At 73.4% G+C, this 43,407-nt stretch carries 40 protein-coding genes and 1 pseudogene (1 of these 41 cut by a window edge); 16 read left to right on the forward strand and 25 right to left on the reverse strand.

The window, feature by feature from the left end:
* A protein-coding gene (locus B124_RS21380) for a tetratricopeptide repeat protein (protein ID WP_496504508.1) crosses the window boundary here: on the forward strand, window positions 1-216 show its 3' portion. It extends 1,125 nt beyond the left edge of the window; the window shows 216 of its 1,341 coding nt (coding positions 1,126-1,341); its start codon lies beyond the left edge, outside the window; its stop codon occupies window positions 214-216.
* Between the two features lie 149 nt (window positions 217-365).
* Here B124_RS21380 and B124_RS21385 read toward each other — a convergent pair whose 3' ends face one another.
* Entirely contained in the window at window positions 366-485 is a 120-nt protein-coding gene (locus B124_RS21385; protein ID WP_496504509.1) for a twin-arginine translocation signal domain-containing protein, read from the reverse strand.
* A 117-nt stretch (window positions 486-602) separates the two neighbouring features.
* Between B124_RS21385 and B124_RS21390 the strand changes: the two genes are divergently transcribed.
* On the forward strand, window positions 603-926 hold the full coding sequence (locus B124_RS21390) for a heavy-metal-associated domain-containing protein (RefSeq protein ID WP_496504510.1): 324 nt from the start codon (window positions 603-605) through the stop codon (window positions 924-926).
* Between the two features lie 103 nt (window positions 927-1,029).
* Here B124_RS21390 and B124_RS21395 read toward each other — a convergent pair whose 3' ends face one another.
* The 13 genes and pseudogenes from B124_RS21395 to B124_RS21455 form a co-directional block, all read right to left on the reverse strand.
* The gene (locus B124_RS21395; protein WP_496504511.1) at window positions 1,030-2,484 is read right to left on the reverse strand and encodes an NADH-quinone oxidoreductase subunit N; all 1,455 of its coding nucleotides are present in this window, start codon (window positions 2,482-2,484) and stop codon (window positions 1,030-1,032) included.
* 38 nt (window positions 2,485-2,522) lie between these two features.
* Window positions 2,523-4,028: a complex I subunit 4 family protein gene (locus B124_RS21400; RefSeq protein ID WP_496504512.1), complete on the reverse strand. Its 1,506-nt coding sequence runs from the start codon at window positions 4,026-4,028 to the stop codon at window positions 2,523-2,525.
* 9 nt (window positions 4,029-4,037) lie between these two features.
* Window positions 4,038-6,077 carry a proton-conducting transporter transmembrane domain-containing protein gene (locus B124_RS21405; protein ID WP_496504513.1) on the reverse strand — a complete coding sequence of 680 codons (2,040 nt, stop codon included), beginning with the start codon at window positions 6,075-6,077 and terminating at the stop codon, window positions 4,038-4,040.
* Window positions 6,074-6,376: an NADH-quinone oxidoreductase subunit NuoK gene (gene nuoK, locus B124_RS21410; RefSeq protein ID WP_496504514.1), complete on the reverse strand. Its 303-nt coding sequence runs from the start codon at window positions 6,374-6,376 to the stop codon at window positions 6,074-6,076. The genes B124_RS21405 and nuoK overlap by 4 nt, the downstream gene beginning before the upstream one ends.
* A complete protein-coding gene (locus B124_RS21415; RefSeq protein WP_496504515.1) occupies window positions 6,373-6,936 on the reverse strand; it encodes an NADH-quinone oxidoreductase subunit J in 564 nt (187 codons plus the stop codon). Before B124_RS21415 ends, nuoK begins: the two co-directional genes overlap by 4 nt.
* A 27-nt stretch (window positions 6,937-6,963) precedes the next feature.
* Entirely contained in the window at window positions 6,964-7,917 is a 954-nt protein-coding gene (locus tag B124_RS21420) for a complex I subunit 1 family protein (RefSeq protein ID WP_496504516.1), read from the reverse strand.
* A complete protein-coding gene (locus B124_RS21425; RefSeq protein WP_496504517.1) occupies window positions 7,910-9,019 on the reverse strand; it encodes a hypothetical protein in 1,110 nt (369 codons plus the stop codon). The genes B124_RS21420 and B124_RS21425 overlap by 8 nt, the downstream gene beginning before the upstream one ends.
* On the reverse strand, window positions 9,010-9,372 hold the full coding sequence (locus B124_RS21430) for an NADH-quinone oxidoreductase subunit A (protein ID WP_496504518.1): 363 nt from the start codon (window positions 9,370-9,372) through the stop codon (window positions 9,010-9,012). Before B124_RS21430 ends, B124_RS21425 begins: the two co-directional genes overlap by 10 nt.
* A gap of 213 nt (window positions 9,373-9,585) precedes the next feature.
* Window positions 9,586-10,821 (reverse strand): annotated as a pseudogene (locus B124_RS21435) (SMI1/KNR4 family protein); the annotation flags it as partial.
* A 61-nt stretch (window positions 10,822-10,882) separates the two neighbouring features.
* Entirely contained in the window at window positions 10,883-11,782 is a 900-nt protein-coding gene (locus tag B124_RS21440; protein ID WP_496504519.1) for a hypothetical protein, read from the reverse strand.
* A gap of 4 nt (window positions 11,783-11,786) precedes the next feature.
* A complete protein-coding gene (locus tag B124_RS21445) occupies window positions 11,787-12,452 on the reverse strand; it encodes a hypothetical protein (RefSeq protein ID WP_496504520.1) in 666 nt (221 codons plus the stop codon).
* A 5-nt stretch (window positions 12,453-12,457) separates the two neighbouring features.
* On the reverse strand, window positions 12,458-13,729 hold the full coding sequence (locus tag B124_RS21450; RefSeq protein ID WP_496504521.1) for a putative T7SS-secreted protein: 1,272 nt from the start codon (window positions 13,727-13,729) through the stop codon (window positions 12,458-12,460).
* A 1-nt stretch (window position 13,730) separates the two neighbouring features.
* Window positions 13,731-14,027 carry a hypothetical protein gene (locus tag B124_RS21455; RefSeq protein WP_496504522.1) on the reverse strand — a complete coding sequence of 99 codons (297 nt, stop codon included), beginning with the start codon at window positions 14,025-14,027 and terminating at the stop codon, window positions 13,731-13,733.
* A 158-nt stretch (window positions 14,028-14,185) separates the two neighbouring features.
* Here B124_RS21455 and B124_RS21460 point away from each other — a divergent pair, with 158 nt between their 5' ends.
* A complete protein-coding gene (locus B124_RS21460; RefSeq protein WP_496504523.1) occupies window positions 14,186-15,304 on the forward strand; it encodes a hypothetical protein in 1,119 nt (372 codons plus the stop codon).
* A 34-nt stretch (window positions 15,305-15,338) separates the two neighbouring features.
* On the opposite strand, the gene B124_RS21465 is transcribed toward B124_RS21460, so the two are convergent.
* Window positions 15,339-16,211 (reverse strand): universal stress protein, encoded by an 873-nt coding sequence (locus B124_RS21465; protein WP_496504524.1) that lies wholly within the window; start codon window positions 16,209-16,211, stop codon window positions 15,339-15,341.
* A gap of 298 nt (window positions 16,212-16,509) precedes the next feature.
* Here B124_RS21465 and B124_RS21470 point away from each other — a divergent pair, with 298 nt between their 5' ends.
* Together B124_RS21470 and B124_RS21475 are read left to right on the forward strand one after the other, a co-directional pair.
* Window positions 16,510-17,229 (forward strand): CBS domain-containing protein, encoded by a 720-nt coding sequence (locus B124_RS21470; RefSeq protein ID WP_496504525.1) that lies wholly within the window; start codon window positions 16,510-16,512, stop codon window positions 17,227-17,229.
* On the forward strand, window positions 17,226-17,930 hold the full coding sequence (locus B124_RS21475; protein ID WP_496504526.1) for a response regulator: 705 nt from the start codon (window positions 17,226-17,228) through the stop codon (window positions 17,928-17,930). Before B124_RS21470 ends, B124_RS21475 begins: the two co-directional genes overlap by 4 nt.
* Before the next feature lie 43 nt (window positions 17,931-17,973).
* On the opposite strand, the gene B124_RS21480 is transcribed toward B124_RS21475, so the two are convergent.
* Window positions 17,974-19,170 carry a GAF domain-containing sensor histidine kinase gene (locus B124_RS21480; protein WP_496504527.1) on the reverse strand — a complete coding sequence of 399 codons (1,197 nt, stop codon included), beginning with the start codon at window positions 19,168-19,170 and terminating at the stop codon, window positions 17,974-17,976.
* 274 nt (window positions 19,171-19,444) lie between these two features.
* Here B124_RS21480 and B124_RS21485 point away from each other — a divergent pair, with 274 nt between their 5' ends.
* Window positions 19,445-20,314, forward strand: a complete 870-nt coding sequence (locus B124_RS21485; RefSeq protein ID WP_496504528.1) for a universal stress protein — start codon at window positions 19,445-19,447, stop codon at window positions 20,312-20,314.
* A 22-nt stretch (window positions 20,315-20,336) separates the two neighbouring features.
* The gene (locus B124_RS21490; protein WP_496504529.1) at window positions 20,337-21,011 is read left to right on the forward strand and encodes a CBS domain-containing protein; all 675 of its coding nucleotides are present in this window, start codon (window positions 20,337-20,339) and stop codon (window positions 21,009-21,011) included.
* A 21-nt stretch (window positions 21,012-21,032) separates the two neighbouring features.
* Here B124_RS21490 and B124_RS21495 read toward each other — a convergent pair whose 3' ends face one another.
* The 5 genes from B124_RS21495 to B124_RS21515 all read right to left on the reverse strand — a co-directional run bounded on the left by B124_RS21495 (window position 21,033) and on the right by B124_RS21515 (window position 26,568).
* Window positions 21,033-23,438 (reverse strand): glycoside hydrolase family 65 protein, encoded by a 2,406-nt coding sequence (locus B124_RS21495; protein WP_496504530.1) that lies wholly within the window; start codon window positions 23,436-23,438, stop codon window positions 21,033-21,035.
* Window positions 23,435-24,232 carry an HAD family hydrolase gene (locus B124_RS21500; RefSeq protein WP_496504531.1) on the reverse strand — a complete coding sequence of 266 codons (798 nt, stop codon included), beginning with the start codon at window positions 24,230-24,232 and terminating at the stop codon, window positions 23,435-23,437. The genes B124_RS21495 and B124_RS21500 overlap by 4 nt, the downstream gene beginning before the upstream one ends.
* A gap of 155 nt (window positions 24,233-24,387) precedes the next feature.
* Window positions 24,388-25,266, reverse strand: coding sequence for a universal stress protein (locus B124_RS21505; protein WP_496504532.1), 879 nt, complete (start codon window positions 25,264-25,266; stop codon window positions 24,388-24,390).
* Window positions 25,267-25,310: 44 nt separating this feature from the next.
* Window positions 25,311-26,240 carry a pyridoxamine 5'-phosphate oxidase family protein gene (locus B124_RS21510; RefSeq protein ID WP_496504533.1) on the reverse strand — a complete coding sequence of 310 codons (930 nt, stop codon included), beginning with the start codon at window positions 26,238-26,240 and terminating at the stop codon, window positions 25,311-25,313.
* Between the two features lie 31 nt (window positions 26,241-26,271).
* Window positions 26,272-26,568 (reverse strand): DUF1876 domain-containing protein, encoded by a 297-nt coding sequence (locus B124_RS21515; protein WP_496504534.1) that lies wholly within the window; start codon window positions 26,566-26,568, stop codon window positions 26,272-26,274.
* A 392-nt stretch (window positions 26,569-26,960) separates the two neighbouring features.
* On the opposite strand from B124_RS21515, the gene B124_RS21520 reads away from it, so the two are divergent.
* Entirely contained in the window at window positions 26,961-28,007 is a 1,047-nt protein-coding gene (locus B124_RS21520) for a hypothetical protein (RefSeq protein ID WP_496504535.1), read from the forward strand.
* 153 nt (window positions 28,008-28,160) lie between these two features.
* Here B124_RS21520 and selB read toward each other — a convergent pair whose 3' ends face one another.
* Together selB and selA are read right to left on the reverse strand one after the other, a co-directional pair.
* Window positions 28,161-29,957, reverse strand: a complete 1,797-nt coding sequence (gene selB / locus B124_RS21525; RefSeq protein ID WP_496504536.1) for a selenocysteine-specific translation elongation factor — start codon at window positions 29,955-29,957, stop codon at window positions 28,161-28,163.
* The gene (selA, locus tag B124_RS21530) at window positions 29,954-31,213 is read right to left on the reverse strand and encodes an L-seryl-tRNA(Sec) selenium transferase (protein WP_496504537.1); all 1,260 of its coding nucleotides are present in this window, start codon (window positions 31,211-31,213) and stop codon (window positions 29,954-29,956) included. The genes selB and selA overlap by 4 nt, the downstream gene beginning before the upstream one ends.
* A 136-nt stretch (window positions 31,214-31,349) precedes the next feature.
* Here selA and B124_RS21535 point away from each other — a divergent pair, with 136 nt between their 5' ends.
* From B124_RS21535 to B124_RS21550, 4 genes are all read left to right on the forward strand, one after another.
* On the forward strand, window positions 31,350-31,712 hold the full coding sequence (locus B124_RS21535) for a peptidoglycan-binding domain-containing protein (protein WP_496504550.1): 363 nt from the start codon (window positions 31,350-31,352) through the stop codon (window positions 31,710-31,712).
* 1 nt (window position 31,713) lies between these two features.
* Window positions 31,714-31,890, forward strand: a complete 177-nt coding sequence (locus B124_RS21540) for a hypothetical protein (RefSeq protein WP_496504538.1) — start codon at window positions 31,714-31,716, stop codon at window positions 31,888-31,890.
* A 63-nt stretch (window positions 31,891-31,953) separates the two neighbouring features.
* Window positions 31,954-32,469 (forward strand): hypothetical protein, encoded by a 516-nt coding sequence (locus B124_RS21545; protein ID WP_496504539.1) that lies wholly within the window; start codon window positions 31,954-31,956, stop codon window positions 32,467-32,469.
* A 127-nt stretch (window positions 32,470-32,596) separates the two neighbouring features.
* On the forward strand, window positions 32,597-34,939 hold the full coding sequence (locus tag B124_RS21550; protein WP_496504540.1) for an alpha-glucuronidase family glycosyl hydrolase: 2,343 nt from the start codon (window positions 32,597-32,599) through the stop codon (window positions 34,937-34,939).
* Window positions 34,940-35,036: 97 nt separating this feature from the next.
* Here the strand turns inward: B124_RS21550 and B124_RS21555 are convergent, their stop codons facing one another.
* Window positions 35,037-36,200 carry an aldose epimerase family protein gene (locus B124_RS21555; RefSeq protein WP_496504541.1) on the reverse strand — a complete coding sequence of 388 codons (1,164 nt, stop codon included), beginning with the start codon at window positions 36,198-36,200 and terminating at the stop codon, window positions 35,037-35,039.
* A 93-nt stretch (window positions 36,201-36,293) separates the two neighbouring features.
* Window positions 36,294-37,445 carry a mandelate racemase/muconate lactonizing enzyme family protein gene (locus tag B124_RS21560; RefSeq protein ID WP_496504542.1) on the reverse strand — a complete coding sequence of 384 codons (1,152 nt, stop codon included), beginning with the start codon at window positions 37,443-37,445 and terminating at the stop codon, window positions 36,294-36,296.
* A 346-nt stretch (window positions 37,446-37,791) separates the two neighbouring features.
* On the opposite strand from B124_RS21560, the gene B124_RS21565 reads away from it, so the two are divergent.
* The 4 genes from B124_RS21565 to B124_RS21580 form a co-directional block, all read left to right on the forward strand.
* Entirely contained in the window at window positions 37,792-38,760 is a 969-nt protein-coding gene (locus B124_RS21565; RefSeq protein ID WP_496504543.1) for a glycoside hydrolase family 6 protein, read from the forward strand.
* A gap of 140 nt (window positions 38,761-38,900) precedes the next feature.
* Window positions 38,901-40,547, forward strand: a complete 1,647-nt coding sequence (locus B124_RS21570; protein ID WP_496504544.1) for a glycoside hydrolase family 27 protein — start codon at window positions 38,901-38,903, stop codon at window positions 40,545-40,547.
* Window positions 40,548-40,577: 30 nt separating this feature from the next.
* A complete protein-coding gene (locus B124_RS21575; RefSeq protein ID WP_496504545.1) occupies window positions 40,578-42,209 on the forward strand; it encodes a glycoside hydrolase family 43 protein in 1,632 nt (543 codons plus the stop codon).
* A 321-nt stretch (window positions 42,210-42,530) separates the two neighbouring features.
* Window positions 42,531-43,407 (forward strand): non-reducing end alpha-L-arabinofuranosidase family hydrolase (locus B124_RS21580; RefSeq protein WP_496504546.1); only part of this gene is annotated, 877 nt, incomplete at its 3' end.

Below are 43,407 nucleotides of genomic sequence, written 5' to 3' on the forward strand. Positions count from 1 at the left end.
CTGCTCGCAGAACGACAGCTAGAGCTGGGGCACCTGGAACAGGCATGCGCGACCTGGAACAGGGTCCTGGACGAATATCCCCCGGTTCAGTCCGGGAGAGCCGACAAGCGCATGCGCAACATGCAGTCCCTCATCCGCCCCCACATGCGCAACCATACGGCCCGGACCCTCTACGAGCGGGCGCGCAGCGTCGTCCCGCCCGCACTCATTACCTGATCACGCACGGGCTGACGCCGCTGACAGCAGGAGCATCACCCCGCCCGCCCTGGCGCCTCCGCGACTCCGTGCAACGCCGCGCGAATGGGCCAGGCACACCCTTTCCACCCTTCTGACGTGCGGAAGTGCGAGTCGTACGCTGACTGCGGCTATGCAAACTTGACTGAGCCGCTAGCGGCGGCCGTTGCCTTCAGGAAGCGGCGGCGGGAGCGGTCGTAGAACCCGGCGTCCAAGGGTCCTCCCCGGGGGGTGTACGCCGCCGGACGCACCTGCCGGCGGCCCCGGGGAGACGGGACTTGCTAGTACCCCCTAGGGGTATTACTGTCGTGCGGGCGAGGGCGACACCGCGCCACTCGCGTGCCACCTGTCACACCGGAGGAAGAACCATGAGCGAGGGCAACTCCTGCTGCACGACCGACGGCAGCTGCGGCGGTGGCGGCGCAGCCACCGTCCAGATCGACACCCCGCAGACCGCCACCCCGCAGACCGCCACCCCGCAGACCGGCACCGTGTTCACCGTCAGCGGCATGACCTGCGCGCACTGCGAGGCGTCCGTCACCAAGGAGGTCTCCGCCCTCCCCGGCGTGACCTCCGTGAAGGCCGACGCCGCCAGCGGGACGGTCTCGGTCCAGGCGACCGCGGCGCTCGACGACGCGCAGGTGCGCGGCGCGGTCGAGGAGGCCGGCTACGAACTGGTCGGCCGGGCCTGATCCGCACCCCGGGCCGGGCGGTGATCCCCCCACCGCCCGGCCCGGCCGCACGTCCGGGCTGCACCCCCGCGACCCCTTCACCGGCGGACTGAGCCCCGGCCGGTCAGCGGGCGAGCGGGCCGCCGAGGAGGTCCAGGACCGGGCCGGCGGCGACGCCGAGGGCGACGGAGGCGGCGGCCGTCGCGTACGCGGTCCAGGCCGCGGACCGGACGAGCGGATGGGCGGCGGGCTCGCCGGCGGTGGCGAGCGCCGGACGGATCCAGCGCAGGTAGTAGAAGAGAGAAGCGACGGTGTTGACCGCCGCGAGGACGGCGAGCCAGGCGTAGCCGCCGTCGACGGCCGCGGTGAAGACCGCCAGCTTGCCGAGGAAGACGGCGGTGGGCGGGGTGCCCAGGAGCCCGAGCAGGCAGACCACGAGGCTGAGCGCCAAGGCGGGCCGGGCGCGGGCCAGTCCGCGGTAGCCGGCCAGGGTGCGGGCGTGCGGGAGGGCGCAGACGACGGCGAAGGCGCCGAGGTTCGTCAGCGCGTATCCGGCGAGGTAGAACAGCAGCGCCCGCTGGGCCCCGTCGGCGCGGGTGGCCACCGCGACGGGCAGGAGCAGGTATCCGACCTGGCTGACGGTGGAGTAGGCGAGCAGCCGCCTGACGTCGGTCTGGAAGAACGCGGCGAGGTTGCCCAGTGTCATGGAGGCGGCGGCCAGCACCGCGAGCAGCGCATCCCAGGGCACCTGCGTGCCGGCGAGCGGCACCGCGGCCAGCCGGTAGAGCGCGGCGAGCGCGCCCACCTTGGGCAGGGTGGTCAGGAGCGCGGCAGCAGGCGGGCTGCTGCCCTCGACGGCGTCGGGCACCCAGAAGTGGCCGGGCACGGCGCCGGTCTTGAAGAGCGGCCCGGCCAGCACTCCCACGGTGCCGGCGGTCACGAGGGCGGCCGGGGCGCCGGGCAGTGCACCGCCGAGTACGGGGTAGGCGCTGGCGCGGCCGGCCGCGTACAGCACCGTGATGCCCGCCAGCATGACGACGCCGAGCAGGGCGCCGGTGACGAAGTACTTCAGCGCCGCCTCGGTGCCGTGGGCGTCCTTGCGGAAGCCGGCAAGGGTGTACGCGGGCACGCTCGCCAGCAGGTACGCGGCGGCGAGCAGCAGCAGGTCCTGGGCGCCGGCGAGCATCAGGGCGCCGAGCGCGGCGAGTTGGACCAGGACGTGGAACTCGCTCTCGCGTGCGTCTCCGCGGAACGGGGCGAAGCCGAGGAGCAGCACGACCAGGGTGCCGGCGAGGATGACGACGCGGCCGGCCGACGTCACGGCGTCGACGGCGAAGGCCCCGTCGAAGGCGGTCACGGGAAGGCCCGGCGCCGCTGCCGCCTGCCGGACAGCCGCCGCGATCCCCGCCGCGCAGGCCGCCAGGCCCAGCGCGCCGACCAGCCACTGCCGCCGCCGCGGCAGCCAGGCGCCGAGCAGCAGGCCGAGCACGGCGGAGGCGGCGAGGAGCACCTCGGGCAGCAGGTCGAGCGGGTTCTCCTGCATGCCGGTGGTCATGCCTGTGGTCATTCCTGTGGTCATGCCATTCGTCATGCCGGCGGTCATGGCGTGCGTCCCGCTCATCTGGCGGCGAGTTCCAGCACGGTGCGCGAGAACGGCTCGATGACGTCGAGGACGAAGCGCGGGAAGACGCCGAGCACGACGGCGAGGGCCAGCAGCGCCCCGATCGACGCCGCCTCGTGCGCGCGGAGGTCGGGGAACGGCCGCGGCGTACCCGGCGGGCCGGGCAGCCGCAGCGGGCCGAGGAAGATCCGCTGCAACGCCCCCACCAGCAGCGCGGCGGTCAGCAGGATGCCGGGCACGGCCAGCGCGGTCGCCACCGGGCGCGGGCCGAGGCTGCCGGTCAGGATCTGGAACTCGGCGATGAAGCCGGAGAAGCCCGGCAGCCCGAGCGAGGCGAAGACGGCGACGCCGGTGAGCGCGGCGAGGACCGGGGCGCGGGCGGCGACGCCGGAGTAGGCGCCCATGGCGTAGGTACGGCCGCGCTCGTAGAGCGCGCCGGCCAGCAGGAACAGCGCGCCGGTCAGCAGCCCGTGGCTGACCATCTGGTACGTGGCCCCGGTCACGGCCAGCCGGCGGGCGCCGGCGGTGTCCTCGCTCAGCGCGGCGGCGGCGCCGATGCCCAGCAGGACGTAACCCATGTGGTTCACCGAGGTGTACGCGATCATGCGCTTGAAGTCCGTCTGGGCCAGGGCCACCAGCGCCCCGTAGAGGACGGAGACGACGCCGATGACGACGAAGACCAGCGCGTAGGTGCGCCACGACTCCGGCAGCAGCGGCATGGCGATGCGCAGGAACCCGTACGTGCCCATCTTCAGCAGCACCCCGGCCAGGATCGCAGAACCGGCCGCCGGGGCTTCGGTGTGGGCCGGCGGCAGCCAGGTGTGGAACGGCACTGTCGGCGTCTTGACGGCCAGGCCGACGCCGATCGCCAGGAGCACCAGAGCGCCGTAGCCGGACCGGCCCGCGAGCGGATTCTGTCCGGCCAGCGCGACGATGTCGAATGTGTGCGGGTCGGCGGCGAGGAAGAGGCCGATGAAGCCGAGCAGCAGCGCGAGGGAGCCGGAGAAGGTGTAGAGGAAGAACTTCTGCGCGGCGCGTACGGCGCCCGGGTGGCCCCAGCCGGCGATGACGAAGTACATCGCGACGATCGACAGGTCGAAGAAGACGAAGAAGAGGATGAGGTCGAGCGCGGCGAACAGGCCGAGGCAGGTGGTCTCCAGGAAGAGGAACAGGGCGGCGAACTCCCGTACCCGGCGGGTCTCGCGCAGCGCGTACAGCGCACAGGCCGGGAAGAGCACGGCGGTCAGGGTCAGCAGCGGCAGCGACAGGCCGTCCGCGCCGACGTGGTAGCCGATGCCGGCACCGGGGATCCAGCGGACGTGCGTCTCGTACTGGATGCCGCCGCCGTGGTCGTAGCCGGTCCACAGCGCGGCGGTCAGGACGAGGACGGCGGTGGAGACGGCGGCCCAGGCGAGGAGGAAGACCCGGCGGCCGGCGGCGCGCGGCAGGCACAGCAGCGCACCGGCCGCGGCGGCGGGGAGGAAGACGATGGCCGTGAGCACGGGGGTCGGTCACCTCACGAGGACGAAGACGGCGGCGAGGACGGTGAAGGCGGCGACGGCCTGGGCGAGGTAGGTGTGCACCTGGCCGGTCTGCGGGCGGCGGGCGAGCCGGCCCAGCGCGCGGCCCGCGGCCCCGACGCCCTCGACGGCGCCGTCGACGGCCGCCTCCGCACGGCGGTTGACGCCGCCGGCGACCCGGACGGCACCGTGGGCGAGACCGTTGACGCCGCGGTCGAGGGCCGCCTCCGCACGGCGGTTGACTCCCCCGGCGAACCGGACGGCACCGTGGGCGAGGCCCTTGACGCCGCGGTCGAGCACCCGGTCGTCGAAGGCGGCCAGCGCGGCGGCGAGGCGCCGCACGGGGCGTACGAGCAGGGCGCGGGCCGCGGTCTCCAGGCCGAACCAGGCGGAGGCGGAGGCCGTGAGCCCGGCGGGAAGGGGGCTGCGGCCCGCGCCCCAGGCCCAGGCGGCGGCGGACGCGGCGAGGGCGAGGGCGGCGGAGAGCACGGACTCCCAGGCGTACGGGGCGGCTTCGCCGGAGGCGCCGATCCGGCCGGCGACGGCGGCGCGGGGCCCGGGCAGCGCCAGGACGGCGAGGGCGGCGACGGTGAGGGCGAGCGCGGTGAACGCCAGCGCCTCGGGTACGGGGAGGGGGCGCGGGCCGCGGTCCGTGGGCCCGGCGGTGTGCTCGCCTTCCCCGGGCGCCGTGCGAGCCGGCAGCGCGGCGGCCCGGCCGGGTGCGGGTGCGGGTGGATGCGCGGGCGCGGGGGCGGGCGGGTGCCAAACGTACCACAGGGCCTTGACGGCGTAGACCGCCGAGACCACGGCCGCCGCCTGGCCCGCCGCGTACAGCGCCGGGCTGTGCTCCAGCGCCCCGGCCAGCAGCAGGTCCTTCGCGGCCCACAGCGACAGCGGCGGCACCCCGGCGAGGCTCAGGGCGGCCACGGTGAACGCCGCACCCGCGGTCCGGTTGTGCCGGGCGGCGCCGCGCAGCGCGGGCAGGGTCCCGGCGCCGAGCGCCGTCAGCCAGCAGCCCGCGACGAGGAACGCCAGGCTCTTCGCCGCCGCGTGGGCGAGGAGTTGCAGGGTGCCGCCGGTGGTCGCGGTCGCGCCGGCGGCGAGCACCATGAAGCCGATCTGGGCGCAACTGGAGGCGGCGAGCAGTTGCTTGAGGTCGCGCTGCGCCACCGCGGCCAGGCCGAGGGCGAGCGCGGTGGCGGCGCCGGTCCAGGCCACGGCGTCGTCGCCCCAGCCGGAGGCGGCGAGCAGCGGCTGCAGCCGCAGCAGCAGGTACGCGCCGGCGACGACCATCGTCGCGGAGTGGAGCAGCGCCGAGACCTGGCTGGGGCCCTGCATGGCGCGTGCCAGCCAGAAGCTGAACGGCAGTTGGGCGGACTTGCCCAGGGCCGCGATGACGACGCCCGCGGTCAGCAGGTGCAGCCAGGGGGCGGGCACCTCGTGCAGCCGGTCGAGCGCCAGACCGGACGCCTGCCCCGTCGCCTCGCCGCCGGCCAGGGCCGCGCCGGCGGCGAGGTACAGCCCCAGGTCGGCGCCCCGGGTCGTCACGTACGCGACGCCCGCAGCCTCGGCCCGTACCGGATCACGCCACCGGAAGCCGATCAGCGCCCAGGACGTGGCGCCCATGAACTCCCAGCCCAGCAGCAGCGCCGGCAGGGTGGTCGCGGTGACGGTGACCAGCATGGCGCCGCCGAACAGCAGCATGAGGCCGAAGAAGCGGGCACGGGGCTCCCGCGCGCCCATATCCCCGGCGCCGGCGCTGGAGACGAGCACGGCCAGGGTGACGGCGGCGACGGCCACCGCCATCAGCCCGGACAGGCCGTACGCGCCGAGCCCGAACGGCAGTCCCGCCAGCAGCGGCGCCTGGACCACCGTCCGGCCGGCGGCGGTGCAGCCGGCCAGGACGAGCGCGGCGGCCGAGGCCGCGACGGCGACGGCGGGCGCGTACCGGTCGGCCCTGCGCCCGGCCGCGGCGAGCAGCGCGCCCGCGGCGAGCGGCACGGCGACCAGCGCCCACAGCGCCGCGCTCACCCCTTCAACTCCGCGGCGTCGTCGGTCATGTCGACCTCGCGGGTGCGGAAGAGCGCCGTGACCACGGCGAAGCCGACGGCCATCTCCACCGCCATCACGGTGACGGCCAGCACGACGAGCACCTGCCCGTCCGCGGCGGGCGCGACGAAGTGCCAGACGGCGGCGGCGGCGAGGATGACGCCGCCGAGCATCAGCTCCAGGCCCATCATCAGCATCACGACGGACTGCTGGGAGAGCGCGCCGAACAGCCCGACGCAGAACAGGGCGGCGGCCACCAGCAGGACCGGCTCCAGCGTCACCGGCGCGCCCCCGGGCGTACGGGATCGGCGGGGCGGCGGGCGCGCAGGCCGTCGCCGAAGCGGTCGTACCGGCCGCGGCCGGTGGCCAGCACGACCGTGGCGACGATGGCGGCGAACAAGGCCAGGCCCAGCGTCATCATCGTCAGCATGTGCGGGCCCATGAGCGAAGCACCCAGGGCCGCCGTCGGGTCCTCGCCGGGCCTCCCGCGCCGCCGCGGCCAGGGGGTCAGCAGGATGCCCGCGGCGAGCAGGACGAAGACGCCGGCGCAGATCCCCGCCGCGCCCCGCTTGTTGTGCAGCATCGACATGGGCGTCAGCCCGCCCGGGTTCATCATGAACATCACCATGAACACGGCCATGAAGGCCATCTCCATGGTCATCATGAGGATGACGACCACGCCCAGGTAGTCGAGGCCGAGGCGGATGACCAGGCCGCCGACGCACAGCAGGGACAGCAGCAGCGCGTACGTCGCCCGGGCCATCGAGTCGTAGCGGAAGACCATCGCCCCGCTCGCCACGGCGAGCCCGGCCAGCGCCCAGAACACCACGTCGTCAGGCATCTCTTGGGTCTCCTTCCGGCACCGGTGTCACCGGCCGACCACGACGATGGCGACGGCCAGCGCCTGCAGCAGGGTCAGCGGCACGAGCACCGTCCACGCGATCTCCAGGTAGCGCTCCATGCGCAGGGTCGGCAGCAGCCGCCGCCCGGCCACCAGCAGGCCGAGGACCCCGGCCGTCTTCAGCAGCGTCCACGCCCACGCCGGCAGCCACGGGCCGTACCCGCCGCCCAGGAACAGCGGCACGCTGAACCCGGCGGTGACCACCAGCAGCACCCACCGGCCGGCCAGCAGCACCAGCCGGTCCGCGCCCGCGTACTCGGCGACCGCGCCGCCGGCCGCGTCCCGCCCGAGGGGATGGTCGAACGGGCCCCAGAAGGCCATCGCCAGCGCGCTCAGCAGGAACACCGCGAACGCCGCCGGCATCCACACGGCGAACCACAGCCCCCGCTGCGCCGCCACCACCTCGCCGACCCGCAGCGACTCGGCCCCCAGCGCCGCGGTGGTGAGCGCGAGCATGTGCGGGAGTTCGTACGCCAGGCCCTGGGCGAGGAAGCGGTAGCCGCCGATCAGCGACAGCGCCGAGTTCGGCCCCCAGCCGGCCAGCCACACCCCCGCCCACGCCAGCACTTCCATCGCGTTGAACCACACCACGCCCACGACCGGATCGGTGACGGCCCGGAAACCCCACGGGAGGACGGCGCCGGCCAGCACGGCGGCGACGGGGATGAGCGCGATCCCGATGCGGCCGAGCCAGGGGTCGGCGGCGGCGGTATGCCGCGGCTGCTGACCCAGCAGCCGCAGCCCGGTGCGCAGCGGCGCCGCCGCCGTGTGCAGCGGGCGGCCGGGCCGGCTGGACCAAGCGGCCCGGCCGCGGTCCGCCGCCGCGGCCAGCACGGCGTCGAAGCCGGCGACGACGGCTGCCGCGACGGCGAGGGCGAACGGCAGCAGCACGACGGCCCACACGGGCGCGGTGTCAGCCATGGACGGCCGCCCCCAGCTCGTCGCAGTCGGGGTCGAGGCTGGCCACGATCGCGCGGGCGGACGTGAACCCGGCACCGCACAGCAGCTCGGGCAGGACGTCCAGCAGCGCCTGCGACGGTGGCCGCGGACCGTCGAGCCGACCGCGCGGGCCCTCGTGGCCGTACGGGGCCAGGGGCCGGTCGTCGTCGGCGCCGGCCGCGCGGCGCGCGGCCTCGTCGAGCCAGCAGAGCAGCCGGTCGTACGCGTCACCGTCCGCGGCCAGCGCGGGACCGGTCACCCCGGACCGCCGCGCCCGGGCGGCGGGCAGCACGCCCAGCCCGGCGGTCGACTGCCGCAGCACCCGCGAGTGCCGCACCCGCCGCACGAGCCTCCCCAGCTCCGGCCCCCACTGCCGCTCCGGCACCCCGCCGAGCACCGCGTCGCGCAACCGCCGCGCCCGCGCGGCCGGGTCGGCCCATCCGCAGACGGCCAGGAACCGCGCGGCGCTGTCCAGATGCGCGGCACAGCACCGCCGTTGAGCGGCGCCGCGCCCGACGTCCTCACCCCGCGCGGCCCGAAGCCACGGCTCGTCCCAGTACGGCAACCCCCCTGCGGGCGACGCGGGCACGCGCACCGCGGCGTGCTGCACGACGTCCCCTTGCAGGGCGACGTCGAGCACGAGCCCGGCGGGCCAGTCGGTGAGCCCGGGCCCGAGCGGCAGGTGGAGCCGGTCGAGGCGGAGCCCGTCGCGATCGTCGGCGCGCCCGGCCATGGGCAGCCCGGCGACGACGCCGCACCCGGCGGCAGGCGCCTGCGCCACGTCGGCCAGCTCGTCCAGCGCCGCCTCGGCGCCGTCCGCGCCGTCCGCCCCGGCCGCGGTGGACCGGGCCTTGGGGTACGGAATCTGCCGCCAGAGCGCCTCCACCCACTCCGTCTCCCCCGCCCCGCACGCCCCGGCGACCACCAGCCCGCTCGCCGCCGCCGGGCTCGCGGCCAGCGGCCAGCCCCGCCGCCGCAGCGCCGCCTCCACCGCCAGCCGCGGCTCCGTACCCCCGGGGCAGACCGCCAGGAGGACGGCCGGGTGGCTCGCACCGATGCGGCGCAGCGCGTTCCTCAGGCCCACCGCAGCGCGCCCTCGCGCCAGGCGTAGACGACGGCCGCGAAGAGGATGCCCAGGAAGAGGAACATCTCGACCACGGCGGGCGTGCCCCTCTCGCCGACCACGCGCACCCACGGGTACATGAACAGCATCTCCATGTCGAACGCCAGGAAGATCATCGTCACGGGATACCAGCGGACGTGGAACCGGGAGAACGCGTGCTCCTCGGGCGGCAACCCGCCGCTGAACGGCACCGACTCCAGCGGTTCCAGCCCGCCCCGCAGCCACGCGCTGACCCCGTGAAGCGCCGCGAGCCCGCCGATCACCACGCCGAGCAGCACCGGCACCGGCTCCCATACCGCCACGCCGAGCATCATGCCCGACACACACCGTCACGGCCGGACGGCACGGCCGACGCCGGAGGGTGATGCGGTGCGCTGCCGAAGCCCGTTCAGCAGGTGGTCATTTCAACGGAGCGGGTCCGGGCGTGCCGTACGCCGCGTCACGGTCCCCCCGGCGGGGATACGCGCGTTCAGCGCTTGCGCGGGCCCATGGTGACGTAGGCGCACCCGCCGTTCGCAGTCCGCCCCGGACTCCGCCAGCCATACCAGGCCCGGCGGGTCGAGGTCGGGCATCGGCGCGGGGGCGGGTCCCGTCTCTCCGGCGCGCGGGGTCGCGAGGATCTCCCGCCCCCGCTCCGGGGTGACCAGTGGGCCCAGGACGGGGTCGGCGAGCAGGCCGAGCGGCGCGACGAGATCGGGTCCGGGCGGCTCCCACCGCGGCAGCGCGTCCCGCAGCACCCGCCAGGCGGCATCGGTCGGGCCCCAGCGTGCCGACTCCCGGGCCTCGGCGACGGCCCGGCCCCACGCGCCGCCGGGCTCGTAGCGATGGCTGCCGTCCCGCAGCGCGCTCAGCAGGGCCTCTGCGGTCTGACGGGCGACCCCGCGGGCGGCCATCATCCCGAGCCAGTGGTCGTCCCCGCCGAGCCGCCATTCGCCGCGCCCCGGCGTGAGGGCCTGCACGGGCAGGATGTCGGGCAGGTAGCGCGGATCGGCCGCCAGGTGGCCGTAGTCCCGGGGGCTCTGCGGCGCCTGCAACTGCAGGAGCTGGTTCAGCAGGACGGCGCTCCGGGACCGTCCGTAGGACAGCGCTTCCTCCAGCAGGGGTGCCGCCTCCTCGTACCGTCCGCGCAGGGCGAGCAGGCGGGCGTCTTCCACGCGGGCGTCCTGGGCGCGCGTGGTCGCGTTCACGAAGCCGGGCTGCTCGGCCCGGACGCGGTGGAAGCCGCGGTACATCGCCTCCATGAATGCGCGGAACGACGGGTGACGGTCGGGCGGTTCACCGCTCCAGCCGTGGTAGACGTAGAGCGCCCACTCGCCGTCCGGGCCGGCGTCGCCCGGATCGAGCAGCGCGTACGACATGTCGGAGTCCGTCTCCAGCCGGAGCGCCCGCCGCCACAACCCGGCCAGCAGGACGTCCTCCTCGCGCGCCCGGTCGTCCAGGTTCTCCTCGTACGTCCGCGCCATGCCGAACGGGTCCCCGAACCAGTCGATGTCCGCGGCGCCCCCGAGCTGGTGGACCCCGGCCGTCTGGTCCACGCGCCAGCCGTCGCTCACGGCGAGGAACTCCCGGTACGAGCGCGGCAACCGCCGCCCGAGCCGCTCCTCGGCGGCTGCGATGTCCGCCTCGTCCGCCCCGGCCCGCCCCAGCGGCGCGACGGCCCCTTCGCCGCCCTCGCCGTCGTCCTCATCCTCGTCCGCGCGCGGAACCCACTCCTCCTGCCAGCGTCCGAGGAACCCGTGCCAGTGGAAAACCTCGCCACTCATAGCCGGATGATCGCACCCGGCACTGACAGGCCCCCGCGCCCGGTCACCCCCGGGCCCGCGGTCAGAGGTCGCCGGGCCGGGGCGAGGCCGGAGCGCCGGTCGAATCCATCAAGATGGAGTGCGTTTCGTAGTATCCGGGCGAGCGCTTGGCCGGGACCCGGGAGCGCACATGGACGATGCCGCTGGGCAGCACCATGAACGTCGGAGGTTCCGCGTTCTTCGGCAGGTCGCCCACGAAACGGCTGACGCGGATCCGCTGGCCCTCAGTCAGGTCCGACTCCCGCAGGCTGCCGACCGTCCCCTGGAAATACCGGACCAACTGGGCGGCGTCGTCCGGGCTCTTCGTCGTCAGCCGCAGCCAGGAGGAGTCGGTGAAGGTGAGGCGTACGTCCGACTCCAGCTCGCTGTAGGGCATCCGCCGCAGGTCCCCGACGGCGTCGCGCGGCACCTCCCACAGCACGTCCGCCGGGTCGATCGAGCCGTCGGTGGTGCCGAGGAACACCAGCCGGCGGTCGGTGAGCGCCATGTGCGTGCGGTACGTCTTCGGCCGCCGCGCCGGGTCGAGCTGCCAGGGGGCGGCGCGCGCCGCGGTGTCCGGGTCGGCCCACATGACGGGGAAGTCGTCGACCTCGTTCTCCGGCTCGTCCGGCCGGCCCCGTACGCCGGGGTCGCCGAACGTCGAGCCGACGGCGCCGAGGGCGCCCGCGGCGATGTTCAGGACGACCTGGATGCCGACGCCGAGCCCCCGCCCGGTGCGCCGCACCGCCCGCTCCCCCGCCGGGCGGATGGAGAACTCCGGCCCCTCGGGCCAGCCCTCCTGGTCCTGCAGCGCCTGCTGGATGTCGCGGCGTTCGGTGTCCCGGAACCAGCGCGCACCCGCGACCCTCGGCGCCACCCCGGCGGCGAAGTCCGCCCGCGCCCGGCACTGCAGCGTCTCGTCCCGGTCCGGATACCAGTCCATGCCGTCAGTCTCCCTCCATGCCTTCCGGCTTGGGGAAGGCCACGGACTTGACGATCTCCGCCATCAGCTGGCTGAGGGTGTCCCACTGGTGCATCGCGCTGGTGTCGAGCGTGAAGACCGCCGTGTACGGAGCGGTGGGGAACGGGATGTGGACCTGGATCTGGCCGGTGTACAGCGGCGTGTCCTCGCCGGTCGCGGTGAACTCCCCGTTGATCGTCAGCTCCTTGAGGGTGAACACGGCGACGGCCGGGCCGCAGGGCAGGTCGATCCAGCGCACGTCGTGCTTGGGCCGGCGGCCGAAGATCTCGCGCAGGCCGAGGGCCGCCGCCTCGGGGTCGGCGTGGTGCGACTCCATGGCGGCGATGGTCAGCGAGCAGTGCGCGACGCCGCCCTCCTCATCGTCGTAGAGGCCGATGCCGGTGAAGCACATGCCGGAGGCCGCCATCGTCTCCAGCACCGGTCCGTAGATGGTGCCCATCCCGTCCCAGAGCTCCTGGCTGCCCTTGGGATAGATGTCCCGTACGAGTTCGGCGGCGGCCTCGGCCCGCTGCGCGGGGTCGAGGGTGAGAGGGACCGCGTGGATGCCCTCCGGGATGTGGAAACTCATGGGCGGCAGCCTGTCTTCGGCCTCCGCCGTGTCGTCGCCGGCGGTCTCGCTCAGGTTGCTCATGCCGCTCACCGGGCCGTCGCCGCGTCGGAGAAGCTGTCCCCGAGGCCCGTGATCTTGTAGCCGGTGAGCCCGCCCTTGATGCCGGCGTCGATGCCGCGCCCCAGGTTCGAGAGGGGGTCGATCAGATTCTCGCCCTTGCTCAGCTTGCTGCCGAGGATGTTGAGAGACTTGGTGCCCACCCACTGGCCCTCGCGGAAGGCCTGGTACGTGCCCTCCGCCGCCTGCCCCAGCTTGCTGCCCTTGATGAACTGGGTGGGCGACTTCTCGCCGAACAGCACGAACTTCTTCGTCATCTTTGTGACGTCTGAGAATCCGTCGCCCAACTTGGCCGCGCGCGCTGCCGCGTTGCCGCCCTTCGCGACTTTGGCACCCAGAAGCGCGCTCTTCGCACCGGGCAGGATGCCCAGGGCGTCGAGGCCGATGTCCATCCAGGTGACGTCGGCGCCCAGGGCCATGGCGGTGAGGTGGGTGACCAGCGCCAGGGCGCTGGTGGCCATGGCGGCGGCGGCGAAGATGGCACCGACGGGCTCGAACGGCGCGGTGAGGATGGCCAGGAAGGCGAGGGCGCCGCTGAGGGTGGACAGCAGGTCCCCGACGAGCTTGATGAAGTCGGCGTGGTCCTTGACCCAGTCGGCGGCGTCGCCGATGGCGTCGGCGATCCCGCCCGCGATCCTGTCGAACAGGCCCGGCTCATTGGGGGCCATGTCGCTGGCACCGTCGAGGTCGTCCGTGATCCGTTCGGCGGCGGCGTTGAAGCGGTCCCGGAGCTCCTCGGCGCGGTCGATGACGCGCTGCAGCGCGTCGTCCGCGGCGGAGGCCGCGTCCTCCTTGCGCTCCTTGTCCTTCTCGGCGCGCTTCTCCTCGCGCTTGGTGTTGTCCTCGTCCTCCGCGGCACCGGTGGCGGTCTTCAGCGCCAGCTTGGCGTCCTCGGCCTCCTGCTGCGCACGCTTGGCCTCACGCTCAAGGTCGGCGGCCTCCTCCTGGAAGTTCTCTAACTGGTGCGACCATCGGTTGAGCGCGTGCGCTGCCTTCTCGAAGGAGTCCCGGGCCTGGGACAGCTTGGGCGTGACGTCGTCCGACACGTAGTCGGAGAAGGCGGTGGCGGCTTTGCCCTTCCAGGCGCCGCACGATATGCGCTCCAGTTCGAAGACGGTGTCGCGCAGCTCGCCGCCGACGCCCCCGATCTGCCTGGCGAGGCTCCGGGTGCGGTGCACGTCGCCGGGAGTCGGGTCGAAGCCCAGGGTGGGGAAGCTGCGCGCGGGGTCGGGTGGCGCCATGTCAGCCGGCCTTCGCTTTGGTCAGGGTCTCCATGAGGTCCTTGTCCAGGTCGTCGAACTTCGTCGCGATCTCGTCGATCATGTCCACGGTGGCGGACGTGGTCTCGCCGATCTGAGTGATGCCGTACTTCCACTCGTCGGCGAAGTCGTGCACCTCGTCGACCAGCTTCTCGGCGCCCACGGCGTCGCCGTCCGCACCGCCGATCACCTTCCGGACGTTCTCCATGCGGCGGGTGATCGTGCTGAACGTCTTTCTGAGGTCCTCCATGACGTCGCCCCGGATGACGAGATCCCCCACTGCGAACACCCCTTGTTTCACCTGAAGTTGATCTAAAGGGATCAGCCTAGAACGCGAAACGGCCCGGCGTGGCCAGAGAGGGGATTCAGCCGCAACTCCCGTGCACTCGCCCGAAAAGCCGTTCGGCCGACGTCCGACGGCCGTGGGACGCTGGGCCCATGGAGGAGCTGCCCGCCGTGGCGTCCGGTACCGCGGTCTTCGCACACCTGCGCCGGCACGCCGGCGAGGCCGGGCGGACAGTGGAGGAACTCCCCCTGCCGGACGCCGGCAAGGACCGGCCCGGGCACGTGTGGGCGCTGGCCAGGTCGCTGGCGGGCGAGGGCCGGATCGTCTGCGTGGAGCGGCTGCGCGCCACCGCGGACCCGAGGATCCGCGCATGGCTCCTGCGCGGCGGGTTCCGCAACCTCAACGGGAACCACCAACTGGCCCTCGTCGCCGCCACCACCGGCCGCCTGCTCCCTGCGCTGCGCGGCTATCCCGACCGCGAGCTGCTGACGGCGGCCGGGGAGATCATCCAGGAGCTGATCACCTGGGAGGAGATGGACGACTACGAGGACGGCGCCCCCGCCGTCGAGGCGTTCCTCGGCCACATGCGCACGCGAGCGGACACGGTGCAGGACGTGGCGGCCGTCGCCGGGATCAGCTCCTACCTGGCCGACGACGACCCTGAGCACAGCCCCTGGGACGACCGCGCCCGGCGCCTGTGGACCGCCGCCAGGCGGGCGTCGTTCGCAGACACCTGCCGCTGGATCCTCGGCTGGGACCAGTGGCCGGAGCGCGTCGCCGCCGGGCTGTCCGGCCCCGACGACGGGGTGGCGATCCAGGCGGCGCGGGCCCTGGGCATCGACGTCTTCCCCACGCTCGTCGAGAAGATACGGGCCGACCCGTACACCACCGTCTGGTACGACGCCTGGCTGCAGGCCGACACCGAACGGGCCGGGCAGCTCACGGACATGGCCAGGACGCTCCTGCCGATCGACCGGATCGCCACCGGCCCGGCCGACGAGGAAGGAGCCGGCCCGGGATGGCGGGCGCACTGGGCGCTCGGCTGGACGGTGGCCGCGCTGCGGGACCACCCGGGCACGGGAGGCGACCTGCTGCTCGCCGGGCTGCGCACCCCGTTGAAACTCGGCAGGTCCACGGCCCTGAACACGCTGGCGAACTGGCCGCACCGCACGTGGCCGCCCGGCGCCGCGGCGGTGGTCGAGGAGGCCGCCCGCGCCGACCCCGACGAGGACGTGCGGCGCGCCGCGGCCCGGTTGACCGGCGGGCCGTGAACCGCGAACCGCCTGACCGCAGCCGCCGCGCCCGTCAGTGCCGCTCGGGGATCACGGCGACGGGGCACGTGGCGTGGTGCAGGAGCGCGTGCGTCACCCGCCCCAGTTGGAGCCCGGCGTGCCCGCGGCGGCGGGGCGCGCCGAGCACGACCAGGCCGGCGTCCGCGGAGGCGCCCATGAGCACGTGGTGGGTCGGGCCCTCGGCGAGGCGGCGCTGTACGTCGACGTCCGGGTGGGCCCGCTGCGCCTCGTACAGCACGTCGCTGACGACCGTCTCGGCCCGCTCCTCGTGGAGGGCCGCCGAGCCGTGCCCGAGGTGGCCCTCCGCCTCGTAGACCGGGCATCGCCACGCCCGTACCGCCAGCAGCGGGCTGCGCCGTGCGGCTGCCTCGCGGAAGGCGAACCCGGTGGCGGCCTGGCCTTCGGCCAGTTCGCTCACGCCCAGGACGACGGGACGGGACGGGTCGTCCCAGGCTTTTTCGTCACCGCGCACCACGATGACGGGGCAGGTGGCCCGGGCGGCAACCGCAAGGCTCACCGAGCCGAGCAGCAGGGAGGCGACGCCGCCCCGGCCGCGCGAGCCCGTCACGACGGCGAACGCCTGGTGGCTCTCCTCCTGGAGTGCGGCGGACGGCTCGTCGGGCAGGACCCGGCTGGTCACCTTCAGGTCCGGCTGCCGCGTCCGCGCCCGCTCCGCGCCGGACGCGGCGATGTTCTCGGCGAGCACCTCGGCCGTCGGGCGCTCCTCCTCGGTGATGTCGGGGATCACCGATTCGTACCTCCCCCACAGGGACGCGTTCACGACCCGCAGCGCGACGCCGTGCCGGACCGCCTCGTCGGCCGCCCAGTCGATGGCCTGCAGGCTGTGGTCGGAGCCGTCGGTACCGACCACCACGGGATGTTCCATCACCCTCACGTCCTTGTCTCGGGGCCGTCTCCCTGGCGGCGGCCGGACAGGCGCCACCGCGTTCCCCTCCAGCGTCCGCCGCGGGGGACCGGCCGGTGCAGGGGCCACTCGTCCCGGCCGCGAGCCGAAGGGTCCCGGGGCGGGAGCGACCGGGGGGAACCGGCCGAATGGTCACGGCCTGTTCGCCGTTCGAGTGGTAGTCGGGCGCCCGCGAGGAGGTCCGCCCGGCGCCGTGGTAATCCGACCTTGCCCGTCCGGCGCGTGGTCCGTGCCCTGTCCCGGTCCCGGAAGGATCGTCATGAATCATTCGCCGTATCTGGTCAGCGACGTGATGACGGAGACGGTCGTCGCGGTCGGGCCGGAGGCTTCCTTCAAGGAGATCGTCGCGACGATGCGCAAGTGGCGGGTCAGCGCGCTGCCCGTCCTGGAGGGCGACGGCCGGGTCATCGGGGTGGTCTCGGAGGCCGATCTGCTGCCCAAGGAGGAGTATCACGACAGCGCGCTGTCCGCGGCGGACCAGGTCCAGCGGCGGCCTGACCACATCGTGAAGGCCGGTGCGGTGGTCGCACGCGACCTCATGACCACGCCCGCCGTCTCCGTACGGGCCGACGCCACCCTCGCGGAGGCCGCCCGGGCCATGGCGCTGCGGCGCCTGAAGCGGCTTCCGGTCGTGGACGGTGAGGGACACCTGACCGGCATCGTCAGCCGCGGCGACCTGCTGAAGGTCTTCCTCCGGTCCGATCAGGACATCGCGGAGGACGTACAGCAGCAAGCCATCGAACCTCTGTTCCCCCTCGGTGGGACCACGGTGCACGCGGAGGTCGACAAGGGTGTCGTGACGCTCACGGGCTGGTTCCACGACACCTCGCTGGTGCCGCTGGCGGCACGGATGGCGCGGGCGGTGGAAGGCGTCGTGGACGTCGGGTTCCGGCTGGAGCTGCCGGACAGCGCGGACGGCGGCCGGGGGGACGGCGGCCGGGGGGACGTGTCCGCGCCGCCGCCCGGGGAGCCGGCGTGAACGGATCCGGCGGGTCCGGCACCCCCGACGCGGCGCCGACCCGCGTCTTCCTGCTGGACGACCACGAGGTGGTGCGGCGCGGGCTGCGGGACCTGCTGGAGGACGAACCCGACATCCGGGTGGTGGGAGAGGCGTCGACCGCCGGCCAGGCCATGGCCCGCGGCCCCGCGCTCCGGCCCGACGTGGCGGTCCTCGACGTCAGGCTCCCGGACGGCAACGGCATCACGGTCTGCCGCGAGCTGCGATCGAGGATGCCGGGACTCCCCTGCCTGATGCTCACCTCCTTCGACGACGACGAGGCGCTGCTGGACGCCATCCTCGCCGGGGCGGCCGGCTACGTACTCAAGCAGATCAAGAACTCCGACCTGGTCGCGGCCGTACGCACGGTCGCCTCCGGCCAGTCGATGCTGGATCCGGCCACGACCGGCCGGCTGATGAGCAGCCTGCGGGGCGAGCCGGAGGACTCCACGGAGGGGCCGCTTTCGGGCCTTGCCCCCCGGGAGCGGGAGATTCTCGCCCTGATCGGCGACGGCCTCACCAACCGGGAGATCGGCAAGCGGCTGTACCTCTCGGAGAAGACGGTCAAGAACAACATCTCCCGGCTGCTGAGCAAACTCGGGGTGGAACGCCGCATCCAGGCCGCCGTGATCGCCACGCAGGCGGGCGTCAGGCCGGAGGGCGACGGTGCCCGGGACCGGTGACCCGCGCCGGTGGCCCGCGCCCCGGCTGCGGCGGCCGGCCCTGTCACCGGCGGGTGAGGGGCACCGACCAGGTCACGCACGTGCCGCCGTCCCGCGGAGCCGCGAGCGAGAGCCGCCCGCCGAGGTTTTCCGCGCGATCGGCGAGGTTCGCGAGGCCGCTGCGCCGGCCGCCCTGCGGCATGCCCACGCCGTCGTCCCGTACGGACAGCACCGCCGTGCCGTCGGTCACGGTCAGGACCACCTCGGCGGCGCTCGCCCGGGCATGCCGGGCGACGTTGCTTAGCGCCTCCGCCAGCACCGCCCGGACGGCATCGGCGACGTCCTTGGGCACGTCGGTGTCGATGAGGCCCTCCAGCCGGAGGGACGGGGTGAACCCGAGGGCCGGCACAGCATCCTCCACAGCCCGCACGACGTGGGCCCGCAGGCCGCTGCCCTCCCTGCCCTCCCTCCCCTGCCCGGCGCGGAGACCGAAGATCGTCGAGCGGATGATCCGGGTGGTCTCGTCCAGGTCGTCCACCGCCCGCAGCAGCCGGGCGCGCGCTTCCTCGTGCTCGACGAAGCGCAGGGCGCTCTGCACCGAGATCCCGGTGGCGAACAGCCGCTGGATCGCGAGGTCGTGCAGGTCCCGCGCGATGCGGTCGCGGTCCTTCAGCAGGGCGATCTGCTCGGCTTCCCGCCGGCGGTCGGCGAGTTCCATGGCGATCGCGGCCTGCCCGGCGAAGGCGAGCAGCGGGCCGGTCTCCCCCTCGGTGAACACGTCGAGCGGGTCGCCGCGGGCGAGCACCAGCACGCCCCGTACCCCCTCCTCGGCGACCATGGGGACGGCGACCGCGGGACCGGGCGTCCGCACCCAGGGCGACCCCGCGGTGATCCGCGGATCACGGGAGAGGTCGGTGGTCATGATCGGTCTCCCGGCCTCGGCGGCGGCTCCCGCGAAAGACCCGCGGCGGGGCAGGAGCACGCCCTGGTACGCATCCGCCTCCGTGCCGGAGGCCAGCGCCACCCGCAGCCGTCCGTCCTCGCCCTCGGTGAGGGCGAGGACTCCGAGGTCCGTCCGCAGGATGCGGCGGGCGCGGTCGACGATCATCTCCAGGACGGCGGGTTCCTCCAGCCCGGAGAGCAGGCCCGCGGCGATGTCCGCGCTGGCCTCGAGCCACCGCTCGGTGCACCGCGGCGCTTCCGGTCCGTGGATCAGCTCGCCCGGCCGGCGCCCGTACGGACGCACACTCTGCTCGCTCACCGGCCCTCCGTGACGCCTCACTCCACGCCCCTTTGCCCACATTAGCGCCGGTTTTACCGGTTGGCTTCCGGAGCGCGGTCACGTGACGTGACCGGTCACTACAGGGCCGGTGCCCGAAGGTCCCTGCGATGAACCCGTACGGCCCTCGTGGGCCGCACCGGCGCGCGGCAGCCTGAAAGAGCGGCGTGGCTCATGCCGCGGCGCTCTTCCGTGACCGGGCCGCACTCGTCACCTCGTCGCCCGGTCGGCTCCTTCGGGGAGGCAGGAGGCAGCAATGGCAACGCGGCACGTGGTGGTCGGTGTGGACGGGTCCGACCCGAGCATGGCGGCGGTCCGGTGGGCGGCTGCGGAGGCGGCCTCGCGCCGGACCTCGCTGCGCATCGTCCACGCCGAGGCGGTGCCGGGCGACCAGCAGGCCGGCCCCGGCGGCTCCATGCATGAGGAGTGGGTCCGGGAGCGGATCGCCGCCGCGTGCCGGGAGACGGCGGAACGGTACCCGGAGATGGAGCTCACCGGTGGTGCGACGACGGAACCGGCGGTGAAGGCGCTGCTCGACGCGGTAAAGGAGGGAGAACTCCTCGTCCTGGGGTCGCGGGGCATCGGTGCGGCGGCGGGATTCTTCACCGGCAGCGTGGCGCTGCCGGTGGTCGCGCACGCCACCGGGCCCACCGTCCTCGTACGGCAGGACTGGCACCCGGACACCGCGGACCACGATCTTCCCGTGGTGGTGGGGGTGGATCTCGACCACCGGTTCGACCCGGTGCTGGAGTTCGCCTTCGACGCCGCGTCCCGGGCGGGCAGCCTGCTCCGTATCGTCCACATGTGGCGGCGCTCGTCCATCTACGCCTACCCGTCGGCGCTGCCGGACCCGAAGGCCGGCGCCGACCTGCAGGCCCTGGCGCGGGACAAGCTCGGCTCCGCCGTCAGCGGCTGGCGGGCGCGCTATCCGGACGTCGAGACGGAGTCCGCCCTGCGCGACGGGGAGGTGGCACCGGGCCTGCTGGAAGAGGCCGCGGGCGCCCGGCTGCTCGTCGGGGGCCGCCGTTTGCACAAGCACCCGCGGTTCCCGACGTTGATCGGCCCGGTGACCCACGCCCTGATGCACCACGCCATCGCACCCGTCGCCGTCGTCCCGCACGGATGACCGCCCGAGCGCGGGAGGGAACATGCAGCACCGCAGAGTCAGCGACCTGATGTCCCGGCACGTCGTCACCGCCCGGTACGACACCCCGTTCAAGGAGATCGCCCGCCTGCTGACCGAGAACGAGATCACCGCGCTCCCCGTCGTCGACGACGGCGGCCGGCCCATCGGCGTGGTGTCGGAGGCCGATCTGCTGCGGAAGGCCAGCGACCAGCCCGGCATCGGCGAGAAGGTGCCCCTGCCGCCCCTCGAAGCCTGGGAGCGCGCCAAGGCCCAGGGCACCCGGGCCGAGGAACTGATGTCCGCGCCCGCCGTCTGCGCCCGCCCCGACTGGAACGTCATCGAAGCCGCGCAGCTCATGGAGGTGCAGCGCATCAAGGGCCTGCCGGTGGTGGACGACACGGACCGGCTGCTCGGCGTCATCAGCCGCCGGGACCTGCTCCGGGTCTTCCTCCGCAAGGACGACGCCATCCGCGAGGAGATCGAGGTCGACATCCTGCAGCAGACCATGGGCCTGGCGCCCGCCCAGGTGTCCGTCGCCGTACGGGACGGCCGGGTGGACCTGCACGGGGTGATCGAGACCAGGAGCCTGATCCCGATCATCGTGCGGCTCTGCCAGTCCGTGGACGGCGTGGTGAGCGTCTCGGACCGCCTGTCCTTCCAGGTGGACGACGTCGGCCACACCCCGTTCGCGGCCTGAGCGCGGTGCCGTCAGGACCGTTCAGACGTCGGGGAGCCGGAGCCGGCGGGATTCGCCCGGCTCGATGGTGACGGTGTGGTCGGGCAGGACGAGGGTCAGCGGGGGCTGGTCGGACGGTGGGACGGTGACGTGGAGCCGGCCGGCGCACAGGCGCAGTTCGATGCCCCGGTGGCCCCGGTAGCACACGTGCAGCACGTACTCGGACATCTGCGGCATCGGCACGGGGTCGAGGCACAGCGCGCCATCGCGGGTCTCCAGGCCGGTCAGGCCGCGCTGGACCATGTCGAGGGTGCCGGCCATGGCGCCCAGGTGGATGCCCTCGCCGGTGGTGCCGCCCTGGATGTCGGCCACGTCGCTGGTGAGCGCCTCCAGGCAGTACCGCCAGGCCGTGCCGCGGCGGGCCCGGGCGAGGATCCAGCCGTGCACGAGGCTGGAGAGGGTCGAGCCGTGGCTGGTGCGGGCCAGGTAGTAGTCGACGGTCCGGTGCCACAGCTCGTCGTCGAAGCGGTGGCCCAGTCTGTCGAAGAGCCCGATGAGCTGGGCCGGGGAGAAGAGGTAGCCGAGCATGAGGACGTCGGCCTGCTTGGAGGCCTGGTAGCGGTTGACCGTGTCGCCTTCGGCCTCAAGGATCCGGTCGAGGCGGCGGATGTCGCCGTAGCGGCTGCGGTAGCCGTCCCAGTCGAACTCGGCGAGTTCGCCGTAGCCCTCGAACTGGCTGATCACGTCGCGGTGGAAGGGCACGTGGAGGGTGCGGGAGACCTCGTCCCAGCGCGTCGTCTCGTCCTCCCCCAGCACCATGCGCCCGGTCAGCTCCCGCCGGCGTTCCCCGGGCAGCCCGGCGAGGAGTTCGAGCGCGCGCTCCAGCACCCAGGCGGCCGTGACGTTGGTGTACGCGTTGTCGTCGAGCCCCGGCCTGGCGGCACCCGGGTAGGCGTCGTGGTACTCGTCGGGGCCCACCACGCCGCGGATGCGGTGGCGGCCGTACGCGGCGTCCCAGGCGGCGAGGTCGGCGAAGAAGCGCGCGACCTCCAGCACCGTCTCGGCGCCGCTGCCGTGCAGGTAGGCGGTGTCGCCGGTGGCCTGGCCGTACTGCAGGACGTTGTAGGCGACGGCCAGCCCCACGTGGTGCTGGAGCCTGCTGTGGTCCGGCAGCCAGCGGCCCGAGTCCGGGTTGAGGTGCACCTCCTGGGTCTCCTCGCGGCCGTCGCTGCCGCTCTGCCAGGGGAACATCGCCCCGCGGTGCCCGGCCGCGGCGGCGGCCCGGCGGGCCGCGGGCAGCCGCCGGTGGCGGTAGTCGAGCAGGGCGCGGGAGACCTCCGGCAGGTGGAGGTTCAGGTAGGGCAGCACGAACAGCTCGTCCCAGAAGACGTGCCCGCGGTAGGCCTCACCGTGCAGGCCGCGCGCGGGTACCCCGGCGTCGAGGCGGGCGGTGTGCGGGGAGAGGGTCTGCAGCAGGTGGAAGAGGTGCAGCCGCAGGATGGCCCCGGCCTCCCCGGGGACGTGGAGTTCGGTGCGCTGCCACAGGCTTTCCCAGGCGGCGGTGTGGGAGGCCAGCAGAGCGGTGAAGTCCGGGCTGCGGGAGAGGTGTTCGCGGGCGGCCCGGAGCGGGTCGTCGGCCCCGGGGTCCCGCGAGGTGTACAGCGCCGCGGTCTTCTCGACGGTGACCGGCTCGCCGGCCGGGGCCCGGACGGCCAGGAACCGGGCGACGCACGCGTCACCGTGGTGCAGGGGCCGCGAGCCGGTGACGTCGCCCGCGGTGACCTGGGTGCGGGCCGCCAGCGCGATGCGTACGCCGGAGCTGCTGGTACGGCAGGACAGCCACACCGTGTCGGGGTCGTCGGCGCCGGTGTGGACGCCGGTGAGGTGGCGGCCGGCGAGCGAACGGTAGCGCTTGACGCCGGAGTTGGTCACGGAGCCGTCGAGCGCGGCCTCGGCCTCCAGCGTTCCCGACCAGTCGAGCGGGGTCAGCGTGGTGCGCAGGGCCGCCAGGTGCGGCATGCCCATGTGCACCAGGCGCGTCTCGGCCAGTTCGGTCCGGCGCCCCTCGGGGTCGGTGAAGACGGCGCTGCGCTCCAGCACCCCGCCGCGCAGCCGCAGGCGCTGCCGGTACCCGGCGGGCTCGGCGTCGGCGGTGGTCAGCCAGCGGCCGGGGGCGGCGCCGGGCGGGCGGGCGCGGAAGCGCAGCGGCAGCCAGTCCGGCAGGTTGACCATGTCCTCGTTCTCGACCTGCCGGCCGGCGACGGTGGAGGTGAGACGGTTGTAGACGCCGGCGGCGTACGTGCCGGGGTAGTGGGTCTCGTCGGCGCCGGACTCGGGAGCGGCGCCGCGCGTGGCCATGTAGCCGTTGCCCAGCGTGCAGAGCGCCTCGCGCAGTCGCTCCTGCCGTGGGTCGTAGCCCTCGTACGTCCAGGTCCAGTCGTCGCTCATGGGCCGAGCAGCTCCGTCAGATCGCGGACCACCAGATGCGCGCCGCGCTCTTCGAGGTCCGCGGCGCTCTCCGCGGTGCCGGTCCGGTCCACGCCGACGACGAGGGCGAAGCCGCCGGCCCGGCCGGCTTCGACGCCGGCCAGGGCGTCCTCGACGACCGCGGCCTCGCGGGGGCCGGTCCGCAGCCGGCGGGCCGCTTCGAGGAACAGGTCCGGCGCGGGCTTGCCCTTCAGGCCGAGGCGGGCGCTGTCGGCGCCGTCCACCAGGCAGGCGAAGCGGTCCCGTACGCCGGCACGGAGCAGCAGGTCCCGGGCGTGCCGGGAGGCGGAGACGGCCGCGCACGGCACGCCGGCCCGGCGCAGTCGGTCCAGCAGCCGCACGCTGCCCGGGTACGCCGGCACGCCGTGCTCGTCGAGGTGGGCGGTGAAGGCCGCGTCCTTGGCCGCGGCCACCGCCCACACGGTGCCGGTGCCCGGGGGATCCGCGGGGTCGCCGAGCGGCAGGGCCAGCCGGCGTGCCGCGAGGAAGTCCTTCGCGCCGTCGAGGCGGGACTTGCCGTCCACGTACCGCCGGTAGTCCTCTACGGGGTCGAACGGCCCGCGCAGCGCGGGGCCGGCGGGCGGGTGGGCGCGCAGCGCGGCGTCGAAGGCGAGGCGCCAGGCGGCGGCGTGGACCCGGGCGGAGTCGGTGATGACGCCGTCGGTGTCGAACACCACGGCGCGCAGGCCGTGCAACTGCGGCACCAGCCCGTCGCGGGGAGTGCCGGCCGGTTCGCCGGGTGCGGGCGCGGTCATCGAAGCCGCCTCCTCTCGTGGGTAACGTACGGCCGCCCGGGCACCGTGGCGGGGACCTGCCCGGGAGCGGCTGCCCGCCGACACCCGGATGCCGCCGCCGGACGACGGCCGTGGGCGCCGCTTTCCCGGCCTCCGCGGGGCGGCCGTCCGCCGGCTCACGCGGGGACCGAGATGACCGGGCAGCGGGCGTGGTGCAGCACCCCCTGGCTCACCGATCCCAGCAGCATCCCCGTGAACCCGCCGTGCCCCCGGGTCCCCACCACCAGCCCCAGCGCATGCTCCGACGCCTCCGCCAGCACCTCCACCGGATGCCCCCGTACGACCTCCTGATGCACCACCACATCCGGGTACGTCCTCTCCCGCCCCGCGACCGCCTCCGCCAGCACCCGACGGCACTCCTGCACCGCAGCAGCCTCATCCCCCACCCCCAGCAGCGGCGGATGCCACACATACACAGCCCGCAACCGCGCCCCCCGCAGCGCCGCCTCCTCAAACGCCCAGTCCACCGCCACCGCCGCATGCCCACTGCCGTCCACACCCACCACGAAATACGCCGGCTCCTGACTCACGTGCTCCGCCTCCCGCACGACGACCACCGGACAAGGCGCGCGTGCGCTGAGGGAGAGCCCCACCGAGGCGGGGGTGCGCATCTCGCGCCGTCTGCCCAGGTGGCGGGCGCCCACGACGACCAGCGCGGCGCCTTGCGCCTCCGCGCGCAGCACCGCGGCCGGCGCTCCCTCCGCCAGCACCGGCGTCACCTCCACCGCCGGCTGCCGGGACGCGACGGACTCAGCCGCCTTGTGGAGCATGCGCTCGGACACGCCGTACAGCGCACGGTTCCACTCCTCCCAGACCCCCCGTGCCGCCTCCGACCGGTACCCACTGCTCGGAGGCGGCACGTCGTGTGCGTGGACGAGCCGCAGCGGCAGCCCCCGCCGGGCCGCCTCGTCGGCGGCCCACAGCAGCACCAGCCACTTCGTACGATCAGGATCGACGCCCGCCACGATCGGCCGACGCCCGCTCGCACCAGCCATGACCGCCTCCACAGAGGTCCCTCACCTGCGCACCCGTCACCGGCCTACGCCCCGCCCTCCTCGATGCGGCGTCCCGTGATGCGCCTGGGCCGGATCGACACCCACATCTCCCGCTCGCCCCCGGCCCACGGCGAGGCGTGGGCGCCTTCGGCCAGCCTGCGTACGGCGTCGGGGTCGGTCACCACCCGTGCGGGGCCGACGACCAGGACGCTCCAGCCCTGGCCCATGGCCTCGTCCAGCTGGTCGACCTCGAAGGCGACCTCCGATCCCACGGCCGCCGCCGGAGCCGAGTCCGGCGCGGTCCGGTACGCGAGATCCCCGTCGACGACCTCGTAGTTGACGGGAACCACCGCCGGGCCCTGCGGTGTCGACACCGCCACCCGTCCCACGCCGGACGCGGACAGCAGTTGGCGGCACTCCCCGGAGTCGAGTTCCCGCATCCGCGGGTGCCGGAGCGCCTGCCCCTGGCCGGGCGGCATGTCGAGGCCGCCGCCCCGCAGCGCGACGGGGGTGGTGCCCAGCACGCCGGCCAGGCGGGCGAGGCAGGACGCCGTCGGGTCGGCGGCCTGTTCTTCGACGTACTCCAGGTACTCCGGCGCCATTCCGGCGCGGCGGGCCGTCTCCTCGCGGGTCAGGCCCAGGCGCCGGCGTTCCGCGGTCACGCGGCGGCCGATGTCACCGGGGTGGTGCGGCCTGTGGGCCGGGGCTGCGCGCGGCTCGGTGCCCGCCCGCCCTCCCGTCCGGCCGGTACGCGGCCGGGAGGGCTCGGGTGCGCTCTCCGGACGGTGCCGGGCACCGTGGATGTGCGCGTCGGGCCCGGGGAAGACGAGGGTCACCTCGTCCGTGTCCGACCAGCGCACCTCGTAGGGGGGCGTACGGTCCGCATGGCGGATTCCGACGATCTCGCCCTCGCGTCTGGCGGCTCCGGTCGCCGGACTCTCCACCACGAGGTGATCGCCGAGTTCAGCTCGCATGATTCGCCACCGTTTCCTCGGCCGGTCCTCCTCACATCCGGTCCGTAGCGGGCCAGCCCTCGCCCGGACGCGCAGTGCGCCCGGAGGCGGAGCCGGCGCCGATGTCCCGCCAGGCGACGTCCTCCAGTTGCCGGCCGAGGTCGGCGAGCGCCCTGCTGGCAGCGAGTTCGTCGCCGATCTCCGGCACGTCCGGGTCCGCAGGGTTCCGGTGCGCGTCTCCGTGCCCGGTGAACTGCGTGGTCGCGGTGTCCAGCACCACGCGCGCCTTCGTCGTCCCCTCCTCTTCGAAGAGGTACAGGCCGACGTCCCATTTCACGGTATGCGCCATTGTCTTGCCTCCGCATCTCGGTGCGGAACGCGGAATGCGGAATCTCAGCGCGCTCCGCTCGTGCTCACGCCGGCAGGGACGCGGCTGCGGACGGCCATGGGGCCACGTGCCGCAGTCACCCCCGCAAGACCGGGGTGCGTGCTCTCGCCCGCGATGGGAAAGCACCTGTGCCACCACTCTGTGACGAGGGTCGCGCCCGATCACAGGGCCGAAGGTCCCTCCCGCCCGTCCGCTCGTCCCGCCTCGCCGCTGTCCGCTCTCCATACGCGGGTACGCCCCTGATCTCCGGTGTGTCACGGCCGCCGCGGCACGCAGCGCACCCCGGGGACAGGTGTTGCGCAGCCGTGATGTGTCACGGACAACCCTGGCCGCATCCGCGCGGTCATACCGGTATGCCGCGTCTGCCTATGCTGCTTGCCTTCCCCCGTGTGCTCCGCCACCTGCGTTCCGTCGGTGCCTCGCTGCCGCCGGTGACCCAACTGGGTCTCGACCGCCCCGATCCCGTGCTGCGGCCGGTGCTGTCCGCGGCATGGCAGGGCGACCACGCCCCGGCCCTGGAGTTGCTCGCCGACACCCGCCGCCGCCGGGCGTGGGAGCGGCGCGACACGTGCGTGCGCAAGCTCGCCGACGTCGCCCTGACGCGGCCCCGCTGGCTGGAGGTCTGGCAGGCGAAGGACGGCGACGATCCGGACGCCGTTCTCGTCGCGGCGGAGCTGGAGATCTGCCGCGCCTGGGAGGCACGTACCGGCGCGTATGCCAAGCACGTCTCCCGCGAGCGGTTCGCCACGTTCTTCCGGATCCTGACGCAGGCCACCCAGGTCATCGACAGGGCCGCCGAGCTCAACCCGGGTGACCCGGTCCCCTGGCGGGTCGCCCTGGACCACGCCCGCGGCGTCCAGGCACCCCGCCCGGTCTTCGACCAACTGCTGCTGAACGTCATGGACTGCGACCCCGACCACTACGGCTGCCACTCCAGCGCCCTGCAGTTCCTCTGCGCGAAGTGGTACGGGTCGCACGAGGAGATGTTCGACTTCGCCGAGACCGCGGCGGCGCGGGCCCAGCCGGGACGGCTGCTGGCCGCGCTGCCGGTCGCGGCGGTGACGGAGTACCTCATGGAGCACCCCCGCCGCGGCCCGGTGCCCCGGCAGCGGGTGAGCGCGGCCGTGGACCGCGCGCTGGAGGTGTGCGCGGACCGCAAGCCGGGCGACCCGGCCGCCGCCGCGGTCCGCAACCACCTCGCCCTGGCACTGGTGCGGTGCGGGCGGTGGGAGGAGGCGCTGCGGCAGTTCGAGCTGATCGGCACGGACGTACGGGAGATCCCGTGGGCGTACGTGGACGGGGAGAACGAGCTGCGCGCGTTCGTGGACGAGCGCGAGAACACCCGCGTCCAGGTGGCCAAGGGAGTGCCGTTCTTCTCCCGCTGCCGCCCCGCCGCCTGAGCGGGCGTCACCGGGACGGCAGCCGCCGGCACCCCTCCGCGCGGCCGATGCCGGCGGCCTTGGCGAGGTGGGGCCGTGTCCAGGTCGTACGGCACCGGTTCGCGTCGCTCCCACTCGTCGGCCGGCAGGCGCAGCGCCCGCCAGCCCGCGCCCTCACCCGCCGTCCGTGAGGACCCGGCGCCCGTCGGGGCGGCGGTGGGTGCGGCCCCTCTCGTCGAGGGTTTCCAGCAGCGGGATCGCGACGCGGCGGCTGACGGCCAGGGCGCGGGCGGCCTCGCCGACCGTGAACGGCTGGGGTGCTCCCGCTAGTTCGCGGACGGCACGGTCCACCGACCCGGCGGGGAGGCAGACCGCGCCCACGCGCTCCAGTGCGCCGCGGCGCACCAGCAGCGTCAACGCCTCGGCGCTGAGGCCCAGTTCGTCCAGCCGCCGCCGGGTGGGTGCCTGGAAGGGGGCGGACCGCAGGTCGTCGAGCAGGCCTTCCAGCCCGGCGGCGACCGCAGCGGGGAGCCGGTCCGCTTCGTGTGCGCGATACAGCCTGCCGTCACGCAGGACCAGTTCTCCGCTTGATACGGCGGCCAGGACGTCCCAGGCGGTGTCCGGCGGCAGCGCGAGGAGGTGACCGGCACGGGCGACCGGCAGTCCCGGGTCTGCGGGGTGGGTCTCGGCGTGTTCCCGCACCGCCGCGGCCAGGGTGGCGCCCAGCCGTTCGGCGTGCCCCGGGTCGAGCAGCCAGCGTTCGCCGCCCGCGTCGACGGCGTAGCCCTGCGCGGTGAGCCGGGCGCGTTCGTCCAGGCCGACGGCGGCCAGGCGAACGGCGGGGTCGGTCGGCTCGGCGATGCCGGCGAGCCGGCGTGCGCGGTCGGCGGCGGCTCCCCGGCCGGTCAGCGGGGGCGGCTCCGGGTCGAGCACCGTTGCGCCGGCCAGCAGCCGGGATCCGGGGTCGCGCAGCAGCAGCCGGTCGCCGGCGTGGAGCGGCAGCGGAGTGCGCAGGGTGAGGCGGGCGGCGCCCCGGCCCAGGGGCCGCAGCCGCGCGCTGGTGGCGGCGGTGCCGCAGTGGACCAGAGGTTCGGCCGGCAGGCGGGGAGGGTCGCCGCCGTCGGCCGTCCGGCCCGCCGGTTCGTAACGGACGTCCACGCGGTCCGTGGTCCACCAGCGCCCGGGGGTGAGCAGCGCGTTGCCCCGTGCGGCCTGGTCGGCGCCGATCCGGCGGAGGTTCACGGCGACGCGGGCGGGGCCGGTCACCCGGTCAACGGCGCGGCCGAGGCTCTGGAGGGCGCGCACTTGGACGGTGCGGCCGGCGGGGGCGAGGTGCAGGGTGTCGCCCTCGGCGAGGGTTCCGGCGGTGAGCGTTCCGGTGACGACGGTGCCGGCTCCCGCCACGGTGAACGCCCGGTCCAGCCACAGTCGTACGGGGGCCGCCGGATCCGGCGGCGGCTGCGCGGCGGCCAGCGCGTCGAGTTCCCGTACGAGCAGGTCGAGCCCTTCCCCGGTGCGGGCGCTGACGGCGACGGCCGGCGCGCCGGCGAGGCCGGTGCCCGAGGTGCGTTCCGCCGCCTCGGCGAGGGCCGGCGCGGGGTCGGCGAGGTCCGCGCGGGTGACGGCCAGCAGCCCGGTGCGTATGCCGAACGCGTCGAGCGCGGCGAGGTGTTCCGCGGTCTGCTGGCGCCAGCCCTCCTCGGCGGAGACCACCAGCAGCACGGCGGGCGCGGTGGCGATCCCGGCGAAGGTGGTGGCCAGATAGCGGTGGTGGCCGGGCACGTCGACGAAGGCGAGGGTGCGCCCGCCGGGCGCGGTGGTCCAGGCGAAGCCTAGGTCGAGGGTGAGGCCGCGCCGCCGCTCCTCGGCGAGCCGGTCGGGGTCCGTGCCGGTGAGGGCGCGTACCAGCGTCGACTTGCCGTGGTCGACATGGCCGGCCGTCGCGATCACCAGGCCGGGGGTCGCCCTCACGCCTCCTCCGGCGTCGCGGTCACCGCGGCGAGAACGGCGGCGAGCAGTCCGGCGTCGTCCTCCTCGGGAACGGTCCGCAGGTCGAGCAGCAGCCGGTCGCCGTGGACGCGGCCGACGACGGCCGGGGCACCGGCGCGCAGCGGCCCGGCGAGGGCGGGGGGCAGCGCGACGGCGGCGCTCGGCAGGGTGATGCCGGGCGCTCCGCCGCCACCGACCCGGGCCTGGCTGGGCACCGCCTCGGCGGCGACGCCCCGTTCGGCGAGCCCGGTCGCCAACACCTCGGCGCGGGCGGCGAGTTCGGCTGCGTGGACCGCCAGGGCCCGCGCCACCGGGGGCTGGGGGCCGAGGAGGGTGGCCTCCAGGGCGGCGAGGGTGAGTTTGCCGACGCGCAGCGCGCGGGCCAGCGGGTGGGTGCGGAGCCGTTCGACGAGGTCGCGCCGGCCGAGCAGCAGGCCCGCCTGGGGGCCGCCGAGCAGCTTGTCCGCGCTGGCGGTGACCAGGTCGGCGCCCTGGCCGAGGGAGGTCGCGGCGTCGGGCTCGTCCGGCAGCGCGGGGTGTGGCCGCAGCAGCCCGGAACCGATGTCGTGGACCACCGGTACGCCCAGCGCGGCGAGTTGGCCGACCGGAACGGAGGAGACGAAGCCGGTGGTCAGGAAGTTGGAGGGGTGCACCTTGAGCACGAGGCCGGTGCCGGGGCCGACAGCGCGCGCGTAGTCGTCGAGGTGGGTGCGGTTGGTGGTGCCGACCTCGACCAGCCGGGCGCCGGTGCTCTCCATCAGTTCGGGGAGGCGGAACCCGTCGCCGATCTCGACCAGTTCGCCCCGGCTGATGAGGATCTCGCGCCCCCCGGCGAGGGCGGTGGCGGCCAGCACCAGCGCGGCGGCGTTGTTGTTGACCAGATGGACGGCCTCCGCGTTCGGGACGGCCTCGGCGAGGGCCACGGACGTCGAGTTCGACCTGAGCGACGGGCGCCGCGGCCGGCGGGGGAGGGCCGCGCTGGCCGTGCACGGTGCTCGGGCCGCAGCCGGGGGAGCAGTCGTGCTCCGAGGCGTAGGAGGGACACGCGCCCTCCCAGATGTCGTAGCCGTCCGCGTACGCCTCCCTGGCCGCCCCGAAGACGCCGAGGGCGGCGAAGCCCGCGACCGTCGCCGACTGGAGCAAGGTGCGCCGCCGGGGTGGGGGGCTGGGGCGACCAGGTCGCCCAACGCGTCGGCAGAGCCGAGCGGCTCGCTGCGCACGACGCGCGGCTGCGGCATCGAACGGCGCTGCCACGACGGCTACTTCAACTCCGGCTCCGGCTGGGTGCGTTCCATCTGCCGCTGGACCACCGACTGCGGCTGCGAGGGCGCCGTCACCTGGCCCACGCTGCAGGACGGCTCGCGCGGCCCGGACGTGGCCGCGGCCCAGCACCTCCTGGGCCACCACCGGTTCGCCACCGAGCCGGACGGGATCTTCGGCCCCGACACCGAGGCCGCGGTCACCGGCTTCCAGGAGTCCATGGACCTGCGGCCGACCGGCACGGTCAACGCCACCACCTGGACGCACCTGGTGGTCACCGTCCGGCAGGGCGACTCCGGCGACGCCGTCGACGCCGCGCAGGTCCAACTCGTCAAACACGGCTACCCGCTGACGGTGGACGGCGTGTTCGGACCGCTCACGGCGGACGCGACCAGGGAGTTCCAGAGCGGCGCCGGACTGAGCGTCGACGGCATCATCGGCCAGCAGACCTGGCGGGCCCTCGTCGGCGGGGCGTGACGTGCCCCGGGTCGGCACGGGCCCGGCCCGGCCGGCGTGGCGCGGCCGGCTGACCGACCCGGCGGTGCCGATGCTCGTCCTCAGCGGCGGTGCGGCGGCGGCCAGTTGGTACGGTCCCCTGCTCACCTGGACGATCCTCGGCGGCCTGGCCGGCTACTCGCTCTCCGGCTCCGTTTGAACGCGGAACAGCGCGCACGCGCTTGCCTCGCCAGGTTGGCGGGCCGTTCACCGACAGACCACCGTGCTCGGGGTCTTCTCCACCGGGCTGCTGCTCGGCGCCCTGCTGTCGGCCACGGTGCTGTGGCTTGCCTCGGGGCTGGTCGCACCGGTCGCCGCGCACTGGCGCGCGGGGGCGACGGCCGCCCTCGGGCTGCTCGCCGTCGCGCGCGACGCGGGGGTGCTGCGCCTGCGGCTGCCGCAGAACGCGCGGCAGGTCCCGCAGGACGTGCTGCAGCGCCATCTGGCCCGCGGCGCACTGCAGTTCGGGTTCGAGATGGGCACCGGGGTGCGGACCTACGTGTCGGCGAGCCTGCCGTACGCCCTCGCCCTGGGAGTGCTGCTGGCCAACGACGCGGGCGTGGCGCTGCTGGCCGGCCTCGGCTTCGCGCTGGGCCGCGCGGCCACCCCGGTCCTGCGGTTCGCCTCCGGCACCGGCGAGGAGTGGGACGACCGGCTGCTGACCCGCCTGACCCTCCTCAAACCCGGTGCCGCGGCGGTCGCGACGGCGGCCTGGTCGGTGCTGGCCCTGCGGGGGTAGGAACCGCCGGCGGACCGGCGCGCCGTACGTCACCACCGGCCCTGCTCGACCACACAGACACGAGTTCACATACAGGAACACCGATCCCCATACTGACAAGCCGGAGGCTCTTTGGTAGGACGGGTTCATGTCAATGAAGAGACGGTCATTCATGGGTGCGGTCGCGGCGGGCGCGGCTCTGGGACCGGCCGCGGGCGGGGTCGCGGGAGCGCTGGACCGGAAGGGCGCACCCGTCGGCCCCGCCGCGCCACCGGAGGACGGCTCCGCCATGTGGCTGCGGTACGTACCCGTCGGCGACCCGCACCTGCTCAGGCAGTACCGGCGGCAGGTGACCGCCGTCGTCGTGGAGAACGCCGACCGGAACCCGTCGTACCGCCACACACAGGACCTGAGCATGGCTCCGGGATCGACCGAGCGGCTGATGACGTCCACCCTCGGGGCGGCCAGGGAAGAGCTGGTACGGGGCCTGAGCGGGCTGCTGGACCGCCCGGTGCCGGCGCTCCCGCAGCCGGGGGACGCCCTGCCCGACGGCGCCGTCGTCGTGGGGACCCCGGAGAGTTCGCGGGCCGTGCGCCGGTTCCTGCGGGACGGCGAGCTGGAGCGCGTGGGCCGGGACGGCTTCCTCGTCAGGCCGGTCTCCCAGGGGCGGCAGGCGTTCACCCTCATCGCGGGCACCACCGAGGTCGGCGCCCTGTACGGCGCGTTCGCGTTCCTGCGGCGTATCCAGACGCACAAGCCGGTCACGGAACTGGCGGTCACCGAGACCCCGAGGGTCACCAACCGCCACCTGAACTACTGGGACACCGAGCGCCTCTACGCAGGCAACGACGAGCCGGGAACGGGCGGGCTGAACGGCGAGAACGGTGCGGTCTTCAACTTCGCCGCCACCGGCGCCAGCGCCGCGCTGAACCTGCCGGTCGTCCTCGACCGCTACCTCGTGGCGGCGCGGGCGATGGCTTCCGTCGGCATCAACGGGATCACCATCAACAACGTCAACGCCGACAACTCCTACCTCACTCCCGAGTACATCGCCCAGGAGGCCGCGCTGGCCGACGCGCTGCGCCCGTACGGGATCAGGCTCGCCCTCTCCATCCGGTACGCGGCACCCCTGGACGGCCGCTTCGCGCCGGACACGCTCACCGAGGAGCAGATGGCGCCCACCGACACCGCCTTCCGGGACTGGTGGACCCGGAGAGCCCGGCGGATCCAGGAATCCATACCGGACTTCGCCGGTTTCACCGTCAAAGCCAACTCCGAGGGCCAGCCGGGCCCGCAGGACTTCGGCTACGACCACGGGGACGGCGCCAACGGCATGGCGACCGCCGTAGCACCGCTCGGCCTGAAGATCTACTGGCGGACCTTCGTCTACAACCCCGACGTCGACACCGACCGGCTCAAGCGCGCCTACCTGGAGTTCGGCCACATCGACGACGAGCCCCAGCCCGACGGAACCACCGGCCGCTTCCTGGACAACGTGTTCCTCCAGACCAAGAACGGCCCCCTGGACTTCCAGGCCAGGGAGCCCGTCCACCCGATGTTCGGCCGGATGGAGAACACCAACCAGGCCATCGAACTCCAGATCACCCAGGAGTACACCGGCCAGAACCGGATGCTCTGCTTCCTTGCGCCCATGTGGGAGGAGATCCTCAAGACCGACACCCACGCCACGGACGCGCAGGGCCGGCCCCTGGACAGGCGCCTGGTCGGCCACGTCGTGGACGGAACGGCCCAGGGCCACTCGGACACCGCCGTCGTCGGCGTGGCCAACCTCGGCAACGCGGACAACCTGACCGGGCACCACTTCTCCCAGGCGAACCTGTACGCCTTCGGCCGCCAGTCCTGGGACTGGACCGCCGACTCCGGGGACATCGCCGCGGACTGGGTGAGGATGACCTGGAGCAACAGCCCGAAGGTCGTCGACGCGATCGTCTCCATGATGATGGGCTCCTGGGAGGCGCTGGTGAGCTACCAGACTCCGCTCGGGATCGGGCATCAGTTCACCGCCGACGTCCACTACGGCCCCGGCCCCTCGGAATCGCACCTCCCGCGGGAGGACTGGAACCCCGTCTACTACAACAAGGCGGACAGCGTCGGCCTCGGCTACGACCGCTCCCCCACCGGAAGCGACTTCACCGCCCAGTACCACCCCGCCCTCGAAGCGGCGTACGGAGACATCGGCACCGTCCCCGAGAACCTCATGATGTGGTTCCATCACGTGCCCTGGGACCGTCCTATGAGCACCGGCAGGATCTTCTGGGACGAACTCGTCCACCACTACTACTCCGGCGTCCGTTATGTCAGCGGCATGCGCCGCACCTGGGACTCCCTGGAACCCGATATCGACGCCCGCCGCTTCGCCGAGGTCAGGGCCAAGCTGGCGCTCCACGAGACGGACGCGGCCGACTGGCGGGACACCTGCGTGAGCTACTGGCAGCAGTTCAGCGGCAGGGACATCCGCGAACGGGCCTGAACCGCACCCGCCTGCGGCCCCGGCCGCGCCCGCCGCGCCCGCCGCGCGAATGGTGCGCAGCCGCTCCTGCGTCCAGGGCCGCGGGGCGGGGGCGGGGTCAGTCCGCGGCGAAGGAGTGGACCGTGGTGGAGCGGTAGGTGTCGCCCGGGCGGAGGACCGTGCTGGGGAACGACGGCTGGTTCGGGGAGTCGGGGAAGTGCTGGGTCTCCAGGCAGAAGCCGTCGCCCTGACGGTAGACCCGGCCCGAGGTCCCCGCGAAGGACCCGTCGAGGAAGTTGCCGGTGTAGAACTGCACGCCGGGTTCGGTCGTCCTGATGGTCATCGTGCGGCCCGAGGAGGGCTCCCTGACCGTGGCCGCCCGCTCCGGGGCGCGGGTGATGCCCTTGTCCAGGACGAAGTTGTGGTCGATGCCCTTGGCGTACAGCAGTTGCCCGTGGTCGTCGCGCAGGTCCGCGCCGACCGCCTTCGGCCGGCGGAAGTCGAAGGGGGTGCGCGCGACCGGGGCCAGTTCGCCGGTGGGGATCAGACCTTGGTCGACAGGGGTGTAGCGGGATGCGGCGATCCCCAGTTCGTGGCCGTAGACGTCGCCGCTGCCCTCGCCCGCGAGGTTGAAGTACACGTGGCTGGTGAGGTTCACGACCGTCGGCGCGGAGGTGGTGGCGGCGTAGTCGATCCGCCAGTCGCCGTCAGCGGTGAGGGTGTAGTCGACCCGGGTGGCCAGCGCTCCGGGGTAGCCCATCTCGCCGTCGCCGCTGACATAGCGCAGGGTCAGTCCCGTGCCCGCCGCGGAGGTGAACGGCTCGACGTCCCAGACCCGCTTGTCGAAGCCCTTGTCGCCGCCGTGCAGGCTGTGGTCCCCGTCGTTGAGCGGTAACCGGTAGGTCCGGCCGTCGAGGGTGAATCGGCCGCTGTCGATGCGGTTGCCGTAGCGGCCGATGAGCGCGCCGAAGTACGGGCTGAGGGCGACGTAGTCGTCGAGGTCGTCGAAGCCCAGCGACACGTTCGCGTACCCGCCGCGGCGGTCGGGCAGTTCCAGGGACTGCACGATGCCGCCGTAGGACAGCACCCGCATCCGGGTGCCGCCGTTGGCGAGCGTCCAGCGGTCCACGCGGGTGCCGTCGGCCAGCCGGCCGAACGGCTCACGGAAGGGCCGGCTCGGCGGGCCGGCGGTGTCCGCCGCCGCGGGGGCGGCGAGCCCGGCGGCGGCCAGGCCGCCGGCCGTGGCGGCCAGCACGGAGCGTCTGCTCGTGGTCGGGGTCATGGCCAACTCCTCATCAGCGAAAGTCCGTGATCGGGTCATACGAGTCGCGGGCCACAACCCCGCGGTTCCCGCAGCAGGACGGCACCGGGTGGCTCAGCCATCGGGGTTCCTCTTCTCCCAGTCCTCTGCCCACAGGTCGAAGTGCGCCCGCTGCTGGGGGAACTCCGCCGCCGCGTCGGTGTCCAGCTCCACCCCCAGGCCCGGTTCCTCGGAGCGGGTGAAGTAGCCGTCGACCACCTCGGGTGCGCCCTTGACGACCTTCTTGATCTCCGCGTCGGCGAAGTCGTTGAAGTGCTCCAGGACCTTGAAGTTCGGGGTGCAGAAGCCGACTTGCAGGGAGGCCGCGGTCAGCACCGGGCCCCCGACGTTGTGCGGCGCGAGCAGCACGTAGTGGGTCTCGGCGGTGGCGGCGAGCTTGCGCGTCTCCAGGATGCCGCCGACGTGCCCCACGTCCGGCTGCACGATGTCCGCGGCCTGGCTCTCGAACAGCTCACGGAACTCGATCCGGTCGTGGATCCGCTCCCCGGTCGCCACCGGCACGTCCACCCGCGCGGCCACCTTCGCCAGCGCCTTCAGGTTCTCCGGCGGCACCGGCTCCTCCAGCCACGCCGGCCGGAACGGCGCCATCTCCCGGGCCAGCCGCACCGCCGTGGCCGGCGAGAAGCGGCCGTGCATCTCCAGCATCAGCTCCGTGTCGTCGCCGACGGCGTCGCGCACCGCCTCGATGAGCGAGACCGCGTAGCGGGACTCCGCGTGGTCCAGCTCGAAGCGGCCCGCGCCGAACGGGTCGATCTTCAGCGCCCGGTAGCCGCGCCCGACTACGCCGCGGGCGGCCTCGTGGTACGCCTCGGGCGTGCGCTCGGTGGTGTACCAGCCGTTGGCGTACGCCTTGACCCGGTCGGTCACCGCGCCGCCCAGAAGCTGCCACACCGGCACGCCGAGCGCCTTGCCCTTGATGTCCCAGCAGGCGGTTTCCACGCACGCGATCCCCGACATCACGATCTCGCCAGCCCGGCCGAAGTCGCCGTACTTCATCCGGCGGACCAGATCCTCGACGGCGAACGGGTCGGAGCCCGCGATGTGGTTCACCTCGGCCTCGCGGAGATAACCCACCAGGGCGTCGGTGCGGCCCAGCATCCGGGTCTCGCCGACCCCGGTGAGGCCCTCGTCGGTGTGCACCTGAACATAGGTCAGGTTCCGCCAGGGGGTGCCGACGACATGCGTGCTGATTCCGCTGATGCGCACGGCTGGTGACTCCTTCACCCTGTTCGATATTTCGTCACGCGTTCGAAATGCAGGCGAGACAGTAAGGAGGGATGCGGCGGCTGTCAACGGTCAGCGCACGACTGGCTCGCAAACCGCGGCCGAACGGCGTCACCCGCACGGCGACTCTTGACAGGTTCCCATCAGCACCCACACGATGACCGGAAGTTCTCGCGAATCTCCGCCACAAACTGGGAGCGCTCCCAACAGCCATGCTCCCGTGCGCCACTCGTGCTCGGAGTGCGGCAGCCCGACATCGTCGCACCGCCATGCCGCGAGCTCAGGACGAAAGCCTCGCGGCGTTCCCCTTCATGAATGAGGTTCACCGATGCGCAAACTCATGCGCGCGGCGGTCGCAGCACTCCTCGCTCTGCCGCTGTTCCTGGCGTCGTCACCAGCCGCGCAGGCGGCGCCCACCCCGCTCGCCATGACCAGCGGCTTCTACGTCGACCCGGATTCCAGCCCCGCGGTCTGGTCGGCCGCCAACCCCGGAGACGGCCGGGCCTCCGCGATCCGCAGCTCCATCGCCGGTACCCCCATGGCCCGTTGGTTCGGTTCCTGGAGCGGTGACATCGGCTCCGCCGTCAGCTCCTACACCGGTGCGGCCCAGGCCGCCGACAAGCTGCCGATCCTCGTCGCCTACCACATGTACGGCCGTGACGCCTGCGGCGGGCACTCGGGCGGTGGAGCAGCCTCGCCGTCCGAGTACGCCGGGTGGATAGACGCCTTCGCCCGCGGTATCGGCAGCCGTCCCGCCGTCGTCGTACTGGAGCCCGACGCCCTCGGCGACTACAACTGCATGTCCCAGGAGCAGATCAACGAGCGGCAGGCCATGCTCACCAACGCGCTCTCGCAGTTCCGGTCCGCGGCACCGAACGCCTGGGTCTATCTCGACGCGGGCAACCCCGGCTGGGTCGACGCCTCGACCATGGCCGAACGTCTTCACGCCTCCGGACTCAGCCTCGCCAGGGGCTTTTCCCTCAACGTCTCGAACTACTTCACCACCTCGGAGAACGTGTCCTACGCCGGCAGTGTGAACCAGGCACTGGGCCAGCGCCACGGCTACAGCAAGCCGTTCGTCGTGGACACCAGCCGCAACGGCAACGGCTCGAACGGCGAGTGGTGCAACCCCGGCGGACGCAAGATCGGCACACCCACCCAGGAGGGCGGCGGCGCCGAGATGCTCCTGTGGATCAAGACCCCGGGAGAGTCCGACGGCGACTGCGGTGTCGGACAGGGCTCCACCGCCGGGCAGTTCCTGCCGGAGGTCGCGTACAAGATGATCTACGGCTACTGACACCGGGCGCTGCCTCACAGTCTGTGCACGGCCCGCACACCCGGGCCGACTCCCTCTGCTCACCAACGGACGGCCGCAAGGAACCACCCGCCCCGCGTACGAGCGAGTCCCGCGGGGCGGGCGCGGCGAAAGGAGCGGCAATGCTCACCCGATCACGAAGGCGACTGGCCCGCCTGCTCGCGGTGACGGCCGCGGTGCTGACACTGTCCGCCACGGCACCCCACCAGCCGGTGGCCCGAGCCGCTCCCGGCAGCCCGGCCGTCACTCCGCCGCTGGGCTGGAACAGTTGGAACAGCTTCGGCTGCGGCGTCACCGAGGACATGGTCCGCCAGGCGGCGGACGCCATGGTCAGCTCGGGCATGCGGGACGCGGGCTACGAGTACGTGGTGGTCGACGACTGCTGGTTCGACCCGCAACGTGACGCCCAGGGCAACCTGCGCGCCCACCCGGCGAAGTTCCCCAGCGGGATGAAGGCGCTGGGCGACTACATCCACAGCCGCGGCCTGAAGTTCGGCCTCTACCAGGTGCCCACGGAGCGCACCTGTGCGCAGCGCGTCGGCACGTTCCCCGGCTCGACCGGCAGTATGGGGCACGAGGTGCAGGACGCCGGCACCTTCGCCTCCTGGGGCGTGGACTACCTCAAGTACGACTGGTGCTCGCCCGACGGCACGCGCGACGAGCAGGTGGCCCGGTTCTCCCTGATGCGTGACGCGCTACGGGACACGGGCAGGCCCATCGTCTACAGCATCAACCCCAACAGCTTCCACGCGATCACCGGCTCCACGTACAACTGGGGCGAGGTCGCCGACCTGTGGCGCACCACCGAGGACCTGCTCGACATCTGGCAGAACGGCAACGTCAACAGCTACCCGATGGGCGTCGGCAACGTCGTCGACGTCAACGCCCCGCTCGCCGCCCAGGCGGGCCCGGGTCACTGGAACGACCCGGACATGCTGGTCGTGGGACGGCCGGGGCTCACGCTTGCCGAGTCCCGCTCGCACTTCACCCTGTGGGCGCTGATGGCCGCGCCGCTGATGGCGGGCAACGACATCCGCACCATGTCCGCCGATGTCAGCGCGGTACTGCGCAACCAGCGGCTGCTGGCGGTGAACCAGGACCCCCTGGGTGCCGGCGGGCGACGGGTGCGCGACGACGGCACCACCGAGGTGTTCGCCAAGCCGCTGGCCGACGGCTCGGTCGCCGTCGGACTGTTCAACCGCGGTGAGGGCACCTCCACGGTCAGCACCACGGCCGCCCAGATCGGCCTGACCGGCGGGCCGTTCACCCTGACCGACCTGTGGACCGGCGCCACGTCGAGTACGAGCGGTCAGATCACCGCGAGCGTACCGGCGCACGGCGTGACGGCGTTCCGGGTCACCGGCGGCACGCCGCTCGCCGCCGAGACCTCCCGGATCCGCGGCAGCGGTTCCGGCCGCTGCCTGGATGTGGAGAACTCCGCCACCTCCGCCGGTGCGGGCGTCGTGATCTGGGACTGCCACACCGCCGCCAACCAGCTCTGGACGACGTGGGCGGGCGGAGAGATCCGCGTCTTCGGCGACAAGTGCCTGGACGCCGAGGACCAGGGGACCGCCAACGGCACACCGGTGATCACCTGGTCCTGCAACGGCCAGGACAACCAGAAGTGGACCCTCACCGCCGACGGTGAGATCCGCAACGTGCACGCCGGACTGTGCCTGGACGTGAGCGGCGCGGCCACCGCGAACGGTTCGCGACTGGTCCTGTGGGCCTGCAACGGCCAGTCCAGCCAGCGGTGGACCCGCACCTGACCCCCGTACGACCGAGGAGGCCGACCCCCCATGCCCGACCCACTGCGCCCCTGGAGCCGCCGGAACGTGCTCACGGCCGCCACCGGCGTGACCGCAGCGACCGCGCTCCCCCTCGCGCACACCGCACATGCCCGGCCGGCCGCGGCTTCCGCCGCCGCGGACGCCCCACTGGCGACGTACACGAACCCCGTCCTGTGGCAGGACTTCGCGGACATCGACATCATCCGCGTCGGCGACACCTACTACTACTCCGCCTCGACGATGCACTACTCACCTGGCGCGCCCATCCTGCGCTCCTACGACCTGGTCAACTGGGAGTTCGCCGGCCACTCGGTGCCGGTGCTGGACTTCGGGAGCAAGTACGACCTGACCGGCGGCCGGGGCTACGTCCGCGGCATCTGGGCGTCCTCCCTGGGCTACCGCCCGGGCAACGGCACCTTCTACTGGCTGGGCCAGATCGACTTCGCTCGCACCTACCTCTACACCGCCGCGTCCGTCGCAGGGGCCTGGACCAGACACGCCTCGCTCGGCGAGGTCTACTACGACGCGGGGCTGCTGTTCGACGACGACGACACCCCGTACGTGGCGTACGGCAACACCGCCATCCACGTCGCCCAGCTCTCCCCGGACGCGCGCACCCAGGTCCGCTCCCAGCAGGTGTTCAGCACCCCGTCGAGCGTCGGCACCCTGGAGGGAGCCCGCTTCTACAAGATCAACGGAAACTACTACATCTTCCTGACCCGCCCGGCCAACGGCCAGTACATCCTGAAGTCCGCCGCCGGCCCCTTCGGCCCGTACGAGATGCGCCAGGTGCTCCTCGACCTGCGCGGACCGATCGCCGGCGGCGGAGTGCCGCACCAGGGCGGCCTGGTGAGCACCCCGGACGGACAGTGGCACTACATGGCCTTCGTCGACGCATACCCCGGCGGCCGGGTCCCGGCGCTCGCCCCGATCACCTGGACCGGGGACGGCTGGCCCGTGCTGCAACTCGTGGACGGTGCCTGGGGACAGTCCTACACCGCACCGCTGCCCCTGCGCCCCGTCGCGCCGATGACAGGCACGGACACCTTCGAGGGCACTCGGCTCGGCCCGCAGTGGGAGTGGAACCACAACCCCGACACCGGCAGGTTCTCCGTCGGCAACGGGCTGACCCTGCACACCGCTTCGGTGACCGCCGACCTCTACAGCGCCCGCAACACACTCACCCACCGCATCCAGGGGCCCACCTCCACCGCCACCATCGAACTCGACTGCTCCCAGATGGCCGACGGCGACCGGACGGGTCTCGCCATGCTGCGTGACTCCTCCGCCTGGATCGGCCTCAAGCGCGACGGGGGCACGACGCGCGTGGTGATGGTCGACGGCCTGACCATGGACGGCAACTGGAACACCACCGGTACCGGCACCGAGCGGGCGAGCACGGGCTTCACGGGCAGCCGGATCTGGCTGCGCGCCCGCGCCGACATCCGGCCCGGGAGCGGGCGGCAGGCCCAGTTCTCGTACAGCACGGACGGCACCGGCTTCAGCCAGCTCGGCCCCGCCTTCACGCTCAACAACGCCTGGCAGTTCTTCATGGGCTACCGCTACGCCGTCTTCAATCACGCGACCAGAGCGCTCGGAGGAAGCGTGCGGGTGACGCGATTCGAGTTGGCTATCCCGTGACGCGGGCTCTGCACGGTGTCAACAGTTTCCGTTACCGCACCACAAATTTCGAACCACCCTCCAACTGCGAGAATGAGATGTCCACTTGCCACACGCGGACGCAGACAGGAGCCTTCTAGATCAAGAGGGTTCGAAAGTTTCGACTCCCTCACGCAAGGCGAGTTGACGTCACCCACAGGTTCTCTATCATCCCCGGTTGCCCGACACATCGATCGGCGTTCGGTATTACGAGCGAATCGACCTCACTCGGATGCATACCCACACTGCAGCGCCACCGCCGGGGTCGAACCCGAACCGCTCACTCATGGCTGAGGAGGCCCCATGCGCAGACGAAGTTCCCGCCGCAGACATCCGTTCGTGGTACTCGCCTCAGCGGTTGCGGTCCTGATCGCGTTAGCGCCGGCGCTCGTTGCCGGCCCGGCTCAGGCGGCAAGCAGCGGCGCCTTGCGCAGCGCCGCGTCCGACCGGTGTCTCGACGTGTCCGACGCCAGCCAGGCCGACGGCACGTACCTGCAGATCTGGGACTGCTGGGACGGGGCCAACCAGCAGTGGACGTACACGGACAGCAACCAGCTGACCGTATACGGAAACAAGTGCCTGGACGTTCCCGGCCATGCCACCACGGCCGGTACCCGGGTACAGATCTGGTCCTGCAGCGGCGGTGCGAACCAGCAGTGGCGGGTGAACTCCGACGGCACGATCGTCGGCGTGGAGTCCGGGCTGTGTCTGGACGTCGAAGGCGGCGCCACGGCCAACGGCACGGCGGTGGTGCTCTGGACGTGCAACGGCGGCAGCAACCAGAAGTGGTCCGGCCTGTCCGGAACGCCGGGCGACCAGTGTGCGCTTCCGTCGTCCTACCGGTGGTCGTCTTCGGGTGTGCTGGCGCAGCCGGCGCACGGGTGGGTGTCGCTGAAGGACTTCACCGCCGTGAAGCACAACGGCCAGCATCTCATCTACGGCACGAAGGTGGAGGGGTCGTCGTACGGCTCGATGGCCTTCAGCCCCTTCACCGACTGGNCGGACATGGCATCAGCCGGCCAGAACGAGATGAACCAGGCCACCGTCGCACCCACACTCTTCTACTTCGCACCCAAGAACATCTGGGTACTGGCCTACCAGTGGGGCCAGTGGCCCTTCATCTACCGCACCTCAAACGACCCCGCCAACCCCAACGGCTGGTCCTCACCACAACCCCTGT

It is taken from the genome of Streptomyces sp. CNP082, assembly GCF_059570535.1.

What these genes read in the sequence shown, in the direction of transcription:
- B124_RS21390 (WP_496504510.1), top strand. Translation starts at nt 603, where the DNA reads ATGAGCGAGGGCAACTCCTGCTGCACGACCGACGGCAGCTGCGGCGGT.
- B124_RS21395 (WP_496504511.1), bottom strand. Translation starts at nt 2,484, where the DNA reads ATGACCACAGGAATGACCACAGGCATGACCACCGGCATGCAGGAGAAC.
- B124_RS21415 (WP_496504515.1), bottom strand. Translation starts at nt 6,936, where the DNA reads ATGCCTGACGACGTGGTGTTCTGGGCGCTGGCCGGGCTCGCCGTGGCG.
- B124_RS21420 (WP_496504516.1), bottom strand. Translation starts at nt 7,917, where the DNA reads ATGGCTGACACCGCGCCCGTGTGGGCCGTCGTGCTGCTGCCGTTCGCC.
- B124_RS21430 (WP_496504518.1), bottom strand. Translation starts at nt 9,372, where the DNA reads ATGATGCTCGGCGTGGCGGTATGGGAGCCGGTGCCGGTGCTGCTCGGC.
- B124_RS21440 (WP_496504519.1), bottom strand. Translation starts at nt 11,782, where the DNA reads ATGGACTGGTATCCGGACCGGGACGAGACGCTGCAGTGCCGGGCGCGG.
- B124_RS21445 (WP_496504520.1), bottom strand. Translation starts at nt 12,452, where the DNA reads ATGAGCAACCTGAGCGAGACCGCCGGCGACGACACGGCGGAGGCCGAA.
- B124_RS21450 (WP_496504521.1), bottom strand. Translation starts at nt 13,729, where the DNA reads ATGGCGCCACCCGACCCCGCGCGCAGCTTCCCCACCCTGGGCTTCGAC.
- B124_RS21460 (WP_496504523.1), top strand. Translation starts at nt 14,186, where the DNA reads ATGGAGGAGCTGCCCGCCGTGGCGTCCGGTACCGCGGTCTTCGCACAC.
- B124_RS21465 (WP_496504524.1), bottom strand. Translation starts at nt 16,211, where the DNA reads ATGGAACATCCCGTGGTGGTCGGTACCGACGGCTCCGACCACAGCCTG.
- B124_RS21470 (WP_496504525.1), top strand. Translation starts at nt 16,510, where the DNA reads ATGAATCATTCGCCGTATCTGGTCAGCGACGTGATGACGGAGACGGTC.
- B124_RS21485 (WP_496504528.1), top strand. Translation starts at nt 19,445, where the DNA reads ATGGCAACGCGGCACGTGGTGGTCGGTGTGGACGGGTCCGACCCGAGC.
- B124_RS21490 (WP_496504529.1), top strand. Translation starts at nt 20,337, where the DNA reads ATGCAGCACCGCAGAGTCAGCGACCTGATGTCCCGGCACGTCGTCACC.
- B124_RS21495 (WP_496504530.1), bottom strand. Translation starts at nt 23,438, where the DNA reads ATGAGCGACGACTGGACCTGGACGTACGAGGGCTACGACCCACGGCAG.
- B124_RS21500 (WP_496504531.1), bottom strand. Translation starts at nt 24,232, where the DNA reads ATGACCGCGCCCGCACCCGGCGAACCGGCCGGCACTCCCCGCGACGGG.
- B124_RS21505 (WP_496504532.1), bottom strand. Translation starts at nt 25,266, where the DNA reads ATGGCTGGTGCGAGCGGGCGTCGGCCGATCGTGGCGGGCGTCGATCCT.
- B124_RS21510 (WP_496504533.1), bottom strand. Translation starts at nt 26,240, where the DNA reads ATGCGAGCTGAACTCGGCGATCACCTCGTGGTGGAGAGTCCGGCGACC.
- B124_RS21515 (WP_496504534.1), bottom strand. Translation starts at nt 26,568, where the DNA reads ATGGCGCATACCGTGAAATGGGACGTCGGCCTGTACCTCTTCGAAGAG.
- B124_RS21520 (WP_496504535.1), top strand. Translation starts at nt 26,961, where the DNA reads ATGCCGCGTCTGCCTATGCTGCTTGCCTTCCCCCGTGTGCTCCGCCAC.
- selA (WP_496504537.1), bottom strand. Translation starts at nt 31,213, where the DNA reads ATGCCGCAGCCGCGCGTCGTGCGCAGCGAGCCGCTCGGCTCTGCCGAC.
- B124_RS21550 (WP_496504540.1), top strand. Translation starts at nt 32,597, where the DNA reads ATGTCAATGAAGAGACGGTCATTCATGGGTGCGGTCGCGGCGGGCGCG.
- B124_RS21555 (WP_496504541.1), bottom strand. Translation starts at nt 36,200, where the DNA reads ATGACCCCGACCACGAGCAGACGCTCCGTGCTGGCCGCCACGGCCGGC.
- B124_RS21565 (WP_496504543.1), top strand. Translation starts at nt 37,792, where the DNA reads ATGCGCAAACTCATGCGCGCGGCGGTCGCAGCACTCCTCGCTCTGCCG.
- B124_RS21570 (WP_496504544.1), top strand. Translation starts at nt 38,901, where the DNA reads ATGCTCACCCGATCACGAAGGCGACTGGCCCGCCTGCTCGCGGTGACG.
- B124_RS21575 (WP_496504545.1), top strand. Translation starts at nt 40,578, where the DNA reads ATGCCCGACCCACTGCGCCCCTGGAGCCGCCGGAACGTGCTCACGGCC.